This is a genomic window from Streptomyces sp. 8N114, assembly GCF_052245835.1.
In the GTDB taxonomy this organism is placed as follows: Bacteria; Actinomycetota; Actinomycetes; order Streptomycetales; family Streptomycetaceae; genus Streptomyces.
Window position 1 is genome coordinate 339,777 of the sequence record NZ_JBQQBT010000004.1, and the last position, 56,577, is coordinate 396,353.

Annotated in this window: 49 protein-coding genes, 1 pseudogene and 1 riboswitch (2 of these 51 running past the window's edge); of the genes and pseudogenes, 32 read left to right on the forward strand and 18 right to left on the reverse strand. The window is 71.6% G+C overall.

Features of this window, described 5'->3' with window-relative positions:
• Positions 1–798, forward strand: partial view of a methionine adenosyltransferase gene (metK, locus tag ACTWQF_RS12390; RefSeq protein WP_443279363.1) — the 3' portion only. Its footprint begins 411 nt before the window's first position; only the last 798 of its 1,209 coding nucleotides appear in the window; the start codon falls outside the window, past its left edge; it ends in the stop codon at positions 796–798.
• A 375-nt stretch (positions 799–1,173) separates the two neighbouring features.
• On the opposite strand, the gene ACTWQF_RS12395 is transcribed toward metK, so the two are convergent.
• A complete protein-coding gene (locus ACTWQF_RS12395; RefSeq protein ID WP_443279364.1) occupies positions 1,174–2,016 on the reverse strand; it encodes a helix-turn-helix transcriptional regulator in 843 nt (280 codons plus the stop codon).
• Between the two features lie 225 nt (positions 2,017–2,241).
• Here ACTWQF_RS12395 and ACTWQF_RS12400 point away from each other — a divergent pair, with 225 nt between their 5' ends.
• From ACTWQF_RS12400 to ACTWQF_RS12415, 4 genes and pseudogenes are all read left to right on the forward strand, one after another.
• Positions 2,242–3,165: an SDR family NAD(P)-dependent oxidoreductase gene (locus ACTWQF_RS12400; RefSeq protein WP_443279365.1), complete on the forward strand. Its 924-nt coding sequence runs from the start codon at positions 2,242–2,244 to the stop codon at positions 3,163–3,165.
• An 86-nt stretch (positions 3,166–3,251) separates the two neighbouring features.
• Positions 3,252–3,896: a TetR/AcrR family transcriptional regulator gene (locus tag ACTWQF_RS12405; protein WP_443279367.1), complete on the forward strand. Its 645-nt coding sequence runs from the start codon at positions 3,252–3,254 to the stop codon at positions 3,894–3,896.
• A 107-nt stretch (positions 3,897–4,003) separates the two neighbouring features.
• Positions 4,004–5,531, forward strand: a pseudogene (locus ACTWQF_RS12410) (MFS transporter).
• 174 nt (positions 5,532–5,705) lie between these two features.
• Positions 5,706–7,871: a primosomal protein N' gene (locus tag ACTWQF_RS12415; RefSeq protein ID WP_443279369.1), complete on the forward strand. Its 2,166-nt coding sequence runs from the start codon at positions 5,706–5,708 to the stop codon at positions 7,869–7,871.
• A 309-nt stretch (positions 7,872–8,180) separates the two neighbouring features.
• Here the strand turns inward: ACTWQF_RS12415 and ACTWQF_RS12420 are convergent, their stop codons facing one another.
• Positions 8,181–8,816 (reverse strand): hypothetical protein, encoded by a 636-nt coding sequence (locus ACTWQF_RS12420; protein ID WP_443279370.1) that lies wholly within the window; start codon positions 8,814–8,816, stop codon positions 8,181–8,183.
• A 299-nt stretch (positions 8,817–9,115) separates the two neighbouring features.
• Here ACTWQF_RS12420 and fmt point away from each other — a divergent pair, with 299 nt between their 5' ends.
• The 10 genes from fmt (at position 9,116) to ACTWQF_RS12470 (ending at position 20,220) form a co-directional block, all read left to right on the forward strand.
• Positions 9,116–10,063 carry a methionyl-tRNA formyltransferase gene (fmt, locus tag ACTWQF_RS12425; protein WP_443279371.1) on the forward strand — a complete coding sequence of 316 codons (948 nt, stop codon included), beginning with the start codon at positions 9,116–9,118 and terminating at the stop codon, positions 10,061–10,063.
• 99 nt (positions 10,064–10,162) lie between these two features.
• Positions 10,163–11,620: an RsmB/NOP family class I SAM-dependent RNA methyltransferase gene (locus ACTWQF_RS12430; protein ID WP_443279372.1), complete on the forward strand. Its 1,458-nt coding sequence runs from the start codon at positions 10,163–10,165 to the stop codon at positions 11,618–11,620.
• 34 nt (positions 11,621–11,654) lie between these two features.
• Positions 11,655–12,371: a ribulose-phosphate 3-epimerase gene (rpe, locus tag ACTWQF_RS12435; RefSeq protein WP_443279373.1), complete on the forward strand. Its 717-nt coding sequence runs from the start codon at positions 11,655–11,657 to the stop codon at positions 12,369–12,371.
• A gap of 126 nt (positions 12,372–12,497) precedes the next feature.
• On the forward strand, positions 12,498–13,496 hold the full coding sequence (locus ACTWQF_RS12440) for a sugar-binding transcriptional regulator (protein WP_443279374.1): 999 nt from the start codon (positions 12,498–12,500) through the stop codon (positions 13,494–13,496).
• Between the two features lie 37 nt (positions 13,497–13,533).
• Positions 13,534–14,010: a cation:proton antiporter regulatory subunit gene (locus tag ACTWQF_RS12445; protein ID WP_443248843.1), complete on the forward strand. Its 477-nt coding sequence runs from the start codon at positions 13,534–13,536 to the stop codon at positions 14,008–14,010.
• A gap of 39 nt (positions 14,011–14,049) precedes the next feature.
• Entirely contained in the window at positions 14,050–15,327 is a 1,278-nt protein-coding gene (locus tag ACTWQF_RS12450; RefSeq protein ID WP_443279376.1) for a cation:proton antiporter, read from the forward strand.
• 173 nt (positions 15,328–15,500) lie between these two features.
• A complete protein-coding gene (locus tag ACTWQF_RS12455; protein WP_443279377.1) occupies positions 15,501–16,946 on the forward strand; it encodes a GuaB1 family IMP dehydrogenase-related protein in 1,446 nt (481 codons plus the stop codon).
• Between the two features lie 110 nt (positions 16,947–17,056).
• Positions 17,057–17,512: an Lrp/AsnC family transcriptional regulator gene (locus ACTWQF_RS12460; RefSeq protein WP_443248846.1), complete on the forward strand. Its 456-nt coding sequence runs from the start codon at positions 17,057–17,059 to the stop codon at positions 17,510–17,512.
• A gap of 128 nt (positions 17,513–17,640) precedes the next feature.
• Positions 17,641–18,429, forward strand: coding sequence for a carbon-nitrogen hydrolase family protein (locus ACTWQF_RS12465; protein ID WP_443279379.1), 789 nt, complete (start codon positions 17,641–17,643; stop codon positions 18,427–18,429).
• A gap of 63 nt (positions 18,430–18,492) precedes the next feature.
• A complete protein-coding gene (locus ACTWQF_RS12470; RefSeq protein ID WP_443279381.1) occupies positions 18,493–20,220 on the forward strand; it encodes a flavin monoamine oxidase family protein in 1,728 nt (575 codons plus the stop codon).
• 33 nt (positions 20,221–20,253) lie between these two features.
• On the opposite strand, the gene ACTWQF_RS12475 is transcribed toward ACTWQF_RS12470, so the two are convergent.
• Both ACTWQF_RS12475 and ACTWQF_RS12480 read right to left on the reverse strand, forming a co-directional pair.
• Positions 20,254–21,180, reverse strand: coding sequence for a TIGR03619 family F420-dependent LLM class oxidoreductase (locus ACTWQF_RS12475; RefSeq protein ID WP_443279383.1), 927 nt, complete (start codon positions 21,178–21,180; stop codon positions 20,254–20,256).
• A gap of 54 nt (positions 21,181–21,234) precedes the next feature.
• A complete protein-coding gene (locus ACTWQF_RS12480; protein ID WP_443279385.1) occupies positions 21,235–21,942 on the reverse strand; it encodes a DUF5995 family protein in 708 nt (235 codons plus the stop codon).
• Positions 21,943–22,070: 128 nt separating this feature from the next.
• Between ACTWQF_RS12480 and ACTWQF_RS12485 the strand changes: the two genes are divergently transcribed.
• Positions 22,071–22,625: a GNAT family N-acetyltransferase gene (locus ACTWQF_RS12485; RefSeq protein ID WP_443279386.1), complete on the forward strand. Its 555-nt coding sequence runs from the start codon at positions 22,071–22,073 to the stop codon at positions 22,623–22,625.
• Here the strand turns inward: ACTWQF_RS12485 and ACTWQF_RS12490 are convergent.
• Positions 22,607–23,986: a uracil-xanthine permease family protein gene (locus ACTWQF_RS12490; protein WP_443279387.1), complete on the reverse strand. Its 1,380-nt coding sequence runs from the start codon at positions 23,984–23,986 to the stop codon at positions 22,607–22,609. The two genes, ACTWQF_RS12485 and ACTWQF_RS12490, sit on opposite strands and share 19 nt — an antisense overlap.
• 177 nt (positions 23,987–24,163) lie before the next feature.
• Positions 24,164–25,420: an MFS transporter gene (locus tag ACTWQF_RS12495; protein WP_443279388.1), complete on the reverse strand. Its 1,257-nt coding sequence runs from the start codon at positions 25,418–25,420 to the stop codon at positions 24,164–24,166.
• A 246-nt stretch (positions 25,421–25,666) separates the two neighbouring features.
• Positions 25,667–25,797, forward strand: a riboswitch (FMN riboswitch).
• Between the two features lie 161 nt (positions 25,798–25,958).
• Here ACTWQF_RS12495 and ribD point away from each other — a divergent pair.
• The 10 genes from ribD (at position 25,959) to ACTWQF_RS12545 (ending at position 35,106) form a co-directional block, all read left to right on the forward strand.
• Positions 25,959–27,167, forward strand: coding sequence for a bifunctional diaminohydroxyphosphoribosylaminopyrimidine deaminase/5-amino-6-(5-phosphoribosylamino)uracil reductase RibD (gene ribD, locus ACTWQF_RS12500; protein WP_443279389.1), 1,209 nt, complete (start codon positions 25,959–25,961; stop codon positions 27,165–27,167).
• Positions 27,168–27,818 carry a riboflavin synthase gene (locus ACTWQF_RS12505; RefSeq protein WP_443279390.1) on the forward strand — a complete coding sequence of 217 codons (651 nt, stop codon included), beginning with the start codon at positions 27,168–27,170 and terminating at the stop codon, positions 27,816–27,818.
• Entirely contained in the window at positions 27,815–28,498 is a 684-nt protein-coding gene (locus tag ACTWQF_RS12510) for a nicotinamide mononucleotide transporter family protein (RefSeq protein ID WP_443279391.1), read from the forward strand. The genes ACTWQF_RS12505 and ACTWQF_RS12510 overlap by 4 nt, the downstream gene beginning before the upstream one ends.
• 71 nt (positions 28,499–28,569) lie before the next feature.
• Positions 28,570–29,931, forward strand: a complete 1,362-nt coding sequence (locus ACTWQF_RS12515; RefSeq protein ID WP_443279392.1) for a bifunctional 3,4-dihydroxy-2-butanone-4-phosphate synthase/GTP cyclohydrolase II — start codon at positions 28,570–28,572, stop codon at positions 29,929–29,931.
• A 94-nt stretch (positions 29,932–30,025) separates the two neighbouring features.
• Positions 30,026–30,511: a 6,7-dimethyl-8-ribityllumazine synthase gene (gene ribH / locus ACTWQF_RS12520; protein WP_443249678.1), complete on the forward strand. Its 486-nt coding sequence runs from the start codon at positions 30,026–30,028 to the stop codon at positions 30,509–30,511.
• A gap of 34 nt (positions 30,512–30,545) precedes the next feature.
• Positions 30,546–30,818 carry a phosphoribosyl-ATP diphosphatase gene (locus tag ACTWQF_RS12525; protein ID WP_443279393.1) on the forward strand — a complete coding sequence of 91 codons (273 nt, stop codon included), beginning with the start codon at positions 30,546–30,548 and terminating at the stop codon, positions 30,816–30,818.
• Positions 30,819–30,904: 86 nt separating this feature from the next.
• A complete protein-coding gene (gene hisG, locus ACTWQF_RS12530; RefSeq protein WP_443279394.1) occupies positions 30,905–31,753 on the forward strand; it encodes an ATP phosphoribosyltransferase in 849 nt (282 codons plus the stop codon).
• Between the two features lie 20 nt (positions 31,754–31,773).
• Positions 31,774–32,295 (forward strand): PH domain-containing protein, encoded by a 522-nt coding sequence (locus ACTWQF_RS12535; RefSeq protein ID WP_443279395.1) that lies wholly within the window; start codon positions 31,774–31,776, stop codon positions 32,293–32,295.
• Between the two features lie 202 nt (positions 32,296–32,497).
• On the forward strand, positions 32,498–33,949 hold the full coding sequence (locus tag ACTWQF_RS12540) for a hemolysin family protein (RefSeq protein WP_443279396.1): 1,452 nt from the start codon (positions 32,498–32,500) through the stop codon (positions 33,947–33,949).
• Positions 33,946–35,106, forward strand: coding sequence for a hemolysin family protein (locus ACTWQF_RS12545; RefSeq protein ID WP_443279397.1), 1,161 nt, complete (start codon positions 33,946–33,948; stop codon positions 35,104–35,106). Before ACTWQF_RS12540 ends, ACTWQF_RS12545 begins: the two co-directional genes overlap by 4 nt.
• Here ACTWQF_RS12545 and ACTWQF_RS12550 read toward each other — a convergent pair.
• Together ACTWQF_RS12550 and ACTWQF_RS12555 are read right to left on the reverse strand one after the other, a co-directional pair.
• Entirely contained in the window at positions 35,027–37,201 is a 2,175-nt protein-coding gene (locus tag ACTWQF_RS12550) for an AAA family ATPase (protein WP_443279482.1), read from the reverse strand. The genes ACTWQF_RS12545 and ACTWQF_RS12550 overlap by 80 nt on opposite strands.
• A gap of 380 nt (positions 37,202–37,581) precedes the next feature.
• Positions 37,582–38,223, reverse strand: a complete 642-nt coding sequence (locus ACTWQF_RS12555; RefSeq protein WP_443279398.1) for a uridine kinase family protein — start codon at positions 38,221–38,223, stop codon at positions 37,582–37,584.
• 295 nt (positions 38,224–38,518) lie between these two features.
• Here ACTWQF_RS12555 and ACTWQF_RS12560 point away from each other — a divergent pair, with 295 nt between their 5' ends.
• The gene (locus tag ACTWQF_RS12560) at positions 38,519–39,928 is read left to right on the forward strand and encodes a peptidase C39 family protein (RefSeq protein WP_443279399.1); all 1,410 of its coding nucleotides are present in this window, start codon (positions 38,519–38,521) and stop codon (positions 39,926–39,928) included.
• Positions 39,929–40,037: 109 nt separating this feature from the next.
• Here the strand turns inward: ACTWQF_RS12560 and ACTWQF_RS12565 are convergent, their stop codons facing one another.
• Positions 40,038–40,529: a DinB family protein gene (locus ACTWQF_RS12565; protein ID WP_443279400.1), complete on the reverse strand. Its 492-nt coding sequence runs from the start codon at positions 40,527–40,529 to the stop codon at positions 40,038–40,040.
• Positions 40,530–40,563: 34 nt separating this feature from the next.
• Positions 40,564–40,815, reverse strand: a complete 252-nt coding sequence (locus ACTWQF_RS12570) for a hypothetical protein (protein ID WP_443279401.1) — start codon at positions 40,813–40,815, stop codon at positions 40,564–40,566.
• Positions 40,816–41,229: 414 nt separating this feature from the next.
• Here ACTWQF_RS12570 and ACTWQF_RS12575 point away from each other — a divergent pair, with 414 nt between their 5' ends.
• The 4 genes from ACTWQF_RS12575 to ACTWQF_RS12590 all read left to right on the forward strand — a co-directional run bounded on the left by ACTWQF_RS12575 (position 41,230) and on the right by ACTWQF_RS12590 (position 44,829).
• Entirely contained in the window at positions 41,230–41,844 is a 615-nt protein-coding gene (locus tag ACTWQF_RS12575; RefSeq protein ID WP_443279402.1) for an SRPBCC family protein, read from the forward strand.
• Positions 41,845–41,910: 66 nt separating this feature from the next.
• On the forward strand, positions 41,911–42,330 hold the full coding sequence (locus tag ACTWQF_RS12580) for a MauE/DoxX family redox-associated membrane protein (protein ID WP_443279403.1): 420 nt from the start codon (positions 41,911–41,913) through the stop codon (positions 42,328–42,330).
• A gap of 73 nt (positions 42,331–42,403) precedes the next feature.
• Positions 42,404–44,032 (forward strand): radical SAM protein, encoded by a 1,629-nt coding sequence (locus ACTWQF_RS12585; RefSeq protein ID WP_443279404.1) that lies wholly within the window; start codon positions 42,404–42,406, stop codon positions 44,030–44,032.
• Positions 44,029–44,829, forward strand: coding sequence for a methyltransferase domain-containing protein (locus tag ACTWQF_RS12590; RefSeq protein ID WP_443279405.1), 801 nt, complete (start codon positions 44,029–44,031; stop codon positions 44,827–44,829). The genes ACTWQF_RS12585 and ACTWQF_RS12590 overlap by 4 nt, the downstream gene beginning before the upstream one ends.
• Before the next feature lie 161 nt (positions 44,830–44,990).
• Here ACTWQF_RS12590 and ACTWQF_RS12595 read toward each other — a convergent pair whose 3' ends face one another.
• Positions 44,991–46,370 carry an aspartate aminotransferase family protein gene (locus ACTWQF_RS12595; RefSeq protein ID WP_443279406.1) on the reverse strand — a complete coding sequence of 460 codons (1,380 nt, stop codon included), beginning with the start codon at positions 46,368–46,370 and terminating at the stop codon, positions 44,991–44,993.
• Positions 46,371–46,384: 14 nt separating this feature from the next.
• Complete coding sequence (locus ACTWQF_RS12600; protein ID WP_443279407.1) at positions 46,385–47,920, reverse strand: CoA-acylating methylmalonate-semialdehyde dehydrogenase; 1,536 nt, start codon at positions 47,918–47,920, stop codon at positions 46,385–46,387.
• Positions 47,921–48,028: 108 nt separating this feature from the next.
• Here ACTWQF_RS12600 and ACTWQF_RS12605 point away from each other — a divergent pair, with 108 nt between their 5' ends.
• Complete coding sequence (locus ACTWQF_RS12605) at positions 48,029–49,630, forward strand: PucR family transcriptional regulator (protein ID WP_443279408.1); 1,602 nt, start codon at positions 48,029–48,031, stop codon at positions 49,628–49,630.
• Positions 49,631–49,671: 41 nt separating this feature from the next.
• Here ACTWQF_RS12605 and ACTWQF_RS12610 read toward each other — a convergent pair whose 3' ends face one another.
• From ACTWQF_RS12610 to ACTWQF_RS12635, 6 genes are all read right to left on the reverse strand, one after another.
• The gene (locus ACTWQF_RS12610; protein ID WP_443279409.1) at positions 49,672–50,661 is read right to left on the reverse strand and encodes a pirin family protein; all 990 of its coding nucleotides are present in this window, start codon (positions 50,659–50,661) and stop codon (positions 49,672–49,674) included.
• 129 nt (positions 50,662–50,790) lie between these two features.
• Complete coding sequence (locus ACTWQF_RS12615; protein ID WP_443279410.1) at positions 50,791–51,261, reverse strand: MarR family winged helix-turn-helix transcriptional regulator; 471 nt, start codon at positions 51,259–51,261, stop codon at positions 50,791–50,793.
• Between the two features lie 186 nt (positions 51,262–51,447).
• The gene (locus ACTWQF_RS12620; protein WP_443279411.1) at positions 51,448–53,538 is read right to left on the reverse strand and encodes a M4 family metallopeptidase; all 2,091 of its coding nucleotides are present in this window, start codon (positions 53,536–53,538) and stop codon (positions 51,448–51,450) included.
• A gap of 302 nt (positions 53,539–53,840) precedes the next feature.
• On the reverse strand, positions 53,841–54,044 hold the full coding sequence (locus tag ACTWQF_RS12625; RefSeq protein ID WP_443279412.1) for a hypothetical protein: 204 nt from the start codon (positions 54,042–54,044) through the stop codon (positions 53,841–53,843).
• A gap of 190 nt (positions 54,045–54,234) precedes the next feature.
• Positions 54,235–55,704, reverse strand: coding sequence for an NADP-dependent phosphogluconate dehydrogenase (gene gndA, locus ACTWQF_RS12630; RefSeq protein ID WP_443279413.1), 1,470 nt, complete (start codon positions 55,702–55,704; stop codon positions 54,235–54,237).
• A gap of 134 nt (positions 55,705–55,838) precedes the next feature.
• A protein-coding gene (locus ACTWQF_RS12635) for a bifunctional 3'-5' exonuclease/DNA polymerase (RefSeq protein ID WP_443279414.1) crosses the window boundary here: on the reverse strand, positions 55,839–56,577 show its 3' portion. It continues 1,031 nt past the right edge of the window; the window shows 739 of its 1,770 coding nt (coding positions 1,032–1,770); the start codon falls outside the window, past its right edge — the gene reads right to left on this strand; the stop codon is at positions 55,839–55,841.

The following is a 56,577-nucleotide window of genomic DNA, read 5'->3' on the forward strand; positions in this document are numbered from 1 at the left end:
TGCGACGAGACCGCCGAGTACATGCCGCTGCCGATCACCCTGGCACACCGGCTCTCGGAGCGGCTCTCCGCCGTCCGCAAGAACGGGACCATCCCCTATCTGCGCCCCGACGGAAAGACCCAGGTCACGATCGAGTACAACGGCGACAAGGCCGTGCGTCTCGACACCGTCGTGGTCTCCTCCCAGCACGCCGCCGACATCGACCTGGACTCGCTGCTCGCACCCGACATCCGCGAGTTCGTCGTCGAGCCCGAGCTGAAGGCCCTGGTCGACGAGGGCATCAAGCTGGAAACCGAGGGCTACCGGCTGCTGGTCAACCCGACCGGACGCTTCGAGATCGGTGGCCCCATGGGCGACGCCGGACTCACCGGCCGGAAGATCATCATCGACACCTACGGCGGTATGGCCCGCCACGGTGGCGGTGCCTTCTCCGGCAAGGACCCGTCCAAGGTCGACCGCTCCGCCGCGTACGCCATGCGCTGGGTCGCCAAGAACGTCGTGGCCGCCGGGCTCGCCTCCCGCTGCGAGGTACAGGTCGCGTACGCGATCGGCAAGGCCGAGCCGGTCGGTCTCTTCGTGGAGACCTTCGGCACCGCCACGGTGGAGGACGAGAAGATCGAGCAGGCCATCGCGGACGTCTTCGACCTTCGCCCGGCCGCGATCATCCGCGACCTCGACCTGCTGCGCCCCATCTACGCTCAGACGGCCGCCTACGGGCACTTCGGCCGTGCGCTGCCCGACTTCACGTGGGAGCGCACGGACCGGGTCGAAGCGCTGCGCAAGGCGGCCGGACTCTAGCCCCCCGCCTGCGCGTTCGTCCCTCCGTTCGTCCGCCGAGGCCCGGCACCCCATGCTGGCGGGGTGCCGGGCCTCCGGCGTACCCGTTTCCGGCCTCTCTGCCCTGGCCCCTCGCCCTCGGTAAATCCCTCGTCCCGCTGTTGGCTTCGCCCCTAGGCTGAACACGGACGCGCCCGGTGCGCGGGCGGGGGATCCTTCAATCCACCGGAGTCCTGAACTCCTCACGGGTTCGAATCCCGTCGCCGTGCTCACCTCGCGTGGCGCGGCGTGGCCGAGCGGCCGAAGGCAGTGGCCGGGCATGCGCCCACTCCCCAGCCGACTCAGACCTCGGGCGCGTCCGTCCCAGGCCCCCGACGGGTGATGACCAGCGGCCCGTCACGGAAGCGCGGTGACGGAACGGCCCCCGGTGACACGCAGCAGGTCCAGCTTGTCCGCGTCACGGCTGCCCGCGGCCGCGGTGTAGGTGACCATGCGCAGATCCGCTCCCGGGACGAGCAGGACGTCGCAGTCGAGCAGGATGTCGCCGACCTCCGGATGCCGAATCGTCTTCCGCTCGGTCGCGTGCGGCATCGGCGTCGCCGTGGCCCAGTAGTGGCCGAAGGCCTCGGACGATTCCCGCAGCTCCCGCACAAGACGGTCGAGCTGGGCGTCCGCGGGATAGCGCGAGGCGGCATCCTTCAGGTCGGCGACGATCGACGCAGCGAAAGCCTCCTCGCCGCGCTCGGGCCGCACGGGCGGCAGCGCGGCGCCGTTGCCGAACATGGCGCGGGCAAGGTTCCGCTCCTCGGCCGGGAACTCGGCAGGGTCGCCGAGCAGGGCGCTCCACAGGGAGTTCCACCACACCAAGGTCCAGTCGGCGGTGAACACCCCGACGGGGACGTCCCCGAGGCGCGCGGTGAGCCGCTGTATGCCCGGCGGCACATGCACGCTGATCGTCCCGTCCTGCGGCGGCAGCAGGGCGGCGCTTCGGTAGAGCTGGTCGCGTTCGGTGCGGGAGAGCTGGAGGGCTCGAGCCAGGGCACCGACGACCTGGGCGGAGGGGTTTTTCGCCCGCCCCTGCTCCAGACGCAGGACGTAGTCGACCGAGAGGCCGGCCATCTGTGCCAGTTCCTCGCGGCGCAGTCCCGGGACACGGCGGCCCGGCAGCACGGGGAAGCCGGCGTCGACCGGGGAGAGGCGGTCGCGCCAGGAGCGCACGAGTGCGGCGAAGGGAGCCATATCGGCATTCTCGCTGCCCGGCGCCCATCGAGGCTGGGTACTGGCAGTCCTAGTGACGGGGAGAGCTCTGGTCGGCGGTGATCGGAGCGGCGAGCGTGGGGGTGCGCCGAACAGGTGCCCGTCGACCGACCGGCGAACTGGCGCCCGTCGGACGACCGTTGAAACCTCGCCCGTCGGCCGATCGATGAAACGTCGCCCGTCGGCCGACCGATGAAGGGGCCACCCATGCAGTCCACCACCGTCATGACGGGCGCGAGCCGCGGGATCGGCCGCGTCGCCGCGGAGCACATCCTGCGCGAATCCCCGGACACCCATCTCCTCGTCGTGGCCCGCGGGCTCGCCGGTGCCCGGCTGGCCGCAGAACTCGGCTCGGGCGGGCGCGCGATCTCGCACGTACAGGCGGACCTCAGCTCGCTGGAGAGCGTGCGGTCGGCAGTTGCTGAGATTCGTGACCGACTGGAGTGTGGTGAGCTGCCGCCGTTGCGCGGGTTCGTGGGCAATGCGGGAGTGCAGTACACGAACGCGCTCACCGAGGGCCCCGAGGGGTTCGAGTCGACTTTCACCGTCAACGTGCTCGCCAACCACCTGTTCGTCCGACTGCTCCAGGACTGCTTCGCGGTGCCCGCCCGGATCGTGATCACCTCAAGTGACACGCATTTCGGCGACTTCAAGCACAACATGGGGATGGTGCCGGGGCCGGTCTGGCGGCCCCCGGAAGTCCTCGCCCACACGGGCGCTTTCCCCGAGCCGGACACCACGTCCGCCGGGCGCACCGCCTACTCGACGAGCAAGCTGGCCGCCATCCATCTCGTGCACGAGTATGCGCGCCGCCTGCCTGCCGGGGTCGACGTCGTCGCCTACAACCCGGGGTTCGTCCCCGGCACCGGCCTCGCCCGCAACGCGGGCCCCGTCTCCCGGTTCGCGATGCGGCGCATCCTGCCGCTGATGGCCCTCACCCCGTTCGCGACCGGGCGCGCCGCCGCAGGCCGGTATCTCGCCGACATCGTCCTCGGCCTCACCGAAGCGTCCACAGGGTCGTACGTCGACCGCGATCGGACGGCCCGGTCGTCCGAGGAGTCCTACGACCCGCCGCGCGAGCGCGAGTTGTGGGACGCCGTCGAACGGTTCACCGCGGTACACGCCGCCTGACCTTATGACTCGCCCGCGGTGCAACACTCGACGGAGTGAGTGCTCACTCATTGACGGAGTGAGCACTCACTCCGTATTCTCGGAGCATGAGTGAACCGAAGGTTCGGCGCAGGGCGCCGGCGATGGACCCTGACCAGCGACGGGCGATGATCGTGTCGGCTGCGCTGCCGCTGGTGGTGGAGTACGGGCCCCTGGTGACGACGGCGAAGATCGCGCGGGCTGCCGGGATCGGGGAAGGGACGATCTTCCGGGTCTTCACGGACAAAGAGGCGCTGCTCGCCGCGTGTCTGGAGGAGGCACTGCGGCCCGATGACACCGTCGCGCATCTGGAAGGCATCTCGCTCGACCAGCCGCTGCCCGCGCGGCTCACGGAGGCGGCCGAGGTGATGCGGGGCTATATGAACCGGATAGGGGACGTGGCCGGTGCCCTGGCCTCCCTGGGTAAGGCGACGCGGCCGCCCGATCCCGATGCCGCGGACATGGAGGAGGCGCATCAGCAGCGCGAGGCAGGGCTGACCGCGCCGCGTGCGGCGTTGGCGGCGCTGCTGGAGCCCGAGCGGGAGGCGCTGCGGCTGGCGCCCGAACGTCTCGCCGATGTCTTCCAGCTGATGCTGATGAGCGCGGGACGATCGGGCGCGCCGGGGCCGCTGGACGATGCCGAGCTCGTCGACCTCTTTCTGCACGGGGCCATGGCGGGGCAGTCCGGGGAGACGGGAGGTGAGGAGAGGTGAGCGCTCGGCCGGAGGTGCCTGAGGAGATGGAGGACCCGTACGACGCGCTCGGCCGCGCACGTCGCCGCCTGGTGACTCTCGCGCTGCTGGGCTGCGCGTTCCTCGCCATGCTCGACGGCACCGTGGTGGGTACGGCGTTGCCGCGCATCGTCGAACAGATCGGTGGCGGTGAGTCGTGGTACGTCTGGCTCGTCACCGCCTATCTGCTGACCTCCTCGGTGAGCGTGCCCGTCTACGGCCGCTTCTCCGACCTGTACGGGCGCCGTCGGCTGCTGCTGGGCGGGCTGGGACTCTTCCTCGTCGGGTCGCTGGCCTGCGGGCTCGCCGGGGGCGCCCGCCACGTTGATCGCGGCGCGGGCGGTGCAGGGGCTGGGTGCGGGGGCCCTGATCACGCTGGGCATGGCCCTCATCCGGGATCTGTATCCGCCCGAGCGCGGTGCGGGCCTGGTGCGCATGCAGACCGTGCTCGCCGTGATGATGGTGCTCGGCCTGGTGGGCGGGCCGCTGGTCGGCGGGTTGCTCACCGACCACGCGGACTGGCGCTGGGCGTTCTGGCTCAACCTGCCGCTGGGACTGGCCGCCGCACTCGTCCTCGGCTACGCACTGCCTGACCGTAGATCCACCGCGGGTCCGGCCGGTCTGCCCGGTCCGACCGGTCCGGTCGGGGCGCGCCTGGACGTGCTCGGGATCCTGCTGCTGAGCGCGGGGCTCTCACTTGTGCTCGTCGGCCTCAGCCTGAAGGGCAACGCGGCGGGGGACCAGGCCGTGCGCTGGACCGACCCGGTCGTCGCCGGGCCGCTGGCCGGCGGGGCGGTGCTGCTGGCGCTGCTGCTCCCCGTGGAGCGACGGGCCAGCACGCCGGTGCTGCCGCTTCGGCTCTTCGGGCACCGGGCGTACGGGGCGCTGCTCGGGGCGGGCTTCTTCTTCCAGATCGCGGCGCTGCCGGTGGGTATTCTGCTGCCCCTCTACTTCCAGCAGGTGCGGGGCCACTCGGCCACGGTCTCCGGGTTGTTGCTGCTGCCGCTTCTCATAGGGATGACCGTGGGCAACCGTGTCACGGCCGCCGCCGTTCTTCGCAGCGGTCGTACCAAGCCCGTGCTGGTGGCGGGGGCCGGACTGCTGGCTCTTGGCTCGGGTTCCTTCTTGGCGCTGGGGGCCGGGACCCCGGTCGCGTTGGTCGCCCTGTGGCTGCTGTTCGCGGGCCTCGGTACGGGACCGGCCATGGGCGGCCTGACCATCGCCACCCAGAACAGCGTGCCGCGCGCGGACATGGGCACGGCCACGGCGGGTTCGGCCCTGACCAAGCAGCTCGGCAGGGCTGTCGGGCTGGCCATTGCGCAGACTCTGCTGGCCCAGTACGGCAGCCGCAACGCGTCCGGCTCCAACGGGCCGCATGGCCCGCACGGCGGCGGTCTGCTGCCCGATGCCTCGGCGATCGGCCTGACGGTCGGCTGGACGGGCGCCGTCGGTGGGCTGCTGGCGCTGGCGGTGCTGCTCAGAATGCCGGATGTCACCGTTCCGAAGGCTGGTGCGGAGAAGCGCGTGACCGGCGACGCTCGGTCCGCCGCAGGAGCTGCCGACAAGGCGGGCGGCGGCAGCGGTGGAGCCGGTAGCGGTGCCAATGGCACTGGGTGAGGAGGTGTGAGGGTGAGGTCTGTGGTGGCGGCGGTGGGTGTGCGAGGGCAGCTTGGCGGGGCCGCCGCGGAGGGGGAGCGCCTGCGGGGCGGCCGGCCAGGTCCGGTGGCAGGTCAGCCGGGGGCCTTGCGTCGGTGGGCGGCAGGCGTCAGTGCTGTTTGCGAGACTGAGGCTGTGAGCAGGGGTGATGGCAACGGCGAAGGGGAGCGGCAGCGGCATGCGCCGGAGCAGCTCGCGCTGATCCGGGAGACCGTACGGGAAAGCAAGGCCCGGCAGCCGAGGGCCAAGCCGCGTACCTGGCGGGGTGCCGAGATGGCTGCGCGGCTGCCCGTGGCGCGAGTGCTGGTCGACAAGGGGCTGGTCCACCTCGACCGGTTCTTCGACTACGCCGTCCCCGCGGCGATGGACGAAGAGGCCCAGCCGGGCGTGCGGGTGCGGGTGCGCTTCGGGGCGGGGGAGCGCGAGGGGCGCCGTGAAGGGGGCGGGCTCATCAACGGGTTCATCGTCGAGCGCCGGGCCGACACCGACTTCACCGGACGGCTCGCCCCGATCGCCCAGGTGCTGTCGCCCGAGCCGGTGCTCACTCCCGAACTGCTCCAGCTGTGCCGGGCGGTGGCCGACCGGTACGCGGGATCGCTCGCCGATGTGGTCCAGCTCGCCGTCCCGCCGCGCCGGGCCAAAGCGGAGAAGCAGCCCTCGCGGCGCCGCCCGGCCAAGCCGTCGGTGCCCGAGCCGGGCGGGTGGGCGCGCTATCCCGAGGGCCCGGCGTTCCTGCGGGCGCTTGCCGAGAAGGCCGCGCCCCGCGCCGTGTGGACCGCGCTGCCCGGCCCGGAGAGCTGGGCGGACGAGCTGGCCCGCGCCATGGCCGCCACCCTCGCGGCGGGCCGGGGGGCGCTCGCGGTGCTGCCCGACGGCAAGGCGGCGGCGCGGGTGGACGCCGCGCTCACCGCGCTCGTCAGCGAGGGACAGCACGTCCTGCTGACCGCGGACGCCGGACCCGAGCCGCGCTACCGGCGCTGGCTGGCTGTCAGCCGCGGCACGGTGCGAGCGGTCGTGGGAACGCGGGCGGCGATGTTCGCGCCCGTACGCCGCCTCGGCCTCGCCGCGATCTGGGAGGACGGCGACAGCAACCACAGCGAGGAGCGAGCCCCGCAGCCCCACGCCCGGGAGGTGCTGCTCCAGCGTGCCGTCACCGAGCAGGCCGCGTTCCTCCTCGGCGCGCACGGCTGCACCGTGGAGGCCGCACAGCTCGTGGAGTCCGGATTCGCGCGGCCACTGGCTGCCGACCGGGACACCGTGCGTGCGGCCATGCCTCGGGTCCGTACGGCTGCCGAGGGCGACGAGGCGCGGGACCCGGGGGCTCGCAGCGCCCGGCTGCCGAGCCTCGCCTGGCGCACGGCGCGGGACGCGCTGGAGCGCGGCCCGGTGCTGGTGCAGGTGCCGCGCCGCGGCTATGTACCACGGCTGGTGTGCGAGCGGTGCCGGGAGCCGGCGCGGTGCGCACACTGCTCGGGCCCGCTGGAGGCGGCGGGCGAGGGCAGCGCGCTGCGCTGCGGCTGGTGTGCCCGGGAGACGCCGGAGTGGCGCTGCCCCATGTGCTCGGGGACGCGGCTGCGCGGCAGCGTCATCGGTGCCCGCCGCACGGCGGAGGAGCTGGGGCGGGCCTTCCCGTCCGTGCCCGTACGGACCTCGGGCGGCGCGCATGTGCTGGAGTCGGTGCCGGGCCGGCCCGCGCTGGTGGTCGCAACCCCGGGCGCCGAACCCGTTCCGGAGGGCGGCGAGGGATACGCGGCCGCGCTGCTGCTCGACGGCTGGGCGCTGCTGGGCCGCCCCGATCTGCGCGCCGGGGAGGAGGCCCTGCGCCGCTGGCTGGGCGCTGCCTCGCTGGTGCGGCCGCAGGGCGAGGGCGGGAGCGTGGTGGTCGTCGCGGAGGAGTCGATGCGGCCGGTGCAGGCCCTGGTGCGCTGGGACCCGGTGGGGCACGCGCAGCGGGAGCTGGCGGACCGCGCGGAGTTGGGCTTTCCGCCGGTGTCCCGGATGGCGGCGGTCACCGGCCCGCCCGAGGCCGTCGCAGGGCTGCTGGCTGCCGCCCGGGACGCCGGACTGCCCGAGGGCGCCCAAGTGTTGGGCCCCGTGCCGCTCCCGGTGCTGGAACCGGGCAGGCCCCGCAATCCGGGCGACCCGCCGCCAGGCGAGCTGTGGGAGCGGGCGCTGGTGCGGGTGCCCCGCGGCAGCGGCGCGGCCCTGGCGGCGGCGCTGAAGACCGCACAGGTGGGCCGGTTGACCCGCCGGGAGGGCCCGATCGCGCACGTCCGGATCGATCCGCTGGACATCGGATGAGGCCGATGGGCGGCTGGGGCACCGGCCGAGCCGTTGCACTGCGCCGGCGACGTCTGGATGCGCTTGGGGAGTGCTCCCTGGCCTCCGCCGGCGGGAGGTGCCCCCAGCCTCCGGCGGGGACGGGGAGAAGCGCCCAATTCGCAGGGTGCCCAAGCGCAGCCGCCGTTGGGCCGTAGGCGGCAGTGGAACGGCCCGCACCACCGGGGCTGCCGCCCGGTGGGGGCCGGCCGTTACCGGGTGTGGCCGGTGGGCGGCGCTTGCCCGTCCTGCGGCGTCGCGCAGGGTCGGCAAGCGCCGCAGGGCGGGCCGCTAGCCGTTGCGTGGTGAGGGCAGCGCGCCGGTGCGTGGCTCCTGCCGCGCCTCGCGGCGCGGGTCGTACGGCTGCGCGGGGGCGGGCTGCTGCGGCGGGATCGAGCGGGCAGCGGGCACCGTGGCGGGCCGGGGAGCTGCCGTACCGGGAGCGATGGGGAGCGAACGGGCGGCGGCGGGCACGGTCTCGGGTTGCCGGGGTGCGGACGAGGGAGACGGTGCGGACGGCCCGGACGACGCGGCCGGCACGGAAGTCTCCGCGCCCTCGGGCGCGTTGCGCACGGTGCCGCGCCGCGCAGAGCCGTACCTGCGGTGCACGGCCTGCTTGGTGACGCCCAGCGCCGAGCCCACGGCGTCCCAGGAGAAGCCGAGCGAGCGGTCGAAGTCCACCGCCGCCGTCACCAGTGTCTCGACGCTGTCGCGTAGTTCCTGGGCGAGCCTGACGGTCGGCGCCGGAGCGCGGCCGTAGACGACGAAGCCCGCGGAGGGGCCGGTGCGCCGTGGGCGATAGACGTTGCCCAGCTGCGCCGTGAGGGTGCGCAGCGCGTCCACCTGCCGGCGGACCCGCTCGATGTCCCGCACCAGAAGGTGCAGGCTGGCCCGCGCCTGGGCGTCGTGGGTTGCGTGGTCGGCCATGAAGAAGCCTCTCGGACCGGCTGACATGGGGGTGTTCAGCTGTGGTGCTGGATGGGGTGACTGGCTGTGCGGAATGTGGGGGGAACGAGGCCGCGGCGCGTCGGCGGGGCGGCGCTCGGTTCGGTCAATCTGACTTGACCAACGCCGCGATGGGCTCTCTGGTCACGCTGCGGGGGCGCGGAAGGAGCATCGACAGGGCGCGCAGGTGCCCGTACGCCCCCTCACCCGGCGACGGCGCGCTGACCGTAAACTGGGCTGTCTTTCCACGCTTTCCACGTGTGAGAGGTAGTTCGCCACTGATGAGGCTCGTCTTCGCAGGCACCCCCGAGGTCGCCGTCCCCGCGCTCGACACGCTGATCGCCTCCGAACGGCACGAGGTCGTCGCCGTGATCACCCGCCCCGACGCCCGTGCGGGGCGCGGCAGGCGCCTGGTGCCCAGCCCAGTGGCTCAGCGGGCCGAGGAGGAGGGGATCGAGGTGCTCAAGCCCGCGCGCCCCCGGGACGAGGACTTCCTGGCCAGGCTGCGGGAGATCGGGCCGGACTGCTGCCCTGTCGTCGCCTACGGAGCGCTGCTGCCCCGTGTCACGCTCGACGTACCTCGCAGGGGCTGGGTCAATCTGCACTTCTCGCTGCTGCCCGCCTGGCGCGGCGCCGCGCCCGTGCAGCACGCGCTGCTGGCCGGGGACGAGATGAGCGGGGCCACCACCTTCCTCATCGAGGAGGGGCTGGACTCGGGGCCGGTCTACGGGGTGGTGACCGAGGAGGTACGGCCCCGCGACACCAGCGGTGATCTGCTGACCCGGCTCGCTTTCGCGGGTGCCGGACTGCTGGCCGCCACCATGGACGGCATCGAGGACGGCACGCTGCAGGCGGTGCCGCAGCCGGAGGAGGGTGTCTCCCTCGCTCCGAAGATCACCGTCGAGGACGCCAGGATCGACTGGACGGCGCCCGCACTCCGCGTCGACCGGGTGGTACGGGCGTGCTCGCCCGCGCCCGGCGCGTGGACCGTCTTCCGGGGTGAGCGGCTCAAGGTGCGTTCGCTCGTGCCCGCCCCCGACGCCGGTGCCGACGGGGCGGCCCCCGGAGAGCTGCGGGTCGGCAAGAACTCGGTGCACGTCGGTACGGGCTCGCATCCGGTGGAGCTGGAGTGGGTGCAGCCGCAGGGCAAGAAGCCGATGCGAGCTGCCGACTGGGCTCGCGGCACCCGTATCGAAGAGGGCGCCCGCTTCGACGAGCCCGCTTCCTGAGCCGGGCGTTACCGGTCGCCGCCTCCGGGCAGCGGGGCCGTAGGGTGGAGGTCTCACCCTTCGAAGCCTCGATCCCTCATCTTGCGGAGCACCTTTTTCGTGAGCACTCATCCCCGCCGGGGCGGCAACCGGTACCGGCGTCCGCGTAAGGATCCCGTCCGCATCCTCGCTTTCGAGGCGCTGCGGGCGGTGGACGAGCGGGATGCCTACGCCAACCTCGTACTGCCGCCGCTGCTGCGGAAGGCCCGCGAGAAGGACCCGGCACACGGCGGCCTGGACGCGCGGGACGCCGCGCTGGCCACCGAGCTGGTGTACGGCACGCTGCGCAGGCAGGGCACCTACGACGCGATCATCGCCGAGTGCGTCGACCGGCCGCTGCGCGATGTGGACCCGCCCGTGCTGGACGTCCTCTCCCTCGGCGCCCATCAGCTGCTGGGCACCCGCATCCCGCAGCACGCCGCGGTGAGCGCGACGGTCGAGCTGGCCCGCGTGGTGCTGGGGGACGGGCGGGCGAAGTTCGTCAACGCGGTGCTGCGGCGCCTCACGGCCGACGACCTCGACGGCTGGCTGGACCGGATCGCACCGCCCTACGACGAGGACCCGGAGGAGCATCTGGCGCTGCGCCATGCACATCCCCGCTGGGTGGTCTCCGCGCTGTGGGACGCGCTGGGAGCGTCCCCGGCGGTAGCCGGGGAAGGCGGGCGCGAGGAGATCACGGCGCTGCTGGAGGCCGACAACGAGCGCCCCGAGGTCACCCTGGTCGCCCGGCCTGGACGGTCCACCACCGCGGAGCTGACCACCGACGAGACCGTACCGGGCCGTTGGTCGCCGTACGCAGTGCGGCTGGCCGAGGGCGGTGAGCCCGGCGTGCTGGACGCCGTACGCGAGGGCAGGGCCGGGGTGCAGGACGAGGGCAGCCAACTGGTCGCGCTCGCCCTGGCCAACGCGCCCCTGGACGGCGCCGACGCCCGCTGGCTCGACTCCTGCGCGGGCCCCGGCGGCAAGGCCGCGCTGCTGGGCGCGCTGGCGGCCGAGCGGGGCGCGGCGCTGCTGGCGTCCGAGAAGCAGCCGCACCGCGCCCGCCTCGTCGCCCGCGCTCTGGCCGGGAACCCCGGGCCCTGGGCGGTCGTCAGCGCGGACGGCACCCGGCCCGCCTGGACGCCGGGCAGTTTCGACCGGGTACTGGTCGACGTGCCCTGCACCGGGCTGGGTGCGCTGCGCCGCAGGCCCGAGGCGCGCTGGCGGCGCAGGCCGGAGGACGTGCCGGGCTTCGCGCCGTTGCAGCGCGGACTGCTGACGCAGGCGCTGGAGTCGGCCCGGGTCGGCGGCGTCGTCGCGTACGTCACGTGCTCGCCGCACCTGGCGGAGACCCGTGCCGTGGTGGACGACGTACTGCGCGGGCTGGAGAAGGAGGGCGCGACGGCCGCCGAGCCGGTGGACGCGCGTCCCCTGCTGCCCGGTGTGCCCGACCTGGGGGAGGGACCCGACATCCAGCTGTGGCCGCATCGGCACGGCACCGACGCGATGTACCTGGCGCTGCTGCGCCGTACCGCGTGATCACCTCGAACGTCTACACGGAATACTGGTAGCCATGGCTCAGATCAACCCCAGCATCCTGTCCGCCGACTTCGCACGCCTCGCCGAGGAGGCGCGGCGCGTCGAGGGCACCGACGGCGTGGCCGGTGCCGACTGGCTGCACGTCGATGTGATGGACAACCACTTCGTGCCCAACCTGACCCTGGGCGCTCCCGTGGTCGAGTCGCTGTGCCGGGCCACGGACATTCCGCTGGACTGCCACCTGATGATCGAGGAGCCGGACCGCTGGGCGCCCGGCTATGTGGAGGCCGGGGCCGGGTCCGTCACCTTCCACGTGGAGGCCGCGGCGGCGCCGGTGCGGCTGGCCCGCGAGATTCGGGCCAAGGGCGCCCGCGCCTCGATGGCGCTGAAGCCCGCCACCCCGATCGAGCCGTACGAGGATCTGCTGCCCGAACTGGACATGCTGCTGGTCATGACGGTGGAGCCGGGCTTCGGCGGGCAGGCGTTCCTGGACATCATGCTGCCGAAGATCCGCAGGACCCGGCAGCTCATCGACAAGCACGGTCTCCAGATGTGGTTGCAGGTCGACGGCGGCGTCTCGGCCTCCACCATCGAGCGCTGCGCGGAGGCGGGCGCCGATGTGTTCGTGGCGGGTTCGGCCGTCTACGGGGCCGAGGACCCGGTGGCGGCCGTCCGCGCGCTGCGGCAGCAGGCCGAGGAGGCTGCGGGGCCCCGAGGAGGCTGCGGGGCCCGGCCGGGAAGGCTGAGATGAACGCTGGGTGACCGCGGTCACACTCGTCAAGGGATCTGCAAGGATGAACGCGCGGCGCCCGAGCGCCGACAGCGGACACGGCAAGACAGTGAGGTGAGAGCGGTGTCGTCGGGGCGAGCCACGCGAATGGGACCCGCCGAACTCATGCAGGCTGCGGCGATGGCACGCCGCTTCTATCTGGAGGGCAAATCCAAGATCCAGATCGCTGACGAGTTCGGGGTGAGCCGCTTCAAGGTGGCCCGGGTCCTGGAGACGGCACTCGAGCGTGACCTGGTGCGTATCGAGATCCGGGTGCCCGCGGAGCTGGACGCCGAGCGGTCGGACGCGCTCCGTGCCCGGTTCGGCCTGCGGCACGCCGTCGTCGTCGAGTCGCCCACCGAGGCCGGGGACGACGCGGCGGACCCGGAGAACCTCGGCGAGGTCGCCGCCGATCTGCTCGGCGAACTGGTCACCGACGGCGATGTGCTGGGGCTGGCCTGGGGCCGCTCCACCATCCATATGGCAACCGCGCTACGCCAGTTGCCGCCCTGCACCGTCGTCCAGCTGACCGGGGTGTACGACGCCGGTACGGCCGACCGCGGCTCGGTGGAGGCCGTACGGCGGGCGGCCGAGGTCGCCGGGGGAGAGGCGCACCCCGTCTACGCGCCGATGCTGCTGCCGGACAGTGCTACCGCGGCGGCGCTGCGCAGCCAGACGGGTATCGCTCGCGCCTTCGAGTACTTCGACAAGGTGACCGTCGCCGCCGTCTCCATCGGCTCCTGGGAGCCGGGGATCTCCACGGTGCACGACATGCTCAGCCCCAAGGAGCGGGACCACTACTCGTCGCTGGGGGTGGCCGCCGAGATGTCGGCGCACCTCTTCGACGCGCAGGGCCGGCGGATCGGCCGGGATCTGGGGGAGCGCTGCATCACGGTGGAGGCCGAGCGGCTGCGCCGGATCCCGGAGGTCGTCGCCATCGCCGGTGGGCACCGCAAGGCGGCGGCCATCGGCGCCGTGCTCCGTTCCGGCCTGGTCACCAGCCTGGTGACCGACACGGCGGCCGCCGACTGGCTGCTGACTGAGGAACAACCGGGGCCCCGTCCGGCGTTGGAGCGTACGGACCCGGACAGCACCCCCGCTTCGTAGCAGGTCCTTCGTAGAGGGTTCCGGAAGGCAGTACGCCATGACGACCAAGAGCACCAAGCTGCCAGGGCTGGGCAAGCAGTACGACATCACCACCCGGACCGGCCGGCACATCTCGGTGGTGGCACACCAGGACGGCCGCAGGTTCCTCGGCTTCTACCGGGAGGACGACCCGGACGCCTGCCAGGCGACGGTGCAGCTCGACCAGGAGGAGGCCGCCTCCCTCGCGGAGATCCTCGCACCGGGGGAGAGCCCCAGGCTGGGGACGTGCGAGATGGAGATCGACCTGGTCACCGTCCGCATCCCGCTGTCCGGGCACTCCCCGTACAGCGGGGAGCCGCTGGGCGCCACCCAGGCGCGGTCTCGCACCGGTGCCTCCATCGTCGCCGTGCTGCGCCGTACCGGTGCGGTTCCCTCGCCCAGTCCGGACTTCCGGCTGGAGGCCGGGGACACCCTGGTCGCGGTCGGTACCCGGGAGGGAGTGGACGAGCTGACCCGGATCATCGCCGGCACCTGACCCGGACTGGACAGCCGCTGGACAACTGAAAGGCCCTTTGTGCACGACACCACCGTTCTGCTGATCGAACTCGGCGCCGTCATCCTGGGCCTGGGACTGGTCGGCCGCTTCGCGGGCCGGATCGGGCTCTCCCCGATTCCGCTGTACCTGCTGGGCGGCCTGGCCTTCGGGCACGGCGGTTTCTTCCCGCTGACCGCCAGCGAGGGGTTCATCGAGGTCGGTGCGGAGATCGGGGTGATCCTGCTCCTGCTGCTGCTCGGCCTGGAGTACAGCGCGTCCGAGCTGGTCACCAGCCTGAAGACGCAGTATCCGTCCGGGTTGGTGGACCTGCTGCTCAATGCGGTGCCGGGCGCGGTGGCCGCGCTGCTCTTGGGCTGGGGCCCGGTCGCGGCCGTGGCGCTGGCGGGTGTCACCTGGATCTCCTCGTCCGGTGTCATCGCCAAGGTGCTCACCGATCTGGGCAGGCTCGGCAACCGGGAGACGCCCGTGATCCTGGGCGTGCTCGTCATCGAGGACCTGTCCATGGCCCTCTATCTGCCGCTGCTGACCGCGCTGGTGGCCGGTCTCGGAGTGGCGGGGACAAGCGTGACGATGCTCGTCGCGGTCGGCACCGCGGGCCTGGTGCTGTTCGCGGCGCTGCGGTTCGGCCGCCAGATCAGCCGCGCCGTCAGCTCCGACACTCCCGAGATGCTGCTCCTCGTCGTCCTCGGACTGACCCTGCTGATTGCCGGTATCGCGGCCAAGCTCCAGGTCTCGGCGGCCGTCGGCGCCTTCCTGGTGGGGATCGCGCTCTCGGGGGAGACGGCGGAGAACGCGCGCAGCCTGCTGACCCCGCTGCGTGACCTGTTCGCCGCCGTGTTCTTCGTCTTCTTCGGGCTCAACACCGCACCGGCCGACATTCCCCCGGTGCTGCTGCCCGCGCTGGCGCTGGCCGTGATCACCGCGGTCACCAAGGTGATCACCGGCTGGTACGCGGCGAGGCGCGCGGGCGTGGGCAGCAAGGGCAGGCTGCGGGCCGGCGGGGCGCTGGTGGCGCGGGGCGAGTTCTCCATCGTCATCGCGGGGCTCGCGGCGGGCACGGATCCGCGGATCACCCCGCTGGCGACCGCGTACGTGATGATCCTGGTGATCTTCGGCCCGCTGACCGCGCGTTGGACCGAGCCAGCCGTACGCGGCCTCAAGGGGCTGGTGGCCGACCGCCGTACGCGACGGGAGGCCGGGCGTGCGGGGAGCACGAGCACACAGCATGAGGGCTCCATATCCCGTGCGGAGGAGGCAGCGCCGGATCCGGTGGGCGGTGCCGGTCACTCGTCGTGAGCGGTCACTTTGCGTGAGCGGCCCTCGTCGTGAGCAGTTGCCGTCGGCGGGTGGGCCGTCACCCCTGGTGACCGTTTCGCATGGCCCCGTCACCTCCTCGTGCGATCCCACCAGGGCACCGCACGTACTCCAGCGGATCGTCCGTGGTCGCATAAATGTGCGGACGTGGGAGAATGAAGTACGTGCGTTTTCTCAATGATCAGCGGCCCCCGTACGACCTGACGTACGACGACGTCTTCATGGTGCCGAACCGCTCAGCGGTCGGCTCCCGGCAGGGCGTGGACCTGTCCTCGCCCGACGGCACCGGCACCACCATCCCGCTGGTGGTCGCCAACATGACCGCCATCGCCGGACGCCGGATGGCCGAGACCGTGGCCCGCCGCGGCGGGCTCGTGGTGATCCCCCAGGACATCCCGATCGACGTCGTCACCGAAGTCATCGGCTGGGTCAAGCGACGGCATCATGTCCTCGACACCCCCATCACTCTCGCCCCCACCCAGACCGTGGCCGACGCGCTGTCGCTGCTGCCCAAGCGGGCACACGGCGCCGGTGTCGTGGTCCGCGACGGCAAGCCCGTCGGCGTCGTCACCGAGTCGGACCTGACCGGCGTCGACCGCTTCACCCAGCTCTCGGAGGTGATGACCTCCGAGCTGTTGGCGCTCGACGCGGACATCGACCCGCAGGACGCCTTCACCCAACTCGACTCCGCTCACTTCAAGTTCGCGCCCGCCGTCGACTCCGACGGCAAGCTCGTGGGCATCCTCACCCGCAAGGGCGCGCTGCGGGCCACCCTCTACAACCCCGCCGTCGACGCCGACGGCGCCCTGCGTGTCGCCGCCGCCGTCGGCATCAACGGCGAGGCAGTGGCCCGCGCCAAGGCGCTGCTCGACGCGGGTGTGGACACCCTCGTCGTGGACACGGCGCACGGCCACCAGGAAGGCATGCTGGAGGCGCTGAAGGCCGTCCGCGGTCTCGACCCGGCCGTGCCGATCGTGGCGGGCAACGTGGTGGCCGCCGAGGGCGTACGCGACCTCGTCGACGCGGGCGCCGACATCATCAAGGTCGGTGTCGGCCCGGGCGCCATGTGCACCACCCGCATGATGACCGGCGTCGGCAGGCCGCAGTTCTCCGCGGTCCTGGAGTGCGCCGCCGAGGCACGCAAGTACGGCAAGCACGTCTGGGCCGACGGCGGCGTGCGGCACCCGCGCGATGTCGCCATGGCGCTGGCCGCCGGTGCCTCCAATGTGATGATCGGCTCCTGGTTCGCGGGCACCTACGAGTCGCCGGGCGACCTCCAGCAGTCCGCCGACGGGCGGTTCTACAAGGAGTCCTTCGGCATGGCCTCAGCGCGCGCCGTACGCAACCGGACCGCCGAGGAGTCGGCGTACGACCGGGCCCGAAAGGGGCTGTTCGAGGAGGGCATCTCCACCTCGCGGATGTTCCTGGACCCGGCCCGCCCCGGGGTCGAGGACCTGATCGACTCGATCATCGCGGGCGTCCGCTCCGCCTGCACCTACGCGGGCGCCGCGACGCTGGACGAGTTCGCCGAGAAGGCCGTCGTCGGCGTCCAGAGCGCTGCCGGCTACGCGGAGGGCAAGCCCCTGCACGCCAGTTGGTGAGGTAGCGATGACGGCGCCGCCCCTTCGCTGGGTGCGGCGCCGTCGAGGCGCGTCCCCCATGCCGGGCACGCAAGCTCGTCCGGCGCTTCTGCCGTGTTCTACTAAGCGCCGTGTCACTGAACGATCTCGACGAACGCATTGTCCACGCCCTCGCCGAGGATGCCCGCCGTACGTACGCAGACATCGGAGCCGAGGTCGGGCTGTCGGCGCCCGCCGTGAAGCGGCGTGTGGACCGGCTGCGGGAGCGGGGGGCGATCACGGGGTTCACGGTGCGGGTCGACCCTTCGGCGCTGGGCTGGCAGACGGAGGGATTCATCGAGATGTACTGCCGCTCCCGCACCTCGCCGGAGGACATCCACCGGGCGCTGGCCCACTATCCCGAGGTGGCGGCGGCCTCGACCGTCACCGGGGAGGCCGATGCGCTCGTACAGGTCTTCGCCGCCGATATGCGGCACTTCGAGGCCGTGCTGGAACGGATCGCCGGGGAAGCCTTCGTCGAGCGCACCAAGTCCGTGCTGGTGCTCTCCCCGCTGCTGCGCCGCTACAACGCGGGCCCACCGCTGTGAGGGCCTGCACACGCCACACGCACGCACAACAAATCGATGCCGCCCGGCCTTGACGCGCAACAAACTGCGGGTCAACTCGCAAGATACGCCGCTTGTGGCGCACCCACGGCGACCGTAGCGTCGAAGGCGTGCGAATCGCTCTCCACCAGACCCATGCCCAGCCCTCCACCCCGGGCTCCGCGGGCCTGACCTCCCTCGACAGCGCCGCCCGGGAAGCCGCGGCGCGAGGCGCCCGGCTGCTGGTCACGCCGGAGCTCTCCCTCACCGGCTACGCGCTCGAGGACCCCGCCCGGCAGGCCGAGCCGGCCGAAGGCCCCAGCGCCGCGGCCGTCTCCCGCATCGCCCGGCAGCACGGCGTCGCCGTCGCCTACGGGTACCCCGAACGTGGCGAGGACGGCGCGATCCACAACTCCGTACAGCTCGTCGGCCCGGACGGCGCCGCACTCGCGAACTACCGCAAGACGCATCTGTACGGCCCTTACGAGGCGAAGCGCTACACCCCCGGTGAGCAGCTGCCCGTGCAGGCGGAGCTGGACGGGCTCCGGCTCGGGCTGCTGATCTGCTACGACGTGGAGTTCCCCGAGGCGGTCCGCGCGCATGCGCTGGCGGGCACCGACGTGCTGCTGGTGCCGACGGCGCTGATGCGCCCGTACGAAACCGTCGCCGAGACCCTCGTCGTGGCCCGCGCGGTGGAGAGCCAGCTGTATGTCGCGTACGCCAACCGCGCGGGCCGCGAGGGCGAGTTCGACTTCGCGGGGCTGAGCTGCCTGGCCGCACCCGACGGCACCGTGCCGGTGCGCGCTGCGGGCAGCGGCGAGGCCCTGCTGGTGGCCGACGCCGACCTCGCGGCGCTGCGTGCCTCCCGTGACCGCAACCCGTATCTGGCCGACCGCCGCCCCGAGCTGTACGCGCGCTAGCTCTCGAAGCCGCACCCGCGCAAGCCGTCAAGAACTCCCGTACCACCCAGGAGCGACACCCGCATGACCGCCACCGTGCCCACCGTGCCCACTGCTGCCCACGAGCACGACGAGCAGCACGAAGCCCAGCAGCGCCCCCAGCGTCCGCTGACCATGTTCGGCCCCGACTTCCCGTTCGCCTACGACGACTTCCTCGCGCACCCGGCCGGTCTCGGTGCCGTACCGCCGACCGAGCACGGGACCGAGGTCGCCGTCATCGGCGGCGGGCTGTCGGGGCTGGTGGCGGCGTACGAGCTGATGAAGATGGGGCTCAAGCCGGTCGTCTACGAGGCCGACCAGCTCGGCGGGCGGCTGCGGACGGCGACGTTCGAGGGCGGCGACCCCTCGCTGCACGCCGAGATGGGCGCCATGCGCTTCCCGCCGTCCTCGACCGCGCTCCAGCACTACATCGACCTGGTCGGCCTGGAGACCGAGCCGTTCCCCAACCCGCTGGCGCCCGACACCCCCTCGACCGTCGTGGACCTCAAGGGCGAGTCGCACTACGCCCGTACGCTTGAAGACCTGCCGCCCGTCTACCACCAGGTGATGGACGCGTGGAACGCGTGCCTGGAGGAGGGCGCCGATTTCTCCGCGATGCAGCAGGCGATACGCGAGCGGGACGTGCCCCGCATCCGCGAGATCTGGTCCCGGCTGGTGGAGAAGCTGGACAACCAGACCTTCTACGGCTTCCTGTGCGACTCGGCGGCCTTCGCCTCCTTCCGGCACCGGGAGATCTTCGGCCAGGTCGGGTTCGGTACCGGCGGCTGGGACACCGACTTCCCCAACTCCATCCTGGAGATCCTGCGCGTCGTCTACACCGGCGCCGACGACGACCACCGCGGCATCGTCGGCGGCTGCCAGCAGCTTCCGCTGCGGCTGTGGGAGCGCGAGCCGGGCAAGCTCGTCCACTGGCCGCAGGGCACCAGCCTCAAGTCGCTGCACCCCGGCGGCGTGCACCGGCCCGCCGTCACCAGGCTGCACCGTACGGCGGGCAACCGGGTCACGGTCACCGACGCCGACGGCGACATCCGCACCTACCGCGCTGCCGTCTTCACCGCCCAGTCGTGGCTGCTGCTCAGCCGGATCGACTGCGACGACGCGCTGCTGCCCATCGACCACTGGACGGCGGTGGAGCGCACCCACTACATGGAGTCCTCCAAGCTGTTCGTGCCCGTCGACCGCCCGTTCTGGCTGGACACGGACCCGCGAACCGGGCGCGACACGATGAGCATGACGCTGACCGACCGGATGACGCGCGGCACCTATCTGCTGGACGACGGGCCCGACAAGCCGGCCGTGATCTGTCTGTCGTACACATGGTGCGACGACAGCCTCAAGTGGCTGCCGCTGGACGCCAACGAGCGGATGGAGGTGATGCTCAAGTCGCTCGGCGAGATCTATCCCGGCGTCGACATCCGCAAGCACATCACCGGCAATCCGCTCACCGTCTCCTGGGAGGACGAGCCCTACTTCCTCGGCGCGTTCAAGGCGAACCTGCCGGGCCACTACCGCTACCAGCGGCGGCTGTTCACCCACTTCATGCAGGAGACGCTGCCCGCGGACCGGCGCGGCCTCTTCCTCGCCGGTGACGACATCTCCTGGACCGCGGGCTGGGCGGAGGGCGCCGTACAGACCGCGCTCAACGCCGTCTGGGGCGTCATGCACCACCTGGGCGGCACCACCGACCACGGCAACCCGGGGCCGGGCGACGTCTTCGACGAGATCGAGCCGGTGCGGCTCCCGGAGGACTGACCGGGGAGTGCGGGGAGGCCCGGGGAGGCCGGCCTACAGGCCGGCCTCGGTCACCGCTTCCCGCAGCGCCTTCGCCGTCTCGATGAGCTCCTGCGCGTCGTCGCAGGTCAACTGGGCGTCCAGCAGCACTTCCTGGACGCCTGCCCGCGCCGCGCCGGCCAGGTCCGTCACGATCTGTTCGAGACTGCCCCGGTGCGGGCGGCGCTTGCCGTCGACCGGGCGGTCGGTGAGCTGCACCGAAGTGCGCAGGGTGGTGGACAGCTCGGCCGGGTCCCGGCCAGCCTCGCGGGCCAGCTCGGCGATCCGGGACCGGGTGGCTGCGATCTGCTCGTTGGTGAGCATCGAGGGCAGCCACCCGTCGGCCCGCCGCACCAGACGGCGCAGCGCCCGCTCGTTGCCGCCCGCCAGCAGCACCGGGATCCGGCCGGGGGGCTTGGGGCCGACCGCCGAGGGGGAGAACCGGGTCCGCCGCCCCTCGTACGCGGCCGGGTCCGGGCCCCACACGGCGGCGCACACGTCCAGCAGTTCGTCCAGCGCCGCGCCGCGGGTGGCATGGTCGGCGCCCACTGCGGCGTACTCGTCGCGGGACCAGCCGGTGCCCAGCCCCGCGATCACCCGGCCGCCGCTGGCCGCATCCAGCGACCCCAGCGCCCGCGCCAGCAGGAACGGCTGGTGCAGCGGGCCGACCAGTACCGCAGAACCCAGCCGCACCCGCTCGGTGACGGCCGCCGCCAGCGACAGGGTGACCAGCGGGTCGGCGACCGACCGGAAGTACCCCGCCCAGCGCAGGCCGGGCACCAGATACATGTCGTCCAGCGGCTCCTCGGGACGCATGAGCCGCTCCAGCACCCAGACGCTGTCGTACCCCAGCTCCTCCGCCGCCCGCGCCACCGCGGTGACGTCTCTGGTCAGGTCGTAGGTTCCGGTCTGCGGCAGCCCCAGGCCCAGTCGCAGTGCCATCTCGCCTCCGTAGCAGGGTGATTGCTCGGGTCGTCCGACTGTACGGGTTGACGTTCAGTGCCACAGTGGTGTCAGCAGGCAGCGCCCGGCCACACCGACGGTGGCGTCCAGTCCCTCCGCCGTCTCCTCCAGCAGGTCGCCGCACACCCGCAGCCCCCACATCGCCCGGAACGACACCCACGCGCCCGCACGTGCCCGCTCCAGACTCCACGAGCCGATCAGATGGGTGAGCGGATCGGCCACGTCCAGCAGGTCCGGGCCCGGCATCAGCTCCTCGCGGATGCGCTCCTCCAGGCCCGTCAGCAGTTCGCCGATCCGCTCGAAGTCCGCCTCCAGGTCGTCGGGCGTTGCATCCAGCGCCCGGCAGGTGTCCACCAGCGCCAGCGGCAGGTCGTGGCCGATGTGCGCGTTGATGCCTGCCAGCGCGAACTGGAGCGGATGGACGGAGGGATGGCGCCGGAAGCGGAAGAGTGCCCGCCAGCAGGAGGGCACCCGCAGCCCCGCCGCCTCGGCGTCCACCGCCTCCAGGAAGCGCCGCGCGAACCGGGTGCCCAGCTCACCGGTGGCGGCCCGATCCTCGAAGTGCCCCGCGATCAGGCGCCGTTCCAGCTCCTCGGTCACCGAGAGGTACACCCGGTTGAAGACCGCCACGCCGTCCTGCCGGGGCAGTATCGCGCCGATCTCCCGCATCTGGGCCGTCACTTCGGCGATGGCTGCCGAGGTCAGCGCGCGCTGCGCGGGCAACTGGTCCGTAGAGGTCATGCCCGCAGCCTGACAGCCGCTTCCGCGCCATGAGGGCAGCCCGGCCCGTACGGCCCCCGGACGGAGGACGTGTGCGCCGCCGGTAATTCGGGTGCGGCGCGGCTCGCCCGCGTGATACGTCACCTGGCATGACGGACGTACCCGGCACCACCGATGCCCTGGCCGACCTGCACACCGAACGGCTCGTGCTGCATCCCATGAGCCCTCAGGAAGCCGAGCGCATCGTGGCCGGAACACCGGGCGAGGGAGAGCTGTGGGGGGCCGAATACCCGGACTCCATGGATGTGAAGGGCGCCGAGGACCTGCTGAAGGCGTGCGCGGCCGACGGGGACCCCCGCCCCTTCGGCAACTACGAGATACGGCGCCGCAGCGACGGCCGCGCCATCGGCGGCATCGGCTTCAACCGGCTCCCCGACGAGGAGGGCACCGTCACCCTCGGCTACGCCCTCAACGCCTCGGTGCGCGGGCAGGGTTACGCCTCCGAGGCGCTGCGCGCGCTGCTCGCCTTCGCCTGGTCCCGCGGCGTCACCCTGGTCAAGGCCGACGCCGATCTCGACAACCTCGCCTCGCAGCGGGTGATGACCGCCGTCGGCATGCGGGTGGTGGGGGAGGACCACCGGGTGCGGTACTTCGAGGCGACGGCGCCCGGGCGCCTGGGCTCGGCTCAGCTCGGTTCGTCGTAGTCGCTGGTGCCCTCGTCCAGCAGCGGTTCCTGGGTCTTGAGGTGGGGCGGGGCCAGCGCCTTGAGGGCGTGGTAGCCGGTGAGCACGACCAGGGTGCCCAGTGCGATGCCGCCGAGTTCGAAGGTGTCGGTGAATTTCAGCGTGACATTGCCGATGCCGATGATGATGCCCGCTGCGACCGGCACCAGGTTCAGCGGGTTGCGCATGTCGACGCCGTTGCTGAGCCAGATCTGCGCGCCGAGGAGCCCGATCATTCCGTAGAGGATCACGGTGATACCGCCGAGCACCCCGCCGGGGATGGCCGCGACGACGGCACCGAACTTGGGGCAGAGCCCGAAGAGCAGCGCGAAGCAGGCGGCGGCCCAGTACGCGGCCGTCGAGTAGACCCGGGTCGCGGCCATGACGCCGATGTTCTCCGAGTACGTCGTCGTGGCGGGACCGCCGAACGCGGTCGACAGGACGCTGCCTGCCCCGTCCGCGGCGATCGCGGTGCCGAGCTTGTCGTCCAGCGGATCGCCGGTCATCTCGCCGACGGCCTTGACGTGCCCCGCGTTCTCGGCCACCAGGGCGATCACCACCGGCAGCGCCACCAGGACGGGCGACCAGGAGAAGTCGGGGCCGTGCACGGACGGCAGCCCGAACCAGTCCGCCTTGCCCACGGCGGAGAGAACCAGCCGCCAGTGGTCCACCGTCTTGCCGCTCGCGTCCGGCGAATGGATTCGGCCGAAGACGGTGTCGAACGCCCACGACATCAGATAGCCCGCGACCAGCCCCAGGAAGATCGCGATCCGCGACCAGAAGCCGCGCAGACACACCACGGCGAGCCCGGTCAGCAGCATGGTCAGCAGCGCCGTCCACTGATCCTGCGGCCAGTACGTCGAGGCGGTGACGGGCGCCAGGTTGAAGCCGATCAGCATGACGACAGCGCCGGTCACCACGGGCGGCATCACCGCGTGGATGATCCGCGCGCCGAACTTCTGCACGGCCAGACCGACGAGCAGGAGCACGGCGCCGACCACCAGGATCGCGCCGGTCACCGTGGCGCTGCTGCCGCCCTGGCCGCGGATGGCCGCGGCCACCCCGACGAAGGAGAGGCTGCAGCCCAGATAGCTCGGCACCCGGCCGCGGGTCGCGAGCAGGAAGACCATCGTCGCGAGCCCGGACATCATGATGGCCAGGTTCGGGTCCAGCCCCATGAGCACCGGAGCCACGAAGCTCGCCCCGAACATGGCCACCACATGCTGGGCACCGAGCCCCGCCGTCCGCGGCCAGGACAGCCGCTCGTCCGGCCGCACCACAGCGCCGGGCGTCGGGACGCGCCCGTCGCCGTGCACCTTCCACCGCACGCCGAGCCCGCCCATGTCGCTCCCGTTCCGTTGGCCGATTTTGATCGGCCCACATACTAGTTCGAACCCGCGCCCCGAAGGGGCGCGGGGAACTGCGCGACCAGCCACGACGCACCCGCACAGGGCCGATCCGCGAAGCCCCAACGGCGCGACGGCGCACCCAAAGCGAGGGCGCAAGCGAGGTGGCGGCCCTCAGGCGCGCAGCACCCTCGCTCCGGCCACCAGCCCCAGCAACAGCACCGTGACGACGCCGAAGGACCCCGAGAGGGAGGTGGACTCGGCGATCCAGCCGACCGCGGCGGGAGCCGCAAGCCCCGAGGCGTACGCCAGGGTGGCGACCCCCGCGATGGCCTGGCCGGGAGCGGCCTGCGCGGTGCGCCCGGCTGCCGCGAAGCACAGCGGGACGACCACGGCGATCCCCACCCCGATCAGTGCGAACCCCGCGACGGCAGCGGGCGGCGTCCGCGCGGCCACCACCAGCGCCGCGCCCACCGCCGCGAGCACGCCGCCCGCCCGTACCGTCGCGACCGGCCCGAACCGCCGCACCACGGCGTCGCCGGACAGCCGGGCGAGGGCCATCGTGCAGGCGAACGCCGTGTACGCGGAGGCGGCGAGACCGGGCCCGGCACCCGTCACGTCGGCCAGGTAGATGCCGGACCAGTCCATCGAGGCGCCCTCGGCGAACACCGCGCAGAAGCCGAGCAGCCCGATCGCCAGCACCCCGCGCGAGGGCAGCGCGAAGCGGGGCGGGGCTTCCGCCGTGTCCCCGGCATCCGCGCGGGGGCTTCGCTCCTCCCCGGGCGTCCACCGCGCCGCCACCACCGCCACCACGGCCAGCAGCGGTGCCGCCACTCCCAGGTGCACCCGCGCGTCCAGCCCCGCGTGCGCGGCCAGCACGCCACCCGCACCGCCCAGCAGCGTGCCCACGCTCCACAGGCCGTGCAGCGCGGACATCACCGAGCGCCCGTACGCCGCCTCGACCCGCACTCCCTGGGCGTTCATCGCGACGTCCATCAGGCCGAGTCCGCAGCCGTACACGAACAGTGCCAGGCACAGCCACCACAGGGCCGGGGCGAGCGGCGGCAGCACCAGTCCGGCGCAGCAGGCCAGCGAGACCGCGGCCAGTGCGCGGCGCGGGCCGTAGCGGTGGGCCAGCCGCGCCGAGAGCGGCATGGCGGCGGAGGCGCCGGCCGTCATGAACACCAGCGCCAGCCCCAGCCAGCCGGGGCTCAGGTCGAGATGTTCCCGCAGCCAGGGGATCCGGGTGGCGAACGTGCCGCTGGCCATCCCGTGCACCGCGAAGACCACGGAGACCGCCACCCGCCCGGCCTGTACGGAGCGGTCCGGGCGCCGGAGGGGCACGTCACCGGACGCGGACCCGGGCGGACCCGCCTGCGTTTCCGCCCCCGCGCCTGCCTGCGGCTCCGGCCCGCTCTCGCCCGTACGCATCTCGTCTCCCTGCCGCACCTTTGCGCCCCCAAAGAGTCCGTGCGCGCATCCAGGCCATGGATGCGGGCCCGCGCAGATCGTGCCCCGATCGTGTACCGCTCGAACTCCCGGGTCGGCAGCCGACCCCAGTGTTGTCCCGGGGCTGCTGTGAGTCACCACACAGCCGCCGCTCGCATAGCCCCCGCACTCGCGTGGCAGACTGGGGGTACCTCCCGGCCGAAGGCTGGGGGGACGTACCAGTGACGTCAGCGCACTCCGGGGTCGGTGAAAGTCCGAACCGGCGGTTACAGTCCGCGACCCGGCCGCAGCCAGCGGCCGGTTGACCAGGTGAGATTCCTGGACCGACGGTGAAAGTCCGGATGGGAGGCAGTGCGCGGCGGACCGCAACCGGTGCACCGCCGTCGATGGCGGTCCCGTTCCGGAGCGCAGCAGAGAACCGGAGCGGGTCCCTCCCATTTCGGCCGTCGTTCCCGGAAACGCGTCCGTCCAAGTCCCGCAGCAGCCCCGGAGTCCGTGCCCGAAGAGGCAGGAGGACCCGGTGGCTCCCCACCCCCAAGCGCCGTACGCGCCGCAGGCGGAGCGCGACGCGATGCGCCGTGCCATCGCTCTTGCCGCGCGGGGACTCGGCGCCACCAGCCCCAACCCCGTCGTCGGCTGCGTCGTCCTCGACCAGGCGGGCCGCATCGTGGGGGAGGGCTGGCACCAGCGCGCCGGCGGCCCGCACGCCGAGGTCCACGCGCTCGCCGAAGCGGGCGAGGACGCCCGCGGGGGCACCGCTGTCGTCACCCTCGAACCCTGCGACCACACCGGACGCACCGGCCCTTGCGCGCAGGCGCTCATCGACGCCGGCGTCTCCCGCGTCGTCTACGCCGTCTCCGATCCCAGCCCGGGCGCCGCGGGCGGGGCGCTGACGCTCGCCGCCGCCGGCATCGACGTCGAGGGCGGGCTGCTGGCCGACGAGGCCGCCGCAGGCAACGCCGCCTGGCTGACCTCCGTACTGCACGGTCGCCCCTACGTGACCTGGAAGTACGCGGCCACGCTCGACGGCCGTACCGCCGCGGCCGACGGCTCCAGTCGCTGGATCACCTCCGCCGAGGCGCGTACCGATGTGCACCGGCTGCGCGCCGAGTCCGACGCCGTGCTCGTCGGCTCCGGCACCGCCCGCGCCGACGACCCGCACCTGGCCGTCCGCGACGTGCCCGGCGCCGTCCAGCCGCTCCGCGTCGTCGTCGACACCGAGGCGACCGTCGTCAAGGCGGGAGCCCGCGTGCTCGACGATGCGGCGCCCACTCTCATCGCCGTCGCCCAGGACGCGGACACCGCCGCGCTGGAGGCCGCCGCAAGTGCGAGCCCGGCCGAGGTGCTGCGGTTGCCCCGCGCTGCGGACGGCGGCGCAGGGCTCGACCTGGACGCGCTGCTGACTGCCTTGCAGACCCGCGACGTGCGGGCCGTACTGCTGGAGGGCGGCGCCACCCTGGCGGGCTCCTTCGTCGCCGCCGGGCTGGTCGACCGGGTGGTCGGCTACATCGCGCCCGTGCTGCTGGGCGCCGGGCGACCCGCGCTGGGAGAGGCCGGAATCAGCACCATCGCGCAGGCGTTGCGGCTCACGGTGAGCGACACCGTGCGGCTCGGCCCCGACCTGCGGATCACCGCCGTCGGCAGTACGGCGCCCCAGACGGCCCGCACGGCCGCCGCCGTCACCACCGCCGAACAGACCGAGCAGTCCGAGCAGTCCGAGGAGTTCTGAGTGTTCACCGGAATCGTGGAAGAGCTGGGCGAGATCGTCGCCGTCGAGGACCAGGGCACTTCGGCCCGGCTGCGGCTGCGCGGACCGCGGGTCACCGCTGACGTACGGCACGGCGACTCGATCGCCGTCAACGGCGTGTGCCTGACCGTCGTCGAGACGAGTGACGGCGAGTTCACCGCCGACGTCATGGCCGAGACCCTGCACCGCTCCAGCCTCGGGGCGCTCGCTGTGGGCTCGCCCGTCAACCTGGAGCGCCCCATGACGCTCGGCGGACGGCTGGACGGCCATCTCGTCCAGGGCCACGTCGACGGCACCGGCACCATCACGGCACGGCACGACGCGGACAGCGGTACGGACATCGCGGTCGGGCTGCCCGAGGGGCTGGGCCGGTACCTGGTCGAGAAGGGCTCCATCACCGTGGACGGCATCAGCCTCACGGTCGTTGAGGCCACCGACGACCACTTCACCGTCTCCCTCATCCCCACCACGCTCGCGCTCACCACCCTCGGCACCAAGCAGCCCGGCGACCCGGTCAACCTGGAGGTCGACGTCCTCGCCAAGTACGTCGAGCGGCTGCTCGGCGCCTCGGCACAGGGCCCCGCACAGGGCGGTCCCATGCAGGAACTCCGCCGGAGCGAGGCGACCCGATGAGCGGTTTCCACTGGTTGAACCAGGAGGCGTTCGCCGCCTTCGGTCAGCACGTCATCTGGTCCGACATGCTCGGCAACATCATGGGTCTGCTCGGGCTGGCGCTGGGCTGGCGGCGCTCCATAGGCACCTGGCCCGCGCAGCTGCTGTCCGGACTGATACTCGTCGGCGCCTTCGCCTCAGCCCAACTGGCAGGCGGCGTCGGCAAGCAGCTCCTGGTCATCGGGGTGGCGCTGTGGGGCTGGCGGCAGTGGCGACGCGGCAACCAGCAGGCGCAGGACGGCTCCATCGCCGTACGGTTCGCCACCTGGCGCGAACGCGGCCTGCTGGCGCTCGGCACCGCACTGGGCACCGCCGCCGTCGGCACCCTCTTCACTCTCGTCCCGGCCCTCTCGTGGAGCCCCTGGGCGGACGCCTACATCTTCGTCGGCACGCTGGCCGCGATGGTGGCCCAGGCCCGTGGCCTGGTCGAGTTCTGGTTCGCCTGGCTGCTGGTGGACGTGGTCGGGGTGCCGCTCGCCTTCAGCAGCGGACTGGCCTTCTCCGGCCTCGTCTACGTCGTCTACCTCGGCCTCGTCCTGTGGGGCCTGCGCGCCTGGTGGCTGCGCTCGCGCGTGGATGCCCGCGCACTGGCCGCAGCCCGCGCGGAGCCCGCGCTCCACTCCGCAGGAGCCGCCCTGTGAACGGCAGCCGGAGCCGCGCTGTGGACGCGGAGCACGCCACCCAAGCGCACCACGAAGGAAGGAGCACGCCCATGACCGCGCTGCCGAACTGGTACGACGCGCCGCCTGCCCCGCGCCTCCCGCTCCCGGAGGAGCCGGCGGAGGCCGACGCGGGGTTCGCGCTCGCGCTCGACCCTGTCGAGGAGGCGATCCGCGACATCGGCGAGGGGCGCCCGGTCGTGGTCGTCGACGACGAGAGCCGGGAGAACGAGGGCGACCTGGTGATGGCCGCCGAACTGGTCACCCCTGAGCTCGTCGCGTTCATGATGAGCGAGTGCCGCGGCCTGATCTGCACCCCCATGGAGGGCGCCGACCTGGACCGGCTGGCGCTGCCGCAGATGGTCGCCGAGAACACCGAGTCGATGGGCACCGCGTTCACCGTCTCCGTCGACGCGACGAGCGTGCACGGCGTCACCACCGGCATCTCGGCGGCCGACCGCGCCGCCACCATCCGGCTGCTCGCCGACCCCGACACCACCCCCGAGGACTTCGTCCGGCCCGGACACGCCTTCCCGCTGCGCGCCAAGCCGGGCGGGGTGCTCGTCCGCGCCGGGCACACCGAGGCGGGCGTCGACCTGGCCCGGCTGGCCGGGCTGCGGCCCGCAGCCGCCATCGTGGAGATCGCGGGCGAGGACGGCACCATGCTGCGGCTGCCCGAACTGGTGCCGTTCGCGCGCAAGCACGGGCTGCGGATCATCTCCATCGAGGACCTGATCGCCTACCGCCGCTCCGCCGAGCCCACCGTGCGCCGTGAGGCAGCGACCCGGCTGCCCACCCGGCACGGCGAGTTCCGCGCCTACGGCTACCGCTCCATCGTCGACGGCGTGGAGCACATCGCGCTGGTCACCGGCGACATCACCGGCCCGGAGGACCTCGTGGACGCCGCGGGCGGCGAGGATGTCCTCGTTCGGGTGCATTCGGAGTGCCTGACCGGTGACGTCTTCGGCTCCCTGCGGTGCGACTGCGGGCCCCAGCTGGAGGCGTCCTTGGAGCGCGTCCAGCAGGAGGGGCGGGGCATCGTGCTCTATCTGCGCGGACACGAGGGCCGGGGGATCGGGCTGCTGTCCAAGCTGCGCGCCTACGAGCTGCAGGAGCGTGGCCGCGACACCCTCGACGCCAACCTCGAACTCGGGCTCCCCGCGGACGCGCGCGACTACGCGGCTGCCGCGCAGATCCTCACCGACCTCGGCGTGCGGTCGCTGCGGCTGATGACGAACAACCCGGAGAAGACCGCCGCGATGGTGCGGCACGGGCTGCGCGTCACCGGGCGGGAGCCGATGCCCGTGCAGGCGGGCGAGCACAATCTGCGCTACCTGCGCACCAAGCGCGACCGGATGGGACACGACCTGCCCTGGCTGGACGCCGAGCGCACCTCCCCCTGCGGGTCGCAGTAATCACCGACCGGCACCCGGCACCCGGACAAAGAACCACCACCCACATAAAGCACCACCAACAGCACCAGCACACACTTCAAGCACGAGGAGCACCGTGAGCGGCAAGGGCGCACCCGAACTGACCGTCAAGAACTGCCAGGACCTGCGCGTGGCCGTGGTCGCCGCGCAGTGGCACCAGCAGGTCATGGACGGCCTCGTCGACGGCGCACTGCGGGCGCTGCGCGAGTTGGGCATCGACGAGCCCACCCTGCTGCGCGTCCCCGGCAGCTTCGAGCTGCCCGTCGTCGCGAAGGTCCTGGCCGACCGCGGATACGACGCGATCGTGGCGCTCGGCGTCGTCATCCGGGGCGGCACCCCGCACTTCGACTACGTCTGCCAGGGCGTCACCCAGGGCCTCACCGAGGTATCGGTCCGTACCGGTGTCCCCATCGGTTTCGGCGTGCTGACCTGCGATGACGAGGAGCAGGCCGTGGCCCGCGCCGGGCTGCCCGGCTCCACCGAGGACAAGGGGCACGAGGCGGTCACGGCTGCCGTGGCCACGGCCGCGACCCTGCGCACGGTCGCGGAGCCCTGGCGGTGAGCGCTCCCCGGCACCGCGTAGGCTGAGAGCCACCATGGCGAACAAGACGTTTGAGCAGCTCTTCGCCGAGCTGCAGCACAAGGCCGCTAACGGCGACCCCAGCACCTCCCGTACCGCCGAGCTCGCCTCCCAGGGCGTGCACGCCATCGGCAAGAAGATCGTGGAGGAGGCGGCGGAGGTGTGGATGGCCGCCGAGCACGAGGGTGACGAGCGCACCGCCGAGGAGATCTCGCAGCTCCTCTACCATCTCCAGGTGCTGATGGCCGCCAAGGGCCTCTCGCTCGACGACGTATACGCTCACCTCTGAGCCTGTCCGTCCGAGCCTCAGCCCGTCTCTACCTGCTCCTTTCTCCCTTCACGACTCTTTTCTCCCTTCACGAACAAAGGAAGCTCATGCTGCGCATCGCCGTCCCCAACAAGGGTTCTCTCTCCGGCCCTGCCGGGGAGATGCTGCATGAGGCCGGGTACCAGCAGCGCAAGGCGACCAAGGAACTCGTCCTGGTGGACCCGGAGAACGAGGTCGAGTTCTTCTATCTGCGCCCCCGCGACATCGCTATCTACGTCAGCTCCGGACGGCTGGACATCGGCATCACGGGGCGCGATCTGCTGCTGGACTCCGGGGCGCAGGCCGAGGAGGTCCTCCCTCTCGGTTTCGCCCGCTCCACCTTTCGCTACGCCGCCAAGCCCGGCACCATCGGCACGCTCGACGACCTGGCCGGGCTGACGGTCGCCACCTCCTACGAGGGCATCGTCGCCAAGCACTTGGCGGACAAGGGCCTCGACGCCTCCGTCGTCCACCTGGACGGCGCCGTGGAGACCGCCATCGAACTGGGCGTCGCGCAGGTCATCGCGGACGTCGTGGAGACCGGCACCTCGCTGCGCAACGCGGGCCTGGAGATCGTCGGTGAGCCGATCCTCCAGTCCGAGGCAGTCGTCATCCGGCGCACCGGAGCCGACCCGCACGGGCCGAAGGTGCAGCAGTTCCTGCGCCGTCTCCAAGGCGTCCTGGTGGCCCGCAGCTACGTGATGATGGACTACGACATCCGCGCCGAGCACCTGGAAGAGGCCGTCGCCCTCACCCCGGGTCTGGAGTCGCCGACCATCTCCCCGCTGCACGACCAGGGCTGGGTGGCCGTCCGCTCCATGGTGCGCACCACCGAAGCGCAGCGGATCATGGACGACCTCTACGATCTGGGCGCCCGCGCCATCCTCACCACGGGCATCCACGCCTGCCGCCTGTGACCCGCGACCGGAGCACGCTGATGACCGACAGCCCTGGGGTTCCCGCGCTCCCCGTCACGTTCCGGCCCACCCGCACCCGTGCGGTGCTGCTGACTGCCGGGCTCGCCGCGTTCGTCGTCATCACCGTCGTCTCGCTGATGCTTCAGCTGGGCGGTGGCGAGCGGGCCAGCTTCATCTTCACCGCCGCGCTCTTCCTCGGTGTGCTGGTGCTGTTGAGCCGCCCCCGGGTCACCGCGGACCAGGACGGGGTGACGGTTGTCAACCTGACGACGAAGCGGCGCCTCGAATGGGCACAGGTGCTCGCCGTCCATCTGCGGCCCGGCGACCCGTGGGTCTCGCTGGACCTCGCCGACGGCACCAGCCTGCCCGCCATGGGCATCCAGCCGGGCATCGCCAAGCGGCAGGCGCTCGCCGACGCCCGTGCCCTGCGCGCTCTCGTCGACCACAAGGGCACCACGCCGCCGGACGCCGCGGAGAACGGAGCACCGAGCGGCGCCGCCGACGACACCGGAAACGACGCAGCGGGCGACGCCGGGAAGTAGCGGCCCTGCCGGCGGGGTCGGCAACCCCGGCGCGGTGCCGCGCGTCTTCGCGGGACGAGACCGAATGTCTACTCTGTTGCCCATCGGCATGAGCCGCCCCGCGCTTGTGCGGGCACCTGCGAACCGAGGAGTGACCACCTCCAGCGATGGACGGATCGTCCTGTAGTACGTGCGCCGCGTCCCGTCTTGGTGGGGGCGCGGCATGACCCTCCCGCTAGTGCTGCTCGGTGTGGCGTTCCTGCTCGTTCTCGCCAACGGCTTCTTCGTCGCTGCGGAGTTCGGGCTCGTCACCGTCGAGAAACCCGAGGCCGAACGTGCAGCCGCGCTGGGCGACCGGAAGGCCCGCGCCGTCGTACGGGCCCTGCCCGAGCTGTCGTTCCAGCTCTCCGGCACCCAGCTCGGCATCACCCTCACCTCCCTGGTCACCGGCATGCTCGCCGAGCCCGCGCTGGCCCGGCTGCTGGATGGGCCGCTGACCGCGGTCGGGGTGCCGCGCGGCGCGGTCGGCGGAGTCGCCGTCGGAACCGGCATGCTGACCGCGTCCGCCGTCCAGATGGTGATCGGCGAACTGGTGCCCAAGAACTGGGCGGTCTCCAGACCGCTGGCGGTGGCCCGGTTCGTCGCCCGTCCGCAGCGTCTCTTCTCCCGCACGTTCCGGCCCGTGATCGCGGGCCTGAACGCGGCGGCCAACCGTATGGTGCGGCTCCTCGGCGTCCAGCCCGCCGAGGAACTGGCCTCGGCACGCACCCCCGGCGAACTCGTCTCCCTCGCCCATCACTCGGCCCGCGCCGGCGCCCTCGAACAGGACACCGCCGACCTGTTCGTGCGCACCCTGGCGCTGGGCGGGCTGACGGCGCAGCACGTGATGACGCCCCGGGTGCGGGTCAGCGCCCTGCAAGCGCTGGCGACCGCGGAGGACGTCCTCAACCTCACCCGCGCCACCGGGTTCTCCCGCTTCCCCGTCTACCAGGACACGCTGGACGAGGTCGTCGGCATGGTGCACCTCAAGGACGCCCTTGCGGTGCCCGCGCACCTGCGGCTGCACACGCCCGCGGCCCGCATCGCCGTGCCCGCGCTGCTCGTTCCGCAGACCGTCCCCGTACGGCCGCTGCTGGCGCGGCTGCGCAGCGAACAGCCCATCGCCGTCGTCGTGGACGAGTACGGCGGCACGGCAGGCGTCGTCACGCTGGAGGACATCGTCGAGGAGATCGTCGGCGAGGTACGGGACGAGCACGACGGGCAGCTCTACGACGAACTGCCCGAACTGGCCCCGGCGCCGCCCGACGCGGAGGGCCGCCCCGCCTGGGAGGCCGACGGCGGCTGCCGGGTGGGCGCGCTGCGCGGTATCGGCCTGGAGGTGCCCGAGGGCCCGTACGAGACGGTGGCCGGGCTCGTCGCCGACCTGCTCGGTCGCATCCCCGCGCCCGGCGACACCGCACAGCTGCGGGTGCCGCACGCCCGCGCCGGAGAGGGCGCGCAAGAGGGCGGCCAGGAGTGGCAGCTGCGGGTACGGCACGTGGCGCACCACCGTGCCGAGCGTGTTCGCATCGTGGCTCCGCACCGCGCCGGAAGCCCCGCCGCCGGAAGCCCCCCGGGCCGCGCCGGCAGTGATCCGGCGCGCCCGCTGCGGAGCATGGAGGCGGCGGCGTCATGAGCGTCCTCCAACTCCTGTTCGCCGCGCTGCTCGTGCTCGCCAACGGCTTCTTCGTCGGCGCCGAGTTCGCGCTCGTCTCCGTACGCCGCAGCCAGATCGAACCCCTCGCGGCCGAGGGCTCCGTGCGCGCCCGGCGGGTGCTGCGCGGGCTGGAGACGCTGCCGCAGATGATGGCTGCCGCACAGTTCGGCATCACCGTGTGCTCGCTGACGCTGGGCGCTGTAGCCGAACCGACGCTGGCGCACCTGCTGGAGCCCGCCTTCCATGCCGTACGGCTGCCGCAGGCGCTGGTGCATCCGGCGGGGTATGTGATCGCGCTGGCGGTGGTGGTCTTCTTCCACCTGGTGGTGGGCGAGATGGTGCCCAAGAACCTCGCCATGGCCGCTCCTGAGCGCACCGCGCTGTGGCTCAGCCCCGCACTGGTCGCCTTCGCGCGGCTGACCCGGCCGGTGACCGTGGCGCTGGGGGCGTGTGCCACCGTCATCCTGCGGCTGTTCCGGGTCGAGCCGAAGGACGAGGTCGCCGCAGTCTTCACCAGCGAGCAGCTCAATCAGCTGGTGAAGGACTCCCGGCAGGCCGGCCTGCTCGAACCCGACGAACACGAACGGCTGGCCGACGCACTGGAACTGGGCTCCCGGCCGCTGACCGACGTACTGCTGGGCCGCACCGAACTCGTCACCGTCGGCACCGACGTCACCCCGCGCCAGGTGGAGGAACTGACGGTGCGCACCGGCTACTCCCGCTTCCCGGTACGCGCCGATGACGGTGGCTTCCTCGGGTATCTGCACGTCAAGGACGTGCTTGACCTGGAGGAGACCGACCGCGCGGTGCCGCGACGGCTGTGGCGGCCCATGACGACGCTGCGCGGCGAGCTGCCGCTGGACGACGCACTCACCGCCATGCGGGCCGGTGCCTCGCACCTGGCGGCCGTCGCCGACGTTTCGGGGCGGGTGCTGGGGGTGGCAGCGCTGGAGGACGTGCTGGAGATGCTGGTCGGCGAGGTGCACGACCCCGCCCACACCGGCCCGGCCAGGCCCGGACCGGCACCCTTCACCCCTGCCGCGGCAGGCGGCGCCTTCAGCCCGGCGGCGGCTGCGGCCCGGGGCGAGGACCGTCAGGACCCCGTCCCGACAGCACCTCCCCGTACGCCTGCATGAGGTCGGGCAGCCGCAGCGTCGCCAGGTCGTCGCGGGTCGGGGTGCCCGAGTAGCCGGACAGCCGCAGATCGCGGTAGGCGCAGCTCTTCTCGTAGAGGGTGCGCAGGAAGCGGCCGTTGCCCAGCTCGTCGATCCAGCCCTGGTCGACGACATGCCCGCTGATGCTGCGCAGCTCCTCCAGCGCCTCTTCGTCCCATACGTCGCCGTTGTCGGCGGCCAGCACTTCGCCGATCGCCGTCAGCTCCAGCGGGCGGTAGCTGGGGAAGTCCACCCGAGTGGTGAAGCGGGACGAGAGGCCCGGGTTGGCGGCCAGCAGCCGGTCCATGCCCTCGGGGTAGCCCGCCAGGATCACCACCAGCTGGTCCCGGTTGTCCTCCGCGCGCTTGAGCAGCACCTGCAGCGCCTCGTCGCCGTACGCGTCGCCCTTGGTGTAGCCGGAGTTGGAGAGCGCGTACGCCTCGTCGACGAACAGCACCCCGCCGAGCGCCGAGTCGATCAGTTCATTGGCCTTGACCGCCGTCTGCCCCAGGAACTCGCCCACCAGATCGGCGCGTTGCGCCTCGACCAGATGGTCGCCGCCCAGCAGGCCCAGCGCGTAGAAGGCCCGGCCCAGGATGCGGGCCACCGTGGTCTTGCCCGTGCCGGAGGGCCCGGAGAAGACGAAGTGCCGCTTCGGCGGCTGCACCGGCAGACCCTGCCCGGCCCGCAGCCGCGCCATGTGCAACTGTGCGGAAAGCGCCCGTACTTGGCGCTTGACGGGCTCCAGGCCGACCATTCGCTCCAGCTCCTCCAGCGCCTGCGCCAGCAGCACCGGATCGGAGGGGCCCGTCGGCAGCCTGCCGTCACCGCCCCGGCCGCCGCCCGCGGCCGCGCGCTCCCGCAGCACACTGGTGTCCACCCGGACGGGCTCGGCGGGGTCCCCGGAGTCCTCCAGGCGCAGTCCGTCGGCCTCCGGGTCCACCACCGGGTCGGCGGACTCGGCCGCGTCGCCCAGTCCCGCTTCCGAGCCGTCCTGTGCGGCACCGGGCGGTCCCGGCCCGCCCGCCGGCGGCAGCCCGTCGCGGCGCGGTCCGCCCGGGCCCTGGCGGAGTCCGCTGTCGTTCCGAGGCCCCGTGCCGTCGTCGGTGCGGCCCTGGCGCTGTTCCGGGGGAACGGCGCTGTCAGCCGGGTCGGCCGGGTCCGCGGGCTGCGCCGGGTCGCCCGGCGCCTCGGGGCCGCTGTCGAAAAGCTCCTGCGTCGTGTTCCCCGCCGCCCCGTCCGGCCCTCCGCCCAGGCCGCCCGAGAGGACCGCGGCGGCCAGGTCCTCCGCCGTACCGCCCACCCCGTCGCTCTCGGCGATGGTCGTCAGCCGCGCCGCCGTGTCCATGAACGTCGGGTCGATACGGTGCACAGCGCGGTACAGCGGCAGCGCTGCCGCGCTGCGGCCGGTGCCCTCGCGGGCGCGGGCCAGCCAGTAGCGCAGCTCCTTGCGCTGCGGCTGCTCACTGCGGCAGCGCATCAGCGCCGCGGCCAGCAGCGGTTCGGCCTGCCCGTACATCTCCAGCCGCACCCGGGCCATGCCCGCGAACAGCCCCGCCTCGATGCCCAGCATCGGGTCGTCCACCAGAGGCTCGGTGTGGGCGACCAGTCCCTCCCAGTCCTTGGCCAGATAGGCGCGGCAGGCGTGCAGGAACCGCACCTGCGGATCGGTGTCCACCGGGGGACAGCTGGCCAGGGCGCGGTCCAGCTCGGCGACATGGCGGCCGTCCAGCCAGTGCGAGGCGTGCGCCAGCAGCAGGTCGCGCTCGAATTCGAGCACCGGCTGCACCCACCAGCCCAGCCAGTACCAGGAGTTGAGGGTGCGTCCGTGCCGGGCACGCTGTTCGCCGAAGCGGTCCCTGTGGTGGTACATCCGCAGCAGCGCGGTCGCGGTGTCTGCGCGCAGGGCGTGCAGGCCCAACCAGGCGTCGGCCATCCCGGGATCGAGCCGCACCGCTGTGCGGAACTCCTCCTCGGCCTGGGCGTATCCGCCGACCGTGTACGCGTCCACCCCGCGAAGCCAGGCGAGTTCGGCCGGGGCGTGCAGGCCCTGGGGGTCCTGCGTGCCGAAGTTCATCACGTCCCCCACGAAACGTCCCCCGTCATCTGCCGGATATCACCCGGGGTTCCCACGCTGTTTCGCATCGTACCCGTGCTCAGGGCGCTGTCGAAGGGCGGCGTACGGGGCTTCCCAGGACGCATATCGGGCGGCAGCAGGAGACGTGCCGACGGATATGCGGGGCGAAGGCTTCCGCAAAAGCGCTACGAAGAGTGAGGGAAATGCGAGAGTTCCCTTCCGCTTAATTGCGTCGGGGCAGAACGAAGCCCCCGGTCACGGGGGAACAACCGGGGGCTTCGCGTTTGAAGACGGCCTGCGTAGGCCGCTTGTTGGAAAAGTAATCGGTCCAGCGCCAATGGTCAAGCCGCTCGGTTGCACGGAGTGCCACTGGGCCGCCGTCAACTGCCATGAGTTATACGGAGGGTCATATTCAACGCCGAGTCGGGCGCCTCTTCCGCCTTCTCCCGCATCTCATAGCTCATAGGCCCCTTGTCCGATTCCCGCACCAGGAAGTCCGCGAACGGGCGCGAAGGGTCGGCCGCGAAGTGTGCGCGCTCCGCGGGGATCCACTGCGCCCAGAAATCGCGCTGACCGGCACCGTCCCGCCGTCGGCCGCGGCGCCACGCGGTCTCGGCCGCCATGTCCGCCCACAACAGGCAAGCCAGATAAGGCCGTAGCGCTGCCCGGCCCGCCCCCACTCCCTCGACGAGGATGACCGGAGCGGGCGGCAGCACCGCCTCCGTCGAATAGACACGCGCCACCCAGTCGTACACCACGTAGCGTGCAGGGGCGCCCCGCTCCAGCGGCGCGAGCACCTGCCGGGCGAGCCGCTCCGTCCAGTCGAACAGCGCCTCGTGGCAGGCCAGATCGTCGAGGTGCAGCACCGGTGCCCCGCCGAGCAGCTCCGACAGCCGCCGCGCCAGCGTGGTCTTGCCCGACCCGGCGTGCCCGTCCACGCCCACCAGCCGCACCGGTCCGCACGAGGCGGGCAGCGCGGCAAGCCGGTCGGCGAGTGCTTCAAGGGGGAGCGGAGCGGGCATCTCCCCAGCGTACGTCGAGTCGCACGGGTGTGCGGTGGCGTCCCGTCCCTCCCGGGCCGAGCACGCTCCGTCACTGGCTGGGCCAATGACGACGGCATGCCGAGCGGCCGAAGCCCTGGCACGCGCCCCGCTCAGCCGCGATAGTTGGCTTCCGCGTACGGCCGGGTACGACCGCCGGGTACGACCGCGTACGACGCCGCGCACCACCTGGTACCGGCCCACGCACCACGTGTGACCGACAGCACGCAGCACCTGTGACGACCGCCGCACCGACCCACGACTGGGGGCACTCCGCATGACCAGCAGATCCGCCAACCGCCGTACCGTCCTGGCCGCCGCTGTCGCCGCGGCAGCCTCGGCAGTCGCGGCCCCCGCCGCCCTGGCAGCCGACGCCCGGTCGGGTGGAACCACGGGCAAGCTCGGCACGGGCCGCCCGGCCGAGCCCGGCCGGCCGGGGAAGGCAGGGAACGTGGAGTTCCACAACTGGGCATCGCAGCGCGACTGGGCCTCGGGCAAGGCCAAGGGAACCCGCGTCGTGTCGGACGGGCGTCCCGGCATCGTCCTGGCGTCCCCCGCGGGCAGCACCGAGTACAAGGACCCGCACACCGGCAAGAAGGCCAGCTGGGAGTACGCCACCTGGACCTCGCCCGCGCACACCTGCGCCGTACCCGCCGGCGAAGCCATCGCCTCCTGGAACGCCCACACTCCCAAGGGCACTTGGATCCGGATCGAGCTGAAGGGCACCTACACGGACGGCAAGGCCACGCCCTGGTACACCATGGGCATCTGGACGTCGGGCGACGGCGACGACGTGCCGCGCCGCACCTCGGTCGACGGGCAGAAGGATGGCAAGAGCTCCATCTCCACCGACACCTTCGCCATCGACGACCTGACCGGCGGGCTGCGGCTGAAGTCCTACCAGCTGCGGCTGACCCTCTACCGCGCCCCCGGCAGCAAGGCCACCCCCACGGTCTGGCGGGCCGGCGCAATGTGCTCCGACCTACCCGACCGCTTCGAGGTCCCCGCCTCCGAGCCCGGCCTGGGCAAGGCGGTCGAGCTGAAGGTGCCGCGTTACTCGCAGGAGATCCACAAGGGCCAGTACCCCGAGTACGACAACGGCGGCGAGGCATGGTGCAGCCCCACCTCCTCGCAGATGATCATCGAGTACTGGGGCCGTAAGCCCACCGCCGAGGACCTCGCCTGGGTCAACCCCGACTTCGCCGACCCGCAGGTCTGCCACGCCGCGCGCTACACCTTCGACTACCAGTACGAGGGCTGCGGCAACTGGCCCTTCAACGGCGCCTACGCCGGCACCTACCGGAACATGAACGGGATCGTCACCCGCCTGAACTCCCTCAACGATGCCGAGGAGTTCATCGCCGCGGGCATCCCGTTGATCACCTCGCAGTCCTTCATCGAGTCCGAACTGGACGGCGCGGGCTATGGCACCGCCGGCCATCTGATGACCGTCATCGGCTTCACCAAGACCGGCGACGTCATCGCCAACGACCCCAACTCTCCGGACAATCCCTCGGTCCGCCACGTCTACAAGCGCCGCCAGTTCGAGAACATCTGGCTCCGCACCAAGCGCAAGAATGCCGACGGCAAGGTCGTCGGCGCCACCGGCGGCGTCTGCTATCTCTACTTCCCGACGGAGCTGACCGCCGCTCAGAAGCGGGTGCTGCAGAAGCACGGCGTGCACTGAGCCGGTCGGCGATCGACCGTGACCTCGAGCGAACGGTGTCCCCGCCACCGCACCACCTCGTGGACGGGGACACCGTTCGTCAGGGTCACGAGGGATCTGGCGGTTTGGCTCAAGTCCGGCGGGTGGCGCAGGTCTGCTCGCGCAGGATGTCGTTGTGGCCGGCGTGGCGGGCGAATTCCTGGATCATGAGCAGGTAGATCCACCGCAGGCTGACGGTGCCGACGGAAGGGTGCTGTCGGGTGGCGTCGAGGTCGATGTCCGCGGCGATCGTTCGTGCGCGGTCGCTGGCGCGCTCGAATTCGGCGATCACGTCGGCGACCGTTTCGTGGTCGCTGACCAAGAAACTGGCCTCGCCCACCATCGCACCGTCGCATTCGGATTCCGGCAAACCTCCCAAGATGTGCTGGAACCACTTCCTTTCTGCGAACGCGGCGTGTTTGACCAGTCCGATCGACGTCGTCAGGGACGGGACGAGACGGCGGCGGGACTCTGTTTCGGATAGGCCGCGCACCGTGTCGATCAGTTCGGCCCGGGTGTGGTCAAGTATGTATTCGAGCATCTGACGCTCGGGGCAGTCGGTGATACGAGTCGGAGTTTTCATGTCGTGTGATTCCTTTCGTAGACAGCGTGGGAGTTCACGGTTCCGGTCGATTGGGCTGTCGGTGTTCCCGGCAGAACGGCCGCATCGAGGCGACGGCGATGTCGCACAGCTTCGGTGTGGCGGGCGATGACGCCGGATCCGGCGAGCCAATCAGCAGGCGGCGATGATCCCGCTTGCTTGCGGGCAGGCGGGCCGAGTCGATCGGTTCGGTGTCGAACACGAATCGGATGCCGACCGGGATTCCCAGCCGAGAGGGATGTTCGTCGACGACCAGCAGCTGGGCCACCGAGACGAGGAGACCGGCTTCGCCGAACTTTGCGTTCGGGCTGCCGCAGAGGTCCCGCTGGGCTTGACGCTACCTCGCCGGACGACACGAGTCCATCCCCGTAGCCCGACCCCATCCACGGTCGACAACGACAACGAGCGAGCCCGATCGGATCCCGCTGCCCCGCACCACGCACCGCTGACGACGCGACTGACGCGCCGTCAGCCGCAGGAGTTGCTCCGCCCTCGCCTGTTCTGGGTAGGGGGTGCCCCTGCCTGACGCCCGCAGGCCGCGGGTGCCTTGTGCCTTGTCGCGCAGTTCCCCGCACCCCTTACGGGGCGCGTCCCCCCACACCCTGGTAGCGGCCGTGGACACCGGCGCCGGATTGTAAGCGCGATCACCGTCTGGGCCCTGTTCGGCACCTAGCGTTGCGGCATGGACCATAAGGATCTTGCCGAAGGGGGACGGCCGGTGACCGGAGTGCGCCGTGCACGGATTGCGGCGTGGACGGTCGGTGCCGGCAGCGGGCTGGCTGCTGCCTATTTGGGGCTGGTGACCGGCGCGCTGCCGGTGGACGTGGGCGTGGGGCGGCGCACGCGCCCGCTGGGCCCGCAGACCGTCGATATCGAAGCACCCCGTCAGGTGGTCTTCGACGTGGTGGCGAGGCCGTATCTGGAGAGGACCCCGCGGGCGATGCGGGAGAAGCTGAACGTGCTGGAGCGCGGCAGTGACCTGGTGCTGGCTGAGCACTTCACCCCTGTCGCGGGCGGGCGGCTGAGGGCGGTGACGGTGGAGACGGTGCGCTTCACCCGGTTCGAGCGGATCGACTTCCGCCTGGTCCGCGGCCCGGTGCCGCAGGTGACCGAGTCGTTCCTGTTGAGCGAGCACGGCTCGGGGACACGGTTGGTGTACGAGGGGCAGATGGGCACGGACCTGTGGCGGCTCGGCCAGTGGTGGGGCGCGGCGGTGGCCGCCCGCTGGGAGGCTGCGGTCGCCGCCTCTCTGGCCTTGGTCAGGGACGAAGCCGAACGCCGGTCCTGCGGCAGGTGAGCGTGCGGGTGGTTCGGTGAGCGCGCTTGCAGTCCGGGACCCTCGCGCCGCCGTAGCGTCGTGGGCATGGTGCTACGTCTCGTGGTGGGCACGGTGTACACGGCGATGGCCGCGGGCCAGCTGGCCTCGATCGACCGTATGCCGCAGATCCTGTCCGCCTACGGGCCGGACCGGAAGCTCGCGGCTGTGCTGGCGGGAGGACTGATCGTCGGGGAACTGGTGTGCGGGCTGTGGTTCCTGGCCCGGCCGCGGTCGAGGGCGCTGGCCCCGGTGTGGGTGTTCGTGGCGGTGTCGCTGGTGTGGAGCGCGCTGACGGCACAGGCATACGCGCGCGAGCTGGTGGTGGCCAACTGCGGCTGCTTCGGCGTGTATCTGACGCAGCGGCTGAGCTGGCTCGTCCTGCTCCAGGACGCTCTGGCCCTGCTCTACGCGGGACTGCTGCTGCGGGCCGCCCGCATAGCTTCGCCCCGTCAGCACGCCAACTGAACGGAGGCAGGCCCTGACGTCACCAATGACGCCCGCTGAACTGCTGACGACCCCCTTCGAGAGGATGTCTTCGATGACCCAGACACCGGCGCCACGGCGCAAGGTGGACCGGGACGAGGTGTTCGTGGAGTTCACCAAGTCCATCTGCCCGCTGTGCAGGACACCGGTCGACGCACAAGTCAACATCCGCAACGACAAGGTGTATCTGCGCAAACGCTGCCGGGACCACGGCGAATTCGAGGCGCTGGTCTACGGCGACGCCGAGGAATATCTGGCCTCCGCCCGGTTCAACAAGCCAGGCACCCTCCCCCTCACCTTCCAGACCGAGGTACGTGACGGCTGCCCCAGCGACTGCGGGCTGTGCCCGGAGCACAAACAGCACGCCTGCCTGGGGATCGTCGAGGTCAACACCGGCTGCAACCTGGACTGCCCGATCTGCTTCGCCGACTCCGGCCACCCGAGCAAGAGCGGGGGAGGCTACTCCATCACCCACGAGCAGTGCGAGCGGATGCTCGACGCGTTCGTCGCCTCCGAGGGCGAGGCGGAGGTGGTGATGTTCTCGGGCGGCGAGCCCACCATCCACAAACACATCCTGGACTTCATCGACCTGGCCCAGGCCCGCCCGATCAAGAACGTCACCCTCAACACCAACGGCATCCGCCTGGCCACCGACACGAACTTCGTCGCCGAACTCGGCAAACGCAACCAGGTGCCGGGCCACTCGGTGAACATCTACCTGCAGTTCGACGGCTTCGACGAACGCACCCACCGGGAGATCCGCGGCCGTGATCTGCGTACGTTCAAGCAGCGGGCGCTGGACAACTGCGCGGAGGCGGGTCTGACCGTCACCCTCGTCGCCGCCGTCGAGCGCGGCCTGAACGAGCACGAACTCGGCGCGATCATCGAGTACGGCATCGATCACCCAGCCGTTCGCTCGGTGGCTTTCCAGCCGGTCACCCACTCCGGCCGCCACATCGCCTTCGACCCGCTGCAGCGGCTCACCAACCCCGACGTCATCCAGCTCATCAACGCCCAGCTCCCGCAGTGGTTCACCAAAGGCGACTTCTTCCCCGTCCCGTGCTGTTTTCCCACCTGCCGCTCCATCACCTACCTGCTCATCGACGGTGAGCCCGGCGACCGCACCGTCGTACCCATCCCGCGGCTCTTGAACGTGGAGGACTACCTCGACTACGTCACCAACCGCGTCCTGCCCGACGCCGGGATCCGCGAGGCCCTGGAGAAGCTGTGGTCGGCTTCCGCGTTCATGGGCACCGCTACCACCGCGGAGCAGTTGCAGGCGACCGCAGAGGCCCTGGACTGCGCTGGGGGAAGCTGCGGTATCGACCTTCCGCAGGCCGTGAAGGACCTCAGCGACAAGGCGTTCATGATCGTCGTGCAGGACTTCCAGGACCCCTACACCCTCAACGTCAAACAGCTCATGAAGTGCTGCGTCGAGGAGATCACCCCCGACGGGCGCCTCATCCCGTTCTGCGCGTACAACTCCGTCGGCTACCGCGAGCAGGTCCGCGCGCAGCTGTCCGGCGTACCCGTAGCCCCCGTAGCGCCCAACGCCCTGCCTTCCTCCCCGGACTCTCAACTCCGTTCGACCAGGGGAGACCCCATTGCCGACCGCCTCACCGCGGCACCGTACGGATCGAAGACCGCGAGCACCCCCGCCGCAGAAGCAGAGTCCCCGTCATGACCCGGCCCCGCACCGGCGAAGAGCTCAAGGCGTGCTGCGCCGCCGCGTACTCCTCCGACATCGTCGCGCTGCTGCTCGGTGACTCCTACCACCCCGGCGGCACAGCGCTCACACGCCGCCTCGCCGAAGCCCTCGCACTCGCACCGGGCGCCCGAGTCCTCGACGTCGCCTCCGGACGCGGCACCACAGCGCTGCTGCTCGCCGACGCCTACCGCGCACAGATCGACGGGGTGGACTACTCCGCCGCCAACACCTCCCTCGCCCAAGGCGCAGCCCAGGCCGCGGGACTCGCCGAGTCCACGCGCTTCACCACAGGCGACGCCGAACAGCTGCCCTACCCCGCTGGCATCTTCGACGCCGTGGTGTGCGAGTGCGCGCTGTGCACCTTCCCCGACAAAGCCGGAGCCGCCGCCGAGTTCGCCCGCGTACTCAAGCCCGGAGGCCGGGTCGGCATCACCGACGTCACCGTCGACCCCGCCCGGCTCCCGTCCGAGTTCACCGGTCTCGCCGCCCGCATCGCCTGCATCGCCGACGCCCAGCCCCTGGACGTATACGCGGACACCCTCGCCGCCGCCGGCCTGCGCACGGTGCGCACCGAGCGCCACGACGAGGCGATGCTGCGGATGATCGACCAGATCGAGGCACGGCTGAAGCTCCTGCGCATGACCGCACCGGCCCAACTCACCGCCGCAGGCGTCGACCTCGACACCGCCCCCAAGGTCCTGGGAGCAGCCCGAACAGCGGTCGCCGACGGCGTCCTCGGCTATGCCCTGCTGACTGCCCAGAAGTCCCCGTGACGACAAAGCCCGCACGGGCTGCCTCACCGGTACGTAAGCGCCCTCACGTACCCGCACCCATCGCCCGTTTCAGCGTCGGTACCAGGGAGCACCGAACGGCCAGGCTTCATGGCGGACATGGTGGCCTGGCCGTTCAGTCATGGTGGGGGAACGCCGTGTGGCTAGCGGTTGTCGTCCTTGTGCGCGTCGTGGACCAGCGCGTCGACCCGGCTGAGGACCTGGTCGATGATGTGGAGACCCTCGCGGGCCTCGGATTCGGTGATGGTGCACGGCGGCACGAGGTGGATGCGGCCCGAGTTGGCGAACGGCAGCAGTCCCAGGTCCTTCGCCGTGCGAAGGGCCTCGGCCATCACCGGGCTGCTGCCCCCGGTCGGCGCGACGGGGCGGCGGGTGTGCGGGTCCGTGACGAGCTCGACGGCCCAGAAGACGCCGCGTCCGCGGACCTCGCCCACGCTGGGGTGCTTCTCGGCGAGCCGTGCGAGTTCGGGGCCGAACACGTCGCTGCCGATCCGGCGGGCGTTGTCGATGATGCCGTCGCGTTCCATGACGGTGATCGCTGCGACGGCCGCAGCGCACGCCAGGGGGTGCCCGGAGTAGGTGAGCCCGCCGGGGTAGGGACGGTGTGCGAACTGGTCGGCGATCCGGTCGCTGATGACCACACCACCCAGCGGCACATAGCCGGAGTTGACACCCTTGGCGAAGGTCAGAAGGTCGGGGACCACGCCTTCGTCGCCGCAGACGAACCATGCGCCGGTGCGGCCGAAGCCGGTCATCACCTCGTCGACGATGAACGCTATGCCGTACCGGTCGCACAGCTCCCGTACGCCGGCGAGATAGCCCGGCGGGGGCAGCATGATGCCGGCGGTGCCGGGGATGGCCTCCAGCAGGATCGCGGCGATGGTCTCCGGTCCCTCGAGCTCGATGACCTGCTCGAGGTGTGCGAGCGCCCGCCGGCACTCCTCCTCCTCGGTCGTCGCGTCGAAGTGGCTGCGGTACAGATAGGGGCCGAAGAAGTGGACCACCCCGGAGGTCGCGTCGTCGTTCGGCCAGCGACGCGGGTCCCCGGTCAGGTTGATCGCGGTCTGCGTTCCGCCGTGGTAGGAGCGGTAGCGGCTCAGTACCTTGGGCCGGCCGGTGGTCAGCCGGGCCATGCGTACGGCGTGTTCGTTGGCGTCGGCACCGCCGTTGGTGAAGAAGACCCGGTTCAGGTCGCCGGGGGCGCGTTCGCAGATCAGGCGGGCTGCCTCGGAGCGCTGGTCGTTGGCGTGCTGCGGGGCGACGGTGGCCAGGGTGCGGGCCTGGTGGGCTATCGCCTCCACGACGTAGGGGTGCTGGTGGCCGATGTTGGTGTTCACCAGCTGCGAGGAGAAATCGAGCAGCCGGTTGCCCTCGCCGTCCCAGACGTAGGAGCCCTCGGCGCGGGTGATGACCATGGGGTCGAGGGCGGCCTGTGCGGACCAGGAGTGGAAAACGTGACGGCGGTCCAGCTCGTAGGTCCGGGCGACCGCGCGGGCGTCGAGTTCTTGGTGGAGAAGGGTCATCGCGGGCGCCTCCTTCAGGCGGTCTGCGGGAAGCCGAGGTTGAGGCCGCCCTGGTCGGGGCCCCGCCAGCGGGTGGTGACGACCTTGCCGCGGGTGAAGAAGTGCACTCCCTCGGCGCCGTGCGCGTGCGTGTCCCCGAACAGGGAGCTCTTCCAGCCGCCGAAGCTGTAGTACGCCATCGGCACGGGGATCGGCACATTGATGCCGACCATGCCGACCTCGACCTCGTTGTGGAAGCGGCGCGCGGCTCCGCCGTCGTTGGTGAAGATCGCCGTGCCGTTGCCGTACGGGTTCGAGTTGATCAGGTCGAGGGCCTCGTCGTAGGAGTCGACCCGCAGGACGGACAGGACCGGCCCGAAGATCTCGTCCGTGTAGCAGCTCATGTCGGTGGTGATGCGGTCGAGCACCGTGGGGCCGAGCCAGAAGCCGTCCCGGCCGCCGTCGGCGTCGACCGTGCGGCCGTCGACGACCAGGCTCGCACCGTCCTGCTCGGCCTGGTCGATGTAGGAGGCGACCCGGTCGCGGTGCGCCGCCGTCACCAGCGGCCCCATGTCACAGTCCCGGGTGCCGTCACCGGTCTTGATGTCCCGGGCGCGCTCGGCGATCCTCGCGACCAGCTCGTCGGCGATGTCGCCGACCGCCACGACGGCGGAGATGGCCATACAGCGCTCGCCCGCCGACCCGAACCCGGCGTTGACCATGGCATCGGCGGCGAGGTCCAGATCGGCGTCGGGCAGGACGACGGCGTGGTTCTTGGCCCCGCCCAGAGCCTGCACCCGCTTCCCGTTGGCGGTTCCGGTGGCGTACACGTACTTGGCGATCGGCGTGGATCCCACGAAGCTGATCGCCTTGACGGCCTGGTTGGACAGCAGCTCGTCGACTGCGGTCTTGTCGCCCTGCAGTACGTTGAACACGCCGGGCGGCAGGCCGGCATCGGCCCACAGCTCGGCCAGCCACAGAGCGGCCGAGGGGTCCTTCTCGCTCGGCTTGAGCACCACGGTGTTGCCGGCCGCGATGGCTACGGGGAAGAACCACATGGGGACCATGGCGGGGAAGTTGAACGGCGAGATGATGCCGACCACCCCGAGCGGCTGCCGGACCGAGTTCACGTCCACCCCGGTCGAGGCGTTCTCCGTGAACCCGCCCTTGAGCAGGTGGGGGATGCCGCAGGCGAACTCCACCACCTCCTGCCCGCGCGTGACCTCTCCCAGCGCGTCGGACAGAACCTTGCCGTGCTCGCCGGTGATGATCTCGGCGAGCTCGCCCTTGCGCTCGTTGAGCAGCTCACGGAACCGGAACACGATCGCGGTCCGCTTTGCCAGCGAGGTGTCGCGCCAGCCGGGGAAGGCAGCCGCAGCCGCCTCGATCACCGTGCGCGAGTCCTCTGTATCAGCGAGTGCCACCTCGCGCGTCACCGCACCGGTCGCCGGGTTGGTCACCACGTCGGCACGGCCGCTGGTACCGGGGAACGGTTTGTTGTTGACCCAATGCCCGATGCGTGACAGATCGCTGGTCGTCACTGCTTCCCTCGCCTTCGCTTGATCACTCATGAAGCCGCAGGTCCGGGCCGGGTGGCCGGCAACCTGTGTGCTGCGAGGGTGCCAGAGTCCGGACTTTCGGACTGTAAAAATGTATGGCCAATTACTTACACTTCGTAAATGCAGCCGACGATCCGGGAAGTCCTCGCGCTCCCTGTCATGGCCACGGGCCGACCGCACGTCATCGGCGGCCGCGAGTACCTCGACCGTCCGGTCCGCTGGGTCCACATCAGCGATCTCGCCGACCTCACCGATCTGATCGAGGGCGGCGAACTCGTGCTGACCACCGGCCTGCCGCTGGCCGGCGGCGCCCGACAGGCGTCCGCCTACCTGGCCATGCTGGCCGAGCAGGGCGTGGCGGGCCTTGTGATCGAACTGGGTACCCACCTCAAGACCGCGCCCGACCATCTGGGGGCCCTGGCCGACTCGGCCCGGCTCCCTGTGGCGGTCCTGAGCACCAAGATCCGCTTCATCGAGGTCACCCAGCAGGTGCACCGGCTGATCGTCGCCGACCAGTACGACGAGGTGGAGTTCGCCCGGACCACCCACGAGGTCTTCACCTCCCTCAATATCGCCCGCGCCTCCATCACGGACATCGTCACGCGCGCAGCAACGACCCTGGGCGCACCCCTCGTGCTGGAAGATCTCAGCCGGCACGTGCTGGCCTTCTGCGCCGTGGACACCCCGACCGCGCAGCTGCTGGACCAGTGGGCCGAACGATCACGCCTCCACGACTCCGCGGGCACCCCCACCAGCGGGTCCACATGGTCGGCCGTCCCGGTGGGTGTCGGTTCCGAACGCTGGGGGCGGCTCGTGCTGCCCATGCAGGCACCGAACGCGTCCCGCGCGCGCATGGTCCTCGAACGCGCCGCACAGTCCCTTCAGCTGCACCGGATGATCCAGCAGGAGCGCGACGCCCTCGTCGTCCACGCGCTCGGTGGACTCCTCGACGATCTGCTCAGCGGCCGGATCACCGACGACGCCGAGGCCCAGGCCCGGGCCAGTGCCCTCGGCCTCACCTCGAGCACCCGATACGTCCCGCTGTCCGTACGTGTCCCACGACGGCCCGACACCGACGCACTCGGCCAGGGTGAAATCGACCGCCGCCTGCTGGCCGCCGTCCGCCAAGCAGCAGCCGCAGCAGGCCAGAGCGCGATCGCCGCCATCCGCCGCGAGGGAACCGTCTCGGCGATCATGTCGTGCCCCGCCAGTGGCAGCACCGACGCCGCGCTCAACACCGTGTGCACCGGTCTGCGTGAGCGGTTGACCGGACACGGCGGCGCGGAAGGCTGGGTCGCCGGCACCGCGCCCGCAGCCCAGAGCCTCATCGCAGCGGCGCAGGGCCTCACCGAGGCGGAACACGTCGCCGACGTGGGACTGACCATGCCCGACGCCAACCGTCTCTACCGCTCGACCGACGTACGCCTGCGCGGACTTGTCGCCCTGCTCCGCAACGACCACCGCGTACAGGCGTTCGCCGAGACCGAACTGGGCCGCCTGCTCGACCACGACGCCCGGACCGGCGACGACCTCTCGGCCCTGCTGCGCACCCACCTCGACTGTGCCGGCTCCAAGACGCTTACCGCGCGCCTGACCGGCCTGAGCCGCCCCACCCTCTACAGCCGGCTACGGACCATCGAGCGCATCCTGCGCGTCTCCCTGGAGTCCGCCGAATCACGTACCTCGCTCCACACCGCCCTCATGATCGTCGACGCTCGCTGACCGCATGCCGACCACATAAGGAGGTGGCTGTCGTACGGAGGTCAGCGGCGCGAGGGATTCCTGCGCGGTGTGATGACGGCGTTCGGCAGGGCGGGTGCGGGCAGCCGGGCGCCCGGATACCCCTCGACGTTGCCGAAGCGGTCCGACATGGCCTCCCAGTCCTCTCGGGCCCGGACGATGTCCTCATGGCCGCGCCCGATGAAGTTCCACCACATGACGATCTCCTCCTCGAACGGAGGGCCGCCGAGCAGGATTGTCCGCGCCGGGCCGTCCGACTCGTTCACCAGCGTCAGGGCTTCGGTGCCGGGGGACACATAGCCGAGCTCGGCCGGGCGCAGCATGGTGCCGGCCAGGCGAACGTCCCCGGTGTCCACGAGAAGGCCGTGCTCGAAGCCGGGGTTCATGGCGAGCGTGCTCGTCGCACCCGGTTCGAGGATGACCTCGGCACCGAGCAGCGGCGTGAAGGTCCGCACCGGAGAGCCGCTTCCGGCGAGCGAGCCCAGGAAGACCCTGATCTCCGCCCCGTCGACCCGCACGGGTTCGGGCACGTGGTGCTGGAAGTCGCGTCCGGCGTTCCGGTGCTGCTCGGGCAGCGCCACCCAGAGCTGGACGCCGTGCAGCACGGTGGTGCGCGAGGTGGAGACCTCCGAGTGGCTGATGCCGTGTCCGCCGGTCATGAGGTTCATCTCGCCGGGCCGGACGAGGGCATGGGTGCCCAGGCTGTCACGGTGTTCGATCTCCCCGCTGAACAGCCAGCTCACCGTCTGCAGGCCGGTGTGCGGATGCGGGGGCACGTCCATGCCGCCGGTCTTGGTGACGTCGACAGGGCCGTAGTGGTCGGCGAAGCACCAGGCGCCAATAAGCGTCCGGGCCCGCTGGGGCAGCGTACGGCGCACGAGCATCGCCCGCGGCCCGCCCAGAGGCACGTCCCGCGCGGACAGCACGTCGACCCGGGGCTCCTCGGCCGGCCGCCGGTCGTCGACCGGCTCTCCGCACCTCAGTTCCGCAGGTTCGGTTTCCACGTTGCTCACCGACAGCACCTCCCGCGCCTGGTTGTCGCATCAACTATCCTGCCATCTCCAGAGGCTGGGTACGCCGACCGTGTCGCGGGACACCCGAACCGTGCGTCACTGTCCGCCGCCTGCTCCCCGTTCGCCAGGTCAGGGCGAATCTTCCTCCTCCAGCTTGTCCACCACGCGTTCGGAGATCCGGGCCAGCATCCGCAGTTCCGCGGGCGTGACGTGGTCGAGGAACAGGGCGCGCACCGCCTCCACGTGACGCGGGGCAGCGGCCTCGATCGCCGAGCGTCCCGCATCCGTGATCACCACGAACGCCCCACGCCCGTCCTCAGTGCATTCATCCCGTGCCACCAGCCCGCGCTTGACCATACGGGCGATGTGATGGGACATCCGGCTCTTCTCCCACTCCAAGGCCCTGGCAAGATCCAGAACCCGCTCCCGGCCATCCGGCGCGTCCGTCAGATTGACCAAGACCCCGAAGTCCGCAGCAGACACGTGTGACTCCGCCTGCAACAAGCGCGACAGCCGCCCTCTGAGCTTGTCGTGCAGCCGGATAAAGCTCCGCCACGCGTGCTGCTCTTCCGCGGTCAACCACCGCACCGAGTCCGCCATGGAGGAAGTGTAGGCAGTGGTTGATACTTCACCTACCTGTCTGCGGGCGGCGACCCTGTGACGTCGTGCGCCGTGCCGGGAGCCACGACTCCCGGCACGGCGCGGCGGGTGGTGCGGTGTCGGCGCGGAGTCCCGCCGATGGTGCGATGCCGGCGCGGAGTTGCGCCGGCGAGGGCCGTCCGACGGTTACGGGAAGGTGAGCTTGAAGCTGTTGATGTAGCCGGTGTCGGCCGGGCCCTTGTCCTGGACCCTCAGCTGCCAGTCGCCGTTGGCGTTCTCCGCCGAGGCGTCGACGGAGTAGGTGGTGTCGATGTTCGGCGTCGGGTCGGCTGCCACGCTGTGCAGTCGGTAGGCCCTGCCGCTCGGACCGATCAGGTCGATCTGGAGGTCACCGCTGTAGGTGTGCACGATGTTTACGCCCACCTGCAGGCTGGTGGGGGCCCGGCCGGTCAGCCCGGTGGTGGTGACCTTGGATGTGACGGCCGCGCCGGGGTAGTCCGGGATGGCGACGTCGGTGTCGTTGGCGAACGTCTTGCCGCTGCCCGGGTCACCGCCGCCGGGGCGGGCACCCACGGCCACCCCTGCCCAGGCGTCCGCCACGGCCTTGTACTCGGCGCTGCTGGTGCCGTACAGCTCACCGGCCACCGCAAGCGTCCCGGTGCGGGCCGAGGCGTAGTTGGTGGTCGAGGTGAACTTGGTGGTCAGCGCCTTGTACCAGATGAGTGCGGCCTTGTCGCGGCCGATGCCGGTGACCGGAAGACCGTCGGCGGTGGGCGAGTTGTAGCTGACACCGTTGATGACCTTGGCGCCGCTGCCCTCGCTGAGCAGGTAGAACCAGTGGTTGGCGGGGCCCGACGAGTAGTGCACATCGATGTTGCCGATGCCCGCGTACCAGTTGTCCTTGGACGCGCCGTCCTTGCTGGGCTTGTCCTGGTAACGCAGCGGGGTGCCGTCGCCGTTGATGTCGATCTTCTCGCCGATGAGGTAGTCGCCCTGGTCGGAGGAGTTACCGGCGGAGAACTCCACCGCCGTCGCCAGGATGTCCGAGGTCGCCTCGTTCAGGCCGCCGGACTCGCCGCTGTAGATGAGGCCCGCGGTGGCCGAGGTGAGGCCGTGGGTCATCTCATGCGCCGCGACATCGAGCGAGGTCAGCGGTTTGGCGTTGCCCGAGCCGTCGCCGTACGTCATACAGAAGCAGCTGTCGCTCCAGAACGCGTTGACGTAGTTGTTGCCGTAGTGGACCCGGGAGTACGCGCCCTTGCCGTCGCCGCGGATGCCGGAGCGGCCGAAGGCCGCCTTGTAGTGGTCCCACGTCTCGGCTGCGCCGTAGTGGGCGTCGGCGCCGGCGGTCGCGGCGTTGGACGGGCTGCCGTTGCCCCAGGTGTCGGAGGACTGGGAGAAGAGGGTTCCGGTGCCGGACGTCCCGCGGTTGAGGTTGTAGGTCTTGTGGGCGCCGCGGTCGTTGTCGGTCAGCGTGTAGTTCGAGCCCGACTGGGCGGTGCTCAGGGTGACTTGGCCGCTGTACTGGGTGTTGCCGACGCCGTTGTGGACGGCCTGCCACTGGTAGAGCTTCTTGCCGGAGCGGGCGTCGGTGACGACGTGCAGTTCGTTGGGCGTGCCGTCGTCCTGGAGCCCGCCGACGACCGTCTCGTAGGCGAGGGTCGGCCTGCCCTCGGCCAGCCATACGACCTTGCGCGGTGCGCGGTCGGCGTCGGTCTTCTTCGAGCCCGCGGCGTCGGCGGCCTTGAGTGCCTGCCGCTCCGCCGTCGCGGGGCGCACGCGGGCCTTTGCGGGGACGTTCTTCAGCGCGTGCTTCGAGGCGCGGAGGACCTCTTCGGTGCTGCCCTTCTTGGTGGTCTCGACGACGAGGTCACCGCCGAGGACGGGCAGCCCGTCGTAGGTGCGCTCGTAGCGGGTGTGGAGGGTGCCGTCGCGGTCCTTGAGCACGTCGCGGACGACCAGCTTCTCCTTGGCGCCGAGGCCCAGCTTCTCGGCGGTGGCGGCCTTCTTGCCGTCGGCCTTCCGCAGCAGTGCGGCGCGCTGAGCGGGCGAGAGCTCGGCGGGCAGGGCCCCGGTGTCGGCTCCCTCGGCGGCGGCCGTCCTGGCGGTGGCCCGGCCCTGGTCGTCGGCCGTTGCCGGTCCGGTCTGGACGGCTATCGAGAGCAGCGCGGCGACGGCGCCGAGCGCGATGCCGGCGGACGCCTTCGGGTGCGCGAGACGTCGGGGGCGACGTCTGTGGGAGGTGGTGGAGCCTCTGTGGGAGGTTGATCTTCGCAATGCTGACTCCTTCTGCGGGCCGCAGGGTTGTGCGGCCGGGGAGACCGGGCGGCGGATGACCGTCCGGGCAGATCTCGGCAGAACAAGGCAGAGCAAGGCAGAACTGGTGGAACCAGTGGAACGGGTGGAACTGGCGCGGCGGTCGGAGCCGTCCGAACGCCGCGTGGGGGAACGGCCGCTGCTTTCGCGGGGTTGCGCGGCGGCCAGTCGCAGAGTGCCACCAGGATGAGCATCTGTCAGGAGCGCATCGGGGATTGGCCGGAAACGGTCCGTTGTCCGTAGTGACGCGTTCGCTATCCGGATCAGTCGCGGAACGAACCGTCCGCGCGCCGCGCATGGTGGGACAGCAGATGCCCGCACTGAGGGCAGTGCCGCCGCAGCCCTCGCTTGAGGACGTAGGCGATCCCCACGGTGCACAAATACATCAGGCCGACCGCAGTCTTCTGTACCAGCTTTCCCAGCCCCGACTTGGTACAGGTCGCGCAGTCACGGCATCCGGTAGCCATCGAGCCCCCTCGCTTTCGGTCTTGTTCCAGCGGTGCTGCTGTTCAAGACGTGAGGGGAGACGGGTGAGGGTGCTCCGGGTACCGTCCGGGGACGGCCCCGGGACCGTGCTGTTACGGACACGCGCCCAGACCCCTACGGCGGGCTGCCGCCGAAACGGGGGAGCCGCGAAAAGGGATGGGGCGGAGCCCCCTAATCCGTACGGACCTCCGCGCGGTCGCCGCCCCACCGGGTGTGGAACGTGCCCTCACGGTCGGCGCGCTGATACGTGTGAGCGCCGAAATAGTCGCGCTGGGCCTGGGTGAGGGCGGCGGGGAGCCGGTCGGCCCGCAGCCCGTCGTAGTAGGCAAGCGCCCCCGACATGCCCGGCGTCGGCACCCCGTGCCGCGCCGCCAGGGCCACCGTTTCCCGCCAGGCACTCTGCGCCGCGCCCAGCTCCCGCGCGAACTCGGGATCGGCCAACAGCGTGGGCAGAACGGGACGTTCGGCGAACGCCGCGCGGATGCGGTCGAGGAACGCCGCGCGGATGATGCAGCCCGCACGCCAGATGGCCGCGACGGACGACAGGTCGATGTCCCAGCCGTACTCCGCGCTCCCGGCACGGATCATGTCCCAGCCCTGCGCGTAGGAGATGACCTTCGACGCGTAGAGCGACTGCTCGACCTGTTCGGCGAAGCGGACCGTCTCCGCCTCCGGCAGCCGCGCCGGCTGAGCGCCGCCAGCGCCCCTGCTCGCGTGCGGGCCCGGAAGTGCCGCCGCCGCCTCGCGCAGCTGAGTGTGCCCGGACTGCGAGCGGGCGAAGACCGCCTGTGCGATGCCCGGAACCGGCACCCCCAGATCCAGTGCCGTCTGTACGGTCCAGCGGCCGGTGCCCTTCTGCTCGGCACGGTCCGCCACGATGTCGACGAACGGTCGGCCGGTGTCCTCGTCGACGTGGGTGAGGACCTGTGCGGTGATCTCGATGAGGTAGGAGTCCAGCCGGCCCTCGTTCCAGCCGCGGAAGACGTCCGCGATCTCGACGGGCGCCAGGCCGGCCACCTTCCGCAACAGGTCGTACGCCTCCGCGATGAGCTGCATGTCCGCGTACTCGATGCCGTTGTGGACCATCTTCACGAAGTGACCGGCCCCGTCGGGACCCATGTGCGCGGTGCACGGCGCGCCGTCCGGTGCGCGGGCCGCGATCCGCTCCAGCAGCGGGCCCAGCGCCTCGTACGACTCCGCCGAGCCGCCCGGCATGATGCTCGGGCCCAGCAGGGCGCCCTCCTCGCCGCCGGAGATGCCGGTGCCGACGAAGTGGATGCCGCGCTCGCGCAGCGCGGCCTCGCGGCGGCGGGTGTCCTCGAAATGCGCGTTGCCCCCGTCGACGATGACATCGCCGGGCTCGACCAGCCCGGCGAACTCCTCGATCACCGCGTCCGTCGGCCCGCCCGCCTTCACCATCACCACCAGGCAGCGGGGTCGCTTCAGGGCCGCCACGAACTCCCGGGCCGAGGCGGCGGGCACGAAGTCGCCCTCGCCGCCGAACTGTTCCACCAGCTCCCGGGTCCGCGCCTCGGTGCGGTTGTGCAGGGCGACGGTAAAGCCTTTCCGGGCGAAGTTACGGGCGAGGTTGCGCCCCATGACGGCCAACCCGGTGACACCGATCTGCGCCGAAGCTGTCATGTTCATCCCTTTCCGACTTCCGGAGCCCCGTCGATCGTCCCCTGACACGCCCCGGTCCGCTCGCTGTCCCAGACGTCTCAGGGGCCCCGGACGCATCCGCGCCATCAGGGCGGGTGGCCGGTCCGGCATCCTGCTCACTTGGCGGCGGCGTAGCACTCCACGACGGCCGTGGTGAAGGTGAACCGTACGGGCGTCGGCCCGAACGCGGCGACGGCCGCCTGCTCACCGGCCGCGAAGATCGCTTCCCGTACCTCGGCCGCCTCCTCGGCGGGGCAGTGCACGATGACCTCGTCGTGCTGGAAGAACACCAGCTCGGCAGCGAGGTGTGCGAGCCGCTGCCGCAGCGCGGCCAGCATCAGCACCGCCCAGTCGGCCGCACTGCCCTGGACCACGAAGTTCCTGGTGAAGCGGCCCCGCGCCCGCGCGGCACCGGCCCCGCCCTCCGGTTCACCGCTCGCCCCCACACCCTCACCGGCCTCCGGGCCCGTGCCGCCCGCATCCTCCCCGCTGCCGTCCCCATGGCCCACGGGAGGGCAGGTGCGGCCCAGGTGCGTACGGACCAGACGGCCCTCCTCGCCCGCTCGGGCCGCCTCGTCCACATAGGCGACGGCAGCGGGGAACCGTCTTCGCAGCGCGGCCAGGTTCTTCAGCCCGTCACCGCTGGTCTGGCCGTAGATCGCGCCGAGCAGCGCCAGCTTGGCCTGGGAGCGGTCCCCGGAGAACGCCCGCTCCGACAGCGCGGTGTACAGATCCCGCTCGCCGCCCGCCACTGCCATCAGGCCCGGGTCCTGGGAGACGGCCGCCAGCACGCGCGGCTCCATCTGGTCGGCGTCCGCCACCACCAGCCGCCAGCCCGGGTCGGCGACCACGGCC

What these genes read in the sequence shown, in the direction of transcription:
- ACTWQF_RS12400 (WP_443279365.1), top strand. Translation starts at nt 2,242, where the DNA reads ATGCAGTCCACCACCGTCATGACGGGCGCGAGCCGCGGGATCGGCCGC.
- rpe (WP_443279373.1), top strand. Translation starts at nt 11,655, where the DNA reads ATGGCTCAGATCAACCCCAGCATCCTGTCCGCCGACTTCGCACGCCTC.
- ACTWQF_RS12455 (WP_443279377.1), top strand. Translation starts at nt 15,501, where the DNA reads ATGAAGTACGTGCGTTTTCTCAATGATCAGCGGCCCCCGTACGACCTG.
- ACTWQF_RS12445 (WP_443248843.1), top strand. Translation starts at nt 13,534, where the DNA reads ATGACGACCAAGAGCACCAAGCTGCCAGGGCTGGGCAAGCAGTACGAC.
- ACTWQF_RS12485 (WP_443279386.1), top strand. Translation starts at nt 22,071, where the DNA reads ATGACGGACGTACCCGGCACCACCGATGCCCTGGCCGACCTGCACACC.
- ACTWQF_RS12605 (WP_443279408.1), top strand. Translation starts at nt 48,029, where the DNA reads ATGCAGCCGACGATCCGGGAAGTCCTCGCGCTCCCTGTCATGGCCACG.
- ACTWQF_RS12565 (WP_443279400.1), bottom strand. Translation starts at nt 40,529, where the DNA reads ATGAAAACTCCGACTCGTATCACCGACTGCCCCGAGCGTCAGATGCTC.
- ACTWQF_RS12545 (WP_443279397.1), top strand. Translation starts at nt 33,946, where the DNA reads ATGAGCGTCCTCCAACTCCTGTTCGCCGCGCTGCTCGTGCTCGCCAAC.
- ACTWQF_RS12395 (WP_443279364.1), bottom strand. Translation starts at nt 2,016, where the DNA reads ATGGCTCCCTTCGCCGCACTCGTGCGCTCCTGGCGCGACCGCCTCTCC.
- ACTWQF_RS12475 (WP_443279383.1), bottom strand. Translation starts at nt 21,180, where the DNA reads ATGGCACTGCGACTGGGCCTGGGGCTGCCGCAGACCGGAACCTACGAC.
- gndA (WP_443279413.1), bottom strand. Translation starts at nt 55,704, where the DNA reads ATGACAGCTTCGGCGCAGATCGGTGTCACCGGGTTGGCCGTCATGGGG.
- ACTWQF_RS12535 (WP_443279395.1), top strand. Translation starts at nt 31,774, where the DNA reads ATGACCGACAGCCCTGGGGTTCCCGCGCTCCCCGTCACGTTCCGGCCC.
- ACTWQF_RS12405 (WP_443279367.1), top strand. Translation starts at nt 3,252, where the DNA reads ATGAGTGAACCGAAGGTTCGGCGCAGGGCGCCGGCGATGGACCCTGAC.
- ACTWQF_RS12555 (WP_443279398.1), bottom strand. Translation starts at nt 38,223, where the DNA reads ATGCCCGCTCCGCTCCCCCTTGAAGCACTCGCCGACCGGCTTGCCGCG.
- ACTWQF_RS12580 (WP_443279403.1), top strand. Translation starts at nt 41,911, where the DNA reads ATGGTGCTACGTCTCGTGGTGGGCACGGTGTACACGGCGATGGCCGCG.
- ACTWQF_RS12440 (WP_443279374.1), top strand. Translation starts at nt 12,498, where the DNA reads ATGGGACCCGCCGAACTCATGCAGGCTGCGGCGATGGCACGCCGCTTC.
- hisG (WP_443279394.1), top strand. Translation starts at nt 30,905, where the DNA reads ATGCTGCGCATCGCCGTCCCCAACAAGGGTTCTCTCTCCGGCCCTGCC.
- ACTWQF_RS12575 (WP_443279402.1), top strand. Translation starts at nt 41,230, where the DNA reads ATGGACCATAAGGATCTTGCCGAAGGGGGACGGCCGGTGACCGGAGTG.
- ACTWQF_RS12490 (WP_443279387.1), bottom strand. Translation starts at nt 23,986, where the DNA reads ATGGGCGGGCTCGGCGTGCGGTGGAAGGTGCACGGCGACGGGCGCGTC.
- ACTWQF_RS12550 (WP_443279482.1), bottom strand. Translation starts at nt 37,201, where the DNA reads ATGAACTTCGGCACGCAGGACCCCCAGGGCCTGCACGCCCCGGCCGAA.
- ACTWQF_RS12495 (WP_443279388.1), bottom strand. Translation starts at nt 25,420, where the DNA reads ATGCGTACGGGCGAGAGCGGGCCGGAGCCGCAGGCAGGCGCGGGGGCG.
- ACTWQF_RS12480 (WP_443279385.1), bottom strand. Translation starts at nt 21,942, where the DNA reads ATGACCTCTACGGACCAGTTGCCCGCGCAGCGCGCGCTGACCTCGGCA.
- ACTWQF_RS12560 (WP_443279399.1), top strand. Translation starts at nt 38,519, where the DNA reads ATGACCAGCAGATCCGCCAACCGCCGTACCGTCCTGGCCGCCGCTGTC.
- ACTWQF_RS12515 (WP_443279392.1), top strand. Translation starts at nt 28,570, where the DNA reads ATGACCGCGCTGCCGAACTGGTACGACGCGCCGCCTGCCCCGCGCCTC.
- ACTWQF_RS12510 (WP_443279391.1), top strand. Translation starts at nt 27,815, where the DNA reads ATGAGCGGTTTCCACTGGTTGAACCAGGAGGCGTTCGCCGCCTTCGGT.
- ACTWQF_RS12600 (WP_443279407.1), bottom strand. Translation starts at nt 47,920, where the DNA reads ATGAGTGATCAAGCGAAGGCGAGGGAAGCAGTGACGACCAGCGATCTG.
- ACTWQF_RS12625 (WP_443279412.1), bottom strand. Translation starts at nt 54,044, where the DNA reads ATGGCTACCGGATGCCGTGACTGCGCGACCTGTACCAAGTCGGGGCTG.
- ACTWQF_RS12420 (WP_443279370.1), bottom strand. Translation starts at nt 8,816, where the DNA reads ATGGCCGACCACGCAACCCACGACGCCCAGGCGCGGGCCAGCCTGCAC.
- fmt (WP_443279371.1), top strand. Translation starts at nt 9,116, where the DNA reads ATGAGGCTCGTCTTCGCAGGCACCCCCGAGGTCGCCGTCCCCGCGCTC.
- ACTWQF_RS12540 (WP_443279396.1), top strand. Translation starts at nt 32,498, where the DNA reads ATGACCCTCCCGCTAGTGCTGCTCGGTGTGGCGTTCCTGCTCGTTCTC.
- ACTWQF_RS12595 (WP_443279406.1), bottom strand. Translation starts at nt 46,370, where the DNA reads ATGACCCTTCTCCACCAAGAACTCGACGCCCGCGCGGTCGCCCGGACC.
- ACTWQF_RS12615 (WP_443279410.1), bottom strand. Translation starts at nt 51,261, where the DNA reads ATGGCGGACTCGGTGCGGTGGTTGACCGCGGAAGAGCAGCACGCGTGG.
- ACTWQF_RS12585 (WP_443279404.1), top strand. Translation starts at nt 42,404, where the DNA reads ATGACCCAGACACCGGCGCCACGGCGCAAGGTGGACCGGGACGAGGTG.
- ACTWQF_RS12470 (WP_443279381.1), top strand. Translation starts at nt 18,493, where the DNA reads ATGACCGCCACCGTGCCCACCGTGCCCACTGCTGCCCACGAGCACGAC.
- ACTWQF_RS12590 (WP_443279405.1), top strand. Translation starts at nt 44,029, where the DNA reads ATGACCCGGCCCCGCACCGGCGAAGAGCTCAAGGCGTGCTGCGCCGCC.
- ACTWQF_RS12525 (WP_443279393.1), top strand. Translation starts at nt 30,546, where the DNA reads ATGGCGAACAAGACGTTTGAGCAGCTCTTCGCCGAGCTGCAGCACAAG.